At 64.1% G+C, this 57,671-nt stretch carries 49 protein-coding genes and 1 pseudogene (1 of these 50 running past the window's edge); 35 read left to right on the plus strand and 15 right to left on the minus strand.

What is annotated here, in order from left to right:
* Positions 1–8: 8 nt before the first annotated feature.
* Positions 9–1,430 carry a diguanylate cyclase gene (locus KYT87_RS07940; protein WP_104143201.1) on the plus strand — a complete coding sequence of 474 codons (1,422 nt, stop codon included), beginning with the start codon at positions 9–11 and terminating at the stop codon, positions 1,428–1,430.
* Positions 1,431–1,526: 96 nt separating this feature from the next.
* On the opposite strand, the gene KYT87_RS07945 is transcribed toward KYT87_RS07940, so the two are convergent.
* The gene (locus KYT87_RS07945) at positions 1,527–2,426 is read right to left on the minus strand and encodes a recombination-associated protein RdgC (protein ID WP_006218333.1); all 900 of its coding nucleotides are present in this window, start codon (positions 2,424–2,426) and stop codon (positions 1,527–1,529) included.
* A gap of 151 nt (positions 2,427–2,577) precedes the next feature.
* On the opposite strand from KYT87_RS07945, the gene KYT87_RS07950 reads away from it, so the two are divergent.
* Entirely contained in the window at positions 2,578–2,787 is a 210-nt protein-coding gene (locus KYT87_RS07950) for a hypothetical protein (protein WP_046802820.1), read from the plus strand.
* A gap of 385 nt (positions 2,788–3,172) precedes the next feature.
* Here the strand turns inward: KYT87_RS07950 and KYT87_RS07955 are convergent, their stop codons facing one another.
* From KYT87_RS07955 to KYT87_RS07965, 3 genes are all read right to left on the minus strand, one after another.
* Complete coding sequence (locus tag KYT87_RS07955) at positions 3,173–4,834, minus strand: MFS transporter (protein WP_046802821.1); 1,662 nt, start codon at positions 4,832–4,834, stop codon at positions 3,173–3,175.
* A 230-nt stretch (positions 4,835–5,064) separates the two neighbouring features.
* The gene (locus tag KYT87_RS07960; RefSeq protein ID WP_219992609.1) at positions 5,065–6,441 is read right to left on the minus strand and encodes a sensor histidine kinase; all 1,377 of its coding nucleotides are present in this window, start codon (positions 6,439–6,441) and stop codon (positions 5,065–5,067) included.
* A gap of 112 nt (positions 6,442–6,553) precedes the next feature.
* Complete coding sequence (locus tag KYT87_RS07965) at positions 6,554–7,243, minus strand: response regulator transcription factor (protein WP_006218337.1); 690 nt, start codon at positions 7,241–7,243, stop codon at positions 6,554–6,556.
* Positions 7,244–7,558: 315 nt separating this feature from the next.
* Here KYT87_RS07965 and recA point away from each other — a divergent pair, with 315 nt between their 5' ends.
* Together recA and recX are read left to right on the plus strand one after the other, a co-directional pair.
* Positions 7,559–8,620 carry a recombinase RecA gene (recA, locus tag KYT87_RS07970; protein WP_006218338.1) on the plus strand — a complete coding sequence of 354 codons (1,062 nt, stop codon included), beginning with the start codon at positions 7,559–7,561 and terminating at the stop codon, positions 8,618–8,620.
* A gap of 193 nt (positions 8,621–8,813) precedes the next feature.
* Positions 8,814–9,623 (plus strand): recombination regulator RecX, encoded by an 810-nt coding sequence (gene recX, locus KYT87_RS07975; protein WP_219991968.1) that lies wholly within the window; start codon positions 8,814–8,816, stop codon positions 9,621–9,623.
* 74 nt (positions 9,624–9,697) lie between these two features.
* Here recX and KYT87_RS07980 read toward each other — a convergent pair whose 3' ends face one another.
* Complete coding sequence (locus tag KYT87_RS07980; RefSeq protein ID WP_104143206.1) at positions 9,698–10,618, minus strand: LysR family transcriptional regulator; 921 nt, start codon at positions 10,616–10,618, stop codon at positions 9,698–9,700.
* A gap of 144 nt (positions 10,619–10,762) precedes the next feature.
* Between KYT87_RS07980 and metE the strand changes: the two genes are divergently transcribed.
* From metE to ppa, 13 genes are all read left to right on the plus strand, one after another.
* On the plus strand, positions 10,763–13,060 hold the full coding sequence (gene metE, locus KYT87_RS07985; protein ID WP_219991969.1) for a 5-methyltetrahydropteroyltriglutamate--homocysteine S-methyltransferase: 2,298 nt from the start codon (positions 10,763–10,765) through the stop codon (positions 13,058–13,060).
* Positions 13,061–13,280: 220 nt separating this feature from the next.
* Positions 13,281–17,315 (plus strand): Pls/PosA family non-ribosomal peptide synthetase, encoded by a 4,035-nt coding sequence (locus KYT87_RS07990; RefSeq protein WP_219991970.1) that lies wholly within the window; start codon positions 13,281–13,283, stop codon positions 17,313–17,315.
* Positions 17,316–17,483: 168 nt separating this feature from the next.
* Positions 17,484–18,086, plus strand: a complete 603-nt coding sequence (locus KYT87_RS07995; protein WP_046802827.1) for a DUF2889 domain-containing protein — start codon at positions 17,484–17,486, stop codon at positions 18,084–18,086.
* A gap of 10 nt (positions 18,087–18,096) precedes the next feature.
* Positions 18,097–19,257: an ADP-forming succinate--CoA ligase subunit beta gene (gene sucC, locus KYT87_RS08000; protein ID WP_046802828.1), complete on the plus strand. Its 1,161-nt coding sequence runs from the start codon at positions 18,097–18,099 to the stop codon at positions 19,255–19,257.
* 103 nt (positions 19,258–19,360) lie between these two features.
* Positions 19,361–20,242: a succinate--CoA ligase subunit alpha gene (gene sucD, locus KYT87_RS08005; protein ID WP_006218345.1), complete on the plus strand. Its 882-nt coding sequence runs from the start codon at positions 19,361–19,363 to the stop codon at positions 20,240–20,242.
* Positions 20,243–20,528: 286 nt separating this feature from the next.
* On the plus strand, positions 20,529–21,227 hold the full coding sequence (locus KYT87_RS08010) for a TerC family protein (protein ID WP_046802829.1): 699 nt from the start codon (positions 20,529–20,531) through the stop codon (positions 21,225–21,227).
* A 110-nt stretch (positions 21,228–21,337) separates the two neighbouring features.
* Positions 21,338–22,057: a TerC family protein gene (locus KYT87_RS08015; RefSeq protein ID WP_039883011.1), complete on the plus strand. Its 720-nt coding sequence runs from the start codon at positions 21,338–21,340 to the stop codon at positions 22,055–22,057.
* A complete protein-coding gene (locus KYT87_RS29735) occupies positions 22,044–22,166 on the plus strand; it encodes a hypothetical protein (RefSeq protein WP_006218348.1) in 123 nt (40 codons plus the stop codon). The genes KYT87_RS08015 and KYT87_RS29735 overlap by 14 nt, the downstream gene beginning before the upstream one ends.
* 9 nt (positions 22,167–22,175) lie before the next feature.
* Complete coding sequence (gene hemC, locus KYT87_RS08020; protein WP_046802830.1) at positions 22,176–23,123, plus strand: hydroxymethylbilane synthase; 948 nt, start codon at positions 22,176–22,178, stop codon at positions 23,121–23,123.
* On the plus strand, positions 23,123–23,923 hold the full coding sequence (locus KYT87_RS08025; protein ID WP_046802831.1) for a uroporphyrinogen-III synthase: 801 nt from the start codon (positions 23,123–23,125) through the stop codon (positions 23,921–23,923). Before hemC ends, KYT87_RS08025 begins: the two co-directional genes overlap by 1 nt.
* Positions 23,924–23,960: 37 nt before the next feature.
* Positions 23,961–25,154: a uroporphyrinogen-III C-methyltransferase gene (locus tag KYT87_RS08030; protein ID WP_046802889.1), complete on the plus strand. Its 1,194-nt coding sequence runs from the start codon at positions 23,961–23,963 to the stop codon at positions 25,152–25,154.
* Positions 25,155–25,159: 5 nt separating this feature from the next.
* On the plus strand, positions 25,160–26,779 hold the full coding sequence (locus KYT87_RS08035) for a heme biosynthesis HemY N-terminal domain-containing protein (RefSeq protein ID WP_046802832.1): 1,620 nt from the start codon (positions 25,160–25,162) through the stop codon (positions 26,777–26,779).
* A 32-nt stretch (positions 26,780–26,811) separates the two neighbouring features.
* Entirely contained in the window at positions 26,812–27,342 is a 531-nt protein-coding gene (gene ppa, locus KYT87_RS08040; protein WP_046802833.1) for an inorganic diphosphatase, read from the plus strand.
* Here ppa and KYT87_RS08045 read toward each other — a convergent pair whose 3' ends face one another.
* From KYT87_RS08045 to KYT87_RS08060, 4 genes are all read right to left on the minus strand, one after another.
* Complete coding sequence (locus tag KYT87_RS08045) at positions 27,343–28,179, minus strand: IclR family transcriptional regulator (RefSeq protein WP_046802834.1); 837 nt, start codon at positions 28,177–28,179, stop codon at positions 27,343–27,345.
* A 15-nt stretch (positions 28,180–28,194) separates the two neighbouring features.
* Positions 28,195–28,956, minus strand: a complete 762-nt coding sequence (locus KYT87_RS08050; protein WP_046802835.1) for an SDR family NAD(P)-dependent oxidoreductase — start codon at positions 28,954–28,956, stop codon at positions 28,195–28,197.
* Positions 28,956–30,167 (minus strand): ABC transporter substrate-binding protein, encoded by a 1,212-nt coding sequence (locus KYT87_RS08055; RefSeq protein WP_046802836.1) that lies wholly within the window; start codon positions 30,165–30,167, stop codon positions 28,956–28,958. The genes KYT87_RS08050 and KYT87_RS08055 overlap by 1 nt, the downstream gene beginning before the upstream one ends.
* An 87-nt stretch (positions 30,168–30,254) precedes the next feature.
* Positions 30,255–30,653 carry a cupin domain-containing protein gene (locus tag KYT87_RS08060; RefSeq protein ID WP_046802837.1) on the minus strand — a complete coding sequence of 133 codons (399 nt, stop codon included), beginning with the start codon at positions 30,651–30,653 and terminating at the stop codon, positions 30,255–30,257.
* A 172-nt stretch (positions 30,654–30,825) separates the two neighbouring features.
* Between KYT87_RS08060 and KYT87_RS08065 the strand changes: the two genes are divergently transcribed.
* The 7 genes from KYT87_RS08065 (at position 30,826) to KYT87_RS08095 (ending at position 36,289) form a co-directional block, all read left to right on the plus strand.
* Complete coding sequence (locus tag KYT87_RS08065) at positions 30,826–31,605, plus strand: SDR family NAD(P)-dependent oxidoreductase (protein WP_219991971.1); 780 nt, start codon at positions 30,826–30,828, stop codon at positions 31,603–31,605.
* 10 nt (positions 31,606–31,615) lie between these two features.
* Positions 31,616–32,386 (plus strand): ABC transporter ATP-binding protein, encoded by a 771-nt coding sequence (locus tag KYT87_RS08070; RefSeq protein ID WP_104143218.1) that lies wholly within the window; start codon positions 31,616–31,618, stop codon positions 32,384–32,386.
* 1 nt (position 32,387) lies between these two features.
* Positions 32,388–33,080, plus strand: a complete 693-nt coding sequence (locus KYT87_RS08075) for an ABC transporter ATP-binding protein (protein WP_219991972.1) — start codon at positions 32,388–32,390, stop codon at positions 33,078–33,080.
* 13 nt (positions 33,081–33,093) lie between these two features.
* Positions 33,094–34,971 carry an ABC transporter permease gene (locus KYT87_RS08080; RefSeq protein ID WP_219991973.1) on the plus strand — a complete coding sequence of 626 codons (1,878 nt, stop codon included), beginning with the start codon at positions 33,094–33,096 and terminating at the stop codon, positions 34,969–34,971.
* A complete protein-coding gene (locus KYT87_RS08085; protein WP_046802842.1) occupies positions 34,971–35,273 on the plus strand; it encodes a Dabb family protein in 303 nt (100 codons plus the stop codon). The genes KYT87_RS08080 and KYT87_RS08085 overlap by 1 nt, the downstream gene beginning before the upstream one ends.
* Before the next feature lie 136 nt (positions 35,274–35,409).
* Positions 35,410–36,105, plus strand: coding sequence for a fumarylacetoacetate hydrolase family protein (locus tag KYT87_RS08090; protein WP_046802843.1), 696 nt, complete (start codon positions 35,410–35,412; stop codon positions 36,103–36,105).
* A 52-nt stretch (positions 36,106–36,157) separates the two neighbouring features.
* Complete coding sequence (locus KYT87_RS08095) at positions 36,158–36,289, plus strand: entericidin A/B family lipoprotein (RefSeq protein ID WP_006218367.1); 132 nt, start codon at positions 36,158–36,160, stop codon at positions 36,287–36,289.
* A 93-nt stretch (positions 36,290–36,382) separates the two neighbouring features.
* Here the strand turns inward: KYT87_RS08095 and KYT87_RS08100 are convergent, their stop codons facing one another.
* The 3 genes from KYT87_RS08100 to KYT87_RS08110 are packed head-to-tail and all read right to left on the minus strand — an operon-like array spanning position 36,383 to position 39,068.
* On the minus strand, positions 36,383–38,089 hold the full coding sequence (locus KYT87_RS08100) for a PhoH family protein (RefSeq protein ID WP_120154500.1): 1,707 nt from the start codon (positions 38,087–38,089) through the stop codon (positions 36,383–36,385).
* Positions 38,090–38,145: 56 nt separating this feature from the next.
* A complete protein-coding gene (locus KYT87_RS08105; protein WP_046805545.1) occupies positions 38,146–38,610 on the minus strand; it encodes a peroxiredoxin in 465 nt (154 codons plus the stop codon).
* Positions 38,607–39,068 carry an Mth938-like domain-containing protein gene (locus KYT87_RS08110; protein ID WP_046805544.1) on the minus strand — a complete coding sequence of 154 codons (462 nt, stop codon included), beginning with the start codon at positions 39,066–39,068 and terminating at the stop codon, positions 38,607–38,609. The genes KYT87_RS08105 and KYT87_RS08110 overlap by 4 nt, the downstream gene beginning before the upstream one ends.
* A 436-nt stretch (positions 39,069–39,504) precedes the next feature.
* Between KYT87_RS08110 and alaC the strand changes: the two are divergent.
* From alaC to KYT87_RS08130, 4 genes and pseudogenes are all read left to right on the plus strand, one after another.
* Positions 39,505–40,582 (plus strand): annotated as a pseudogene (gene alaC, locus KYT87_RS08115) (alanine transaminase).
* A gap of 47 nt (positions 40,583–40,629) precedes the next feature.
* The gene (locus KYT87_RS08120; RefSeq protein WP_046805560.1) at positions 40,630–41,934 is read left to right on the plus strand and encodes a homoserine dehydrogenase; all 1,305 of its coding nucleotides are present in this window, start codon (positions 40,630–40,632) and stop codon (positions 41,932–41,934) included.
* Positions 41,931–43,340: a threonine synthase gene (gene thrC / locus KYT87_RS08125; protein WP_104143224.1), complete on the plus strand. Its 1,410-nt coding sequence runs from the start codon at positions 41,931–41,933 to the stop codon at positions 43,338–43,340. Before KYT87_RS08120 ends, thrC begins: the two co-directional genes overlap by 4 nt.
* A gap of 195 nt (positions 43,341–43,535) precedes the next feature.
* Entirely contained in the window at positions 43,536–43,757 is a 222-nt protein-coding gene (locus tag KYT87_RS08130) for a YgdI/YgdR family lipoprotein (protein ID WP_046805542.1), read from the plus strand.
* A gap of 89 nt (positions 43,758–43,846) precedes the next feature.
* On the opposite strand, the gene KYT87_RS08135 is transcribed toward KYT87_RS08130, so the two are convergent.
* Positions 43,847–44,866: a class 1 fructose-bisphosphatase gene (locus KYT87_RS08135; protein ID WP_046805541.1), complete on the minus strand. Its 1,020-nt coding sequence runs from the start codon at positions 44,864–44,866 to the stop codon at positions 43,847–43,849.
* Between the two features lie 10 nt (positions 44,867–44,876).
* Entirely contained in the window at positions 44,877–47,582 is a 2,706-nt protein-coding gene (gene pepN, locus KYT87_RS08140; protein ID WP_219991974.1) for an aminopeptidase N, read from the minus strand.
* A gap of 150 nt (positions 47,583–47,732) precedes the next feature.
* Between pepN and KYT87_RS08145 the strand changes: the two genes are divergently transcribed.
* The gene (locus KYT87_RS08145) at positions 47,733–48,380 is read left to right on the plus strand and encodes a DUF4136 domain-containing protein (RefSeq protein WP_104143229.1); all 648 of its coding nucleotides are present in this window, start codon (positions 47,733–47,735) and stop codon (positions 48,378–48,380) included.
* A gap of 87 nt (positions 48,381–48,467) precedes the next feature.
* On the opposite strand, the gene KYT87_RS08150 is transcribed toward KYT87_RS08145, so the two are convergent.
* The gene (locus KYT87_RS08150; RefSeq protein WP_104143230.1) at positions 48,468–48,851 is read right to left on the minus strand and encodes an H-NS family nucleoid-associated regulatory protein; all 384 of its coding nucleotides are present in this window, start codon (positions 48,849–48,851) and stop codon (positions 48,468–48,470) included.
* 811 nt (positions 48,852–49,662) lie between these two features.
* Here KYT87_RS08150 and tldD point away from each other — a divergent pair.
* The 6 genes from tldD to glcF form a co-directional block, all read left to right on the plus strand.
* Positions 49,663–51,123 (plus strand): metalloprotease TldD, encoded by a 1,461-nt coding sequence (gene tldD / locus KYT87_RS08155; protein WP_006218381.1) that lies wholly within the window; start codon positions 49,663–49,665, stop codon positions 51,121–51,123.
* Positions 51,124–51,401: 278 nt separating this feature from the next.
* Positions 51,402–52,475, plus strand: coding sequence for a 3-deoxy-7-phosphoheptulonate synthase AroG (aroG, locus tag KYT87_RS08160; RefSeq protein WP_046805537.1), 1,074 nt, complete (start codon positions 51,402–51,404; stop codon positions 52,473–52,475).
* 130 nt (positions 52,476–52,605) lie between these two features.
* Entirely contained in the window at positions 52,606–54,015 is a 1,410-nt protein-coding gene (locus KYT87_RS08165) for an FAD-binding oxidoreductase (protein WP_104143232.1), read from the plus strand.
* Between the two features lie 171 nt (positions 54,016–54,186).
* Positions 54,187–55,686 carry an FAD-linked oxidase C-terminal domain-containing protein gene (locus KYT87_RS08170; protein ID WP_046805535.1) on the plus strand — a complete coding sequence of 500 codons (1,500 nt, stop codon included), beginning with the start codon at positions 54,187–54,189 and terminating at the stop codon, positions 55,684–55,686.
* 12 nt (positions 55,687–55,698) lie between these two features.
* The gene (gene glcE / locus KYT87_RS08175) at positions 55,699–56,805 is read left to right on the plus strand and encodes a glycolate oxidase subunit GlcE (RefSeq protein ID WP_219991975.1); all 1,107 of its coding nucleotides are present in this window, start codon (positions 55,699–55,701) and stop codon (positions 56,803–56,805) included.
* Positions 56,806–56,808: 3 nt separating this feature from the next.
* Positions 56,809–57,671 carry the 5' portion of a glycolate oxidase subunit GlcF gene (gene glcF / locus KYT87_RS08180; RefSeq protein WP_046805533.1) on the plus strand. The gene runs 373 nt beyond the window's last position, so only the first 863 of its 1,236 coding nucleotides appear in the window; its start codon is at positions 56,809–56,811; its stop codon lies off the right edge, out of view.

Raw genomic sequence — 57,671 nt, forward strand, 5'->3', positions numbered from 1 at the left:
GATGATTTATGTCTTCGAGCAAGACGGCGTTGCCGGTTTGGACAAGCGGCGCTGATCAAGCGTGCTACCTCAGCGCATCCAACGCGCAAGCGTGGGAAGCGGTCTACCAGTCAGTGGACGCCTACACGCGCGGCCAGGTGGCCGCCGTGGTCGCGGACAGCGCCAAGGAACTGGTGGACGCGTTCTATTCGACCTTGCTGGCCGACGTTGAAGCCGGCCCGCGCCTGTCCCACGAGATCGTCTCGACGCGGCTGCACAAAGGCATGAAACACTGGCTGCTGGGGCTACTTTGCGTGCGCGACCAGGGCGATATCGTGGCGTTGATGGCCACGCAGAAAAAGGTGGGCGAAGTGCATGCCCGCGTCCATATCCCGATCCATCTGGTGATGGCGGGCGCGCGCGTGCTGAAAAACGAGATTGCCGAAAGGCTGCGTGCCAGCGATCTGGACGGCATGGCCGCGTCCATCGCCACGCAATACGTTTGCAATCTGTTTGACCTGGCCATCGAGCAGATGAGCCGTGCCTTCATGCGCGACATCAACCGTGGCGCGCGCAACGACGAGGCCTACCGGCTGTTCGCGTTGGGGCAGAACATTTCCACCGAGCGCGAGCGCCAGCGCGCCGCACTGCTGGAGTGGAGCCAGGCCGTGCTGATCGGCCTGCATTACCGCGCGCCGGAACAGGCGCTGCCGCGCCTGGCGGCTTCGGAATTCGGCCTGTGGTTGCAGCACAAGGGCGGTGTGCTGTTTGAAAGCGCCCCTGCATTGCGCCAGATCACCGACGCGGTTGCCGAGCTGGACGACGTGGTGCTGCCCCGGCTGCTGATGGACGACGGCGAGCGCCAGTTGTCGATGCCCGACCAGGTGCGGCAATTGCAGGAGCTGGTGGCGCGCATCAAGCATCTGCTCAATGGGCTGTTCGATATGGTGGCCGAGATTGAAAGCGGCAGCGACCCGCTGACCAACGTGCTGAACCGGCGCTTTTTACCGTCGGTCATTGGGCGCGAGATTGCCATTTCCAGCCGTCAGAGCAGCCTTTTTTCGGTGCTGCTGCTGGACATCGACCACTTCAAGGCCATCAACGACGCGCACGGGCATTCGGGCGGCGACCATATCCTGCGCCAGTTTGCCGAAGTGGTTCACCAGTCGTGCCGGTCCAGCGATTTTGTGTTCCGTTATGGCGGTGAGGAATTTCTGGTGGTGTTGGTGGACACCGGCCGGGAAGCCGCGCTGGCGGCGGCGCAGAAGCTGGGCGCCGAGATCCGCCGCCACGCGTTCACCATCCCCGAGGCGGGGGCGCAACGCATCACGGCCAGCATCGGGGTGGCCACCTTTGACGGCCACCCGGACTACGCCTACCTGATCGACCGGGCCGACAAGGCGCTGTACCAGGCCAAGCTGGCCGGACGCGACCGCAGCGTGGCGGCGTAAGAGGGCGCGGCGGTTTCGTGCGCTCGCAAAATAGCCGCAAAAAAAGACCGCCCATTCATGGGCGGTCTTTGCTTGGGGCGTGATCCGCGTAAGCGATCAGATCTTCTTTTCGCCGCCCAGCGCTTCGACCAATTCGGCCATCATCTTGGCCAGTTCGCCGGTCATGAGCATCATGTCGGAATCGAACTTTTCATCGTCGTTGGCGGCAACGCCTTCGTTGCCTTCCTTCAGTACGTCCAGCGGCGACACGCGCTTGACGTCCAGGCCTTCGGTCAGCACGAACGAAATGCGGTCGGCCCACGTCATGGCCAGGCGCGTGCACTGCTTGCCCGACTGGATGTGGCGGCGCACGTCGTCGGCGTCGATCGAGTGCTTCACGTAGCGGATGGCCGCGCCGCTTTCACCCGACGAACGCAGTTCGGTGTCCTGGTCGATGCTGAAGTTCGAGGGAGCCTCGTCTTCGGCCAGCCAGCCCGTCATGGCGGACGCGGGCGATTGCGCCACGTACAGGTTTTCAAGCGGGAAGGGGTCCACGCACTTGGCCAGCAGGCCGATGACTTCGTCGGCTTTCGCGGAAGCGGCGGCGTCAATGACCAGCCAGTGGTTTTGCGGATCGATCCAGACGCGCGTGTCGCGATAGACGCTGAAGGCGCGCGGCAGCAGTTCGTCAGTGACGCGTTCCTTGATTTCCTTCATCTGCTTGCGGCCCGGCTTGTAGCCTTGCTGCTCTTCGATTTCCTGGGCGCGCGCCTTGGCGACCTGGTTCACGACGGTGCCCGGCAGAAGCTTCTTTTCCGCGCGTAGGCTAAGCAGGATCTGCCCGTTCACGACGTGGGCAAGCCCGCCGTTTTCGCGCGGCGGGACCCAGCCCAGGCTTTGCATTTCAAGGTTGTTGCCCGCTTGGTAGGCGTGCCGCGCAAGCGTTTCTTCAAGCTGATCGCCAACGAGAGTCCACGGCGAGGAGAGGCGGTAAATCTTGAGGTTTTTGAACCACATGAGCGTCGGCCAAAAGGGTTGATTCTATACGACGCGGCCGGTTTGCCGAAGTGCTGCAATACGGTTGCGACAGGCGACACGTTCTGTCACTGACATAGGGCGGGCGTTGCGTTAACTTGCGCGCACCGACATGGAATCGGAGAGGAAAAACATGAAAATCATTGGCGCCATCCTGATCGTCCTGGGCATTGTGGCTTTGGCCTACAAGGGCTTCAACTACAAGTCCGAAGAGACCGTTTTGCAGATCGGCTCGGTCAAGGCCACGGCCGAAACCGAGAAGTCGGTGCCGATCCCGATGTGGGCCGGCATTGCCGCCATCGTGGCGGGCGTGCTGGTTATCGGTGTGGGCATGCGCCGTTAAGCAGGCCCCGCATCCGCACAATGATGGCCGCCTGGCGGCCATCATTTTTTTTGGGCGCTGACTTTCTCGCGCTGACTTTTTCGCGCGGAAAAAAAAGCGGCCCGGCTCAATAAAGGCCGGGCCGGTACGGGAGCACACAATACCGCGTCATAAAAGGCTCGCGGGGAACGCGGTATCGGTGTCAGAGCACTGGCCCTGCAATCGTCTGACAGGGGGATCAATCGTCATTCGATCTGAAGCAAGGCCGCAATCTGAGGCGCCAGTCTAAGCGCCAGGGTCTGACATCGTCCTGAAAATGCGCAGAAGTTTCGGGCAAAAAAAAAGCTCCATAAGGAGCTTTCAAGGCCGGGCAGGCGCAGCAGTCCCGCCCGGCGGGGGATGGTCTTTACGCGTTGATGTCGTTGTCCTTGGATTCGCGCACGAACAGCGTGCCGATGACCAGGGTCATGACGGCGATGATGATCGGGTACCACAGGCCGTCGTAGATGTTGCCCGTGGCTGCCACCACCGCGAAGGCCACCGGGGGCAGGAAGCCGCCGAACCAGCCGTTGCCGATGTGGTACGGCAAGCTCATCGAGGTGTACCGGATGCGGGTCGGGAACATTTCCACCAGCATGGCCGCGATGGGGCCGTAGACCATGGTCACGTACAGCACCAGGATCGCCAGCAACACCACCACCATGACATTGTTGCTTTGCGCCGGGTCCGCCTTGGCCGGGTAGCCGTGGCTGCGGATCGCGGTGGTCAGCGCCTTGTCCAGTTCAGCGGCCTTGGCCTTGAAGTCGGCCGGGGCCATGGACTTGCCGTCGAACGAGGTGAATTCGTCGTTGCCGATCTTGACCTTCGCGACCGAGCCGGCCGGTGCGGCTTCGTTCTTGTAGTTCACCGAGTTGCGGGCCATGAAGGACTTCACGACGTCGCAAGAGCTGGTGAACGCGGACGTGCCCACCGGGTTGAACTGGAACGAGCACGTGCCGGGGTCGGCAATGACGGTGACCGGGGCGGTGGCCTGGGCCTTTTCCAGCGCCGGGTTGGCAAAGTGCGTAATGCCCTGGAAGATCGGGAAGTACGTTGCCGCGGCGATCAGGCAGCCCGCCATGATGATGGGCTTGCGACCGATCTTGTCCGACAGCGCGCCGAACACCACGAAGAAGGGCGTGCCGATCAAGAGCGCGACCGCAATCATGATGTTGGCCGTGTTGGCGTCGACCTTCAGCGTTTGCGTCAGGAAGAACAGCGCGTAGAACTGACCCGTGTACCAGACCACGGCCTGGCCGGCGGTCAGGCCCAGCAGCGCCAGGATCACGACCTTCAGGTTCTTCCACTGGCCGAACGATTCAGCGATCGGCGCCTTCGAACCCTTGCCTTCTTCCTTCATGCGCTTGAAGGTGGGCGATTCGCTCAGTTGCAGGCGGATCCACACCGAGATGCCCAGCAGCACGACCGAAATCAGGAACGGAATGCGCCAGCCCCAGGCTTTGAAGTCGTCTTCGCCCATGACCGTGCGGATGCCCAGGATGACCAGCAGCGACAGGAACAGGCCCAGCGTTGCGGTGGTCTGGATCCACGACGTGTAGAAGCCGCGGCGGCCATGCGGGGCGTGTTCGGCAACGTAGGTCGCCGCGCCACCGTATTCACCGCCCAGCGCCAGGCCTTGCAGCAGGCGCAGCAGGATCAGGATGGCCGGAGCCGCCAGGCCGATGCTGGCGTAGCTGGGCAGCACGCCCACCAGGAAGGTAGACAAGCCCATGATCACGATCGTGACCAGGAAGGTGTATTTACGCCCTACCAGGTCACCCAGGCGGCCAAACACCAGCGCGCCGAACGGGCGCACGGCAAACCCGGCGGCGAACGCCAGCAACGCGAAAATGAAGCCCGCGGTGGGGTTCACGCCAGAGAAAAAGTGTTGCGCGATGATGGCTGCAAGCGAGCCGTATAGATAAAAGTCGTACCACTCAAAAACCGTGCCCAGCGACGATGCGAAGATGACGCGGCGTTCATCCTTGGTCATCGGGCGCGGTTCCGCGGAAGGACCGCGGCCTGCCATGGTTGTTGTGCTCATGATGTCTCCTCGTTTTTTGGCCGGCGGTTTTCCGCCGTGCTTGGCCCTTTGCCGGTCAAGCCGACATCGAGCTATGCGCAACATTGAGCCGCGACCCTGACGAGGTTCTGACGGAACCCTTACCCGAATCTTAAAATTGAAACTAAAAGTAACTATTCCGCAGGGAGCTAGGGATAGTCCTTAGCTGTCGGCCGGGCTGCCCAACACGTGCCGCGCTAGCTTTCGTGCCGATCCGACGGGTCGGCGTACTGCGGGAACACGACGCTGATGCGGGTGCCTGGCAGGTCCGAGTGGGGGGTGGGATGGTCGTCGATCAGCACCGTCGCCTGATGCTTTTGCGCGATTTCGCGCACGATGGCCAGACCCAGGCCGCTGCCGTCGGACGCGGTGCCCAGCACCCGATAGAAGCGGTCGAAGACGCGCTCGCGCTCGTCGGGCGCAATGCCCGGGCCGGAATCTTCCACTTCCAGCACGGCCTGGTTGCCGCGACGCTGCACGCGCACGGTAATGTGGCCGCCGCGCGGTGTATAGCGCAGGGCGTTGTCGACCAGGTTGTTGAGCAGTTCGGCCAGCAGGAGCGGGTTGCCGTTGATCTCGACCGGATCGTCAGAGCCCTCGAAGCCCAGGTCGGTGCTCAGCGACAACGCTTGCGGCACCCAGTGCATGGCCTGCTCGTAGGCGATGGCGTTCAGATCGGTGCGCGTCAGGCCGATCGCACTGGGGTTTTCGGCGCGCGCCAGCAGCAGCAACTGATTCACCAGCCGTGTGGCGCGTTCGGACCCCGTCACCAGCTGACGCAGGCTGGATTGCATTTCTTCGGGGCTGGCATCGCGCAGCGCCAGTTCAGCCTGTGTGCGCAGCCCGGCAAGCGGCGTCTTCAGTTGGTGGGCGGCGTCCGCCACGAAACGGCGCTGCGCCTGTACGTTGGCCGACAGCCGATCCAGCAGGTCGTTCATGGCGGCGACCAGCGGCGCGATTTCTGAAGGGGCCGCGCGTTCGTCGATGGGCGACAGGTCGTCGGGCCGACGCGCGCGCAGGCGCTGCTGTAGCGCGTTCAGCGGCGCCACGCCGCGCGACAGGCCGAACCACACCAGCAGCACCGCGATCGGCAGCACTACGAACTGCGGAATGATCACGCCCTTGATGATGTCGTTGGCCAGTTGCGTGCGCTTTTCCACGGTCTCGGCCACGATCAGCAGCGCGGGCTGCGTGTTGGGCAGGTTCAGGTCCACCCACGTGAACGCCAGGCGGATGCCGAAACCGCGCATGGTGTCGTCTTCGTATTGGACTTCGCCCGGGCGCGGCTGGCCCACGGTGGCCGGTAGCGGCAGCGCGCGATCGCCGCCCAGGTATTCGCCCCGGCTGCCCAGTACCAGCCAGAAGACGCTGTCGGTTTCGTCGGCGCGCAACACGTCGCGCGCGGCGTCGGTCATCTTCAGCACGGCCCGGCCGTCCTGCGCATGAACCTGCCGCGTCAACACATGCAGGTTGTTGGCCAGCGCCCGGTCGTACGGCACGTTGGCGATGTTCTGGGCGACCACGTACGTGATCGCGACGCTCATGGGCCACAGCAGGAACAGCGGCGCCAGCATCCAGTCCAGGATTTCGCCCAGCAGCGAACGCTGCGGCGGCGCAAAGCTCGGGCCCTTGGACCCGGCTTGCATGATATCCAGCGCTTCCTGATTCAGCGGCTCGGGCCGGGGGTCAGCTGGCGAGGTACGCGGCACCCTGGTCCCGCTCCAGACAGTAGCCCAGGCCACGCACGGTGACGATCTTCACGCCGCTGGGTTCGAGCTTCTTGCGCAGCCGATGCACGTAGACCTCGATGGCGTTGGTGCTGACTTCTTCGCCCCATTCGCACAGGTGGTCCACCAACTGCGTTTTGCTGACCATGCGGCCGCTGCGCGTCAGCAGGATTTCCAACAAGCTGACTTCGCGCGCCGAGAGGTCCAGCGTCTGGTCGTCGACGATGGCGACGCGGCCCGTCTGGTCGAACAGCAACCGGCCATGCTTGAGCATGGTGGCGCCGCCGCCCGCGCCGCGTCGCGTCAGCGCCCGCACGCGCGCTTCCAGTTCGGACAGCGCAAAAGGCTTGGCCATGTAGTCGTCAGCGCCCAGGTCCAGGCCTTTCACGCGCTGTTCGATGCTGTCGGCGGCGGTCAGGATCAGAACGGGCAGGGCGGAGTTGCGGGCGCGTAACCTGCGCAGCACTTCCAGCCCGGCCAATTGCGGCAGGCCCAGATCCAGAATGAGCAGGTCAAACGCCTGGGCCGCCAGCGCGGAGTCGGCGGCAAGCCCGTCACGCACGGCATCTACCGCGTAACCGTTATGCCGCAATGACCGGGATAGGCCATCGGCCAGAATGCTGTCGTCTTCGGCGATCAGGATGCGCATGGGGGCGGCACGGAAGCTGCAAAAAGGTCCCTGTGGCGCCGGCGCTTTGCGTGCCGGCTGCCCCGGGGTAGGGGGCTATCGCCTTGTGGGCGGCCCGGCGGTGGAATAGGGACGAAACGCCGGGGTCGGCTTCGATTCTGTCATACGGCGCCAGGCTTGCCCACTCAGGGAATACGTGCAAAACTCTGGCACACTGGTTTTTTGTACAGTACAATCCGATGCAATAATCTGAACCTGATTCAAAACAGCAACGCTGCGGTCCAAGGGTGCTCCTTCATGCCGCAACCACCAGATACGTCACAGACAGGACTTTACATGGACGACAAAACCACCAAGGCCGCCGCATCGGAAAAGGCCAAGGCGCTTGCCGCCGCGCTTTCGCAGATCGAAAAGCAGTTCGGCAAGGGCTCGATCATGCGTTACGGCGATAACGAGGTCTCGCACGATATCCAGGTGGTTTCCACGGGGTCGTTGGGTCTGGACATCGCCTTGGGCGTCGGCGGCCTGCCGCGCGGCCGTGTGGTCGAAATCTACGGCCCGGAATCGTCGGGCAAGACCACGCTGACGCTGCAAGTCATCGCCGAAATGCAAAAAATCGGTGGCACCTGCGCCTTTGTCGACGCCGAGCACGCGCTGGACGTCCAATACGCCAACAAGCTGGGCGTGAACCTGACGGACCTGTTGATCTCGCAGCCCGACACGGGCGAGCAAGCGCTGGAAATCACCGATGCGCTGGTGCGTTCGGGTTCGGTTGACCTGATCGTCATCGACTCGGTGGCCGCGCTGGTGCCCAAGGCTGAAATCGAAGGCGAAATGGGCGATTCCCTGCCGGGCCTGCAAGCCCGTCTGATGAGCCAGGCGCTGCGCAAGCTGACCGCCACGATCAAGCGCACCAACTGCATGGTCATCTTCATCAACCAGATCCGCATGAAGATCGGCGTCATGTTCGGCAACCCCGAAACCACCACGGGCGGCAACGCGCTGAAGTTCTACGCGTCGGTGCGCCTGGACATCCGCCGCATCGGCTCCATCAAGAAGGGTGACGAGGTCGTCGGCAACGAAACCCGCGTCAAGGTCGTCAAGAACAAGGTGGCGCCGCCGTTCAAGCAAGCGGAATTCGACATCATGTACGGCGCCGGTATTTCGCGCGAAGGCGAAATCATCGACCTGGGCGTGGCCGCCAATGTGGTGGACAAGTCGGGTGCGTGGTACAGCTACAACGGCAACCGCATCGGCCAGGGCAAGGACAACGTCCGCGAATACCTGAAAGAGCACCGCGACATGGCGATCGAAATCGAAAACCGAGTTCGCGAGAACCAGGGCATCGTCAGCCGCGCCGCTGAATTCGTGCCCACGGCGGAAGACACCGCCGAATAAGCCTTCCGCCTGCCGCGGGCGCAGTGTCGCCAGGGGCGGCGGACAGGCTTATCGCAGCGGGGCTGGGCGGTGATGCCGCACAGTCAGATACGGCAGGCGCCATGACGGGCCTGCCGTTTTGCATTATTCGTCGGACAGGGTTCGCCGCGTCTTTATCGATCCGGCGTCCGTCCTTGACCAAGGCAGAAAGCGCATGAGCTGGAAATCGACCCCCGCGTCAGCCGACCGCCTACGCGCCAAGTTGGATGACGAGTTTGAAACCGTCGCCAAGCCGCAAGGCTTGCGACGCAGTTCGGACGCGCGGCGCGAACAGGAAGCGGCCGAGCCCGCCGCCGACAAAGATGTCTGGCAGCGCAGTTCCGAGCAGCGCGCGCTGAAGCCCCGCACTTCCCGCACGTCACGTACGTCGGGTATGTCGGGTATGTCGGGTACTTCGCGTACATCGCGGACATCGCGTCCCCAGGACACTTCCGACACCTCGGATACGCCGGACACCTCTGACACGTCGCCAACAGGTGACAACGCCGGTGATGCGGCCAAGCCTGCCCGCAAGGGCCCGTCGCTGAAAATGCGCGCGGTGGGATATCTGTCGCGCCGCGAGCACGCCCGCGAGGAACTGGCGCGCAAACTGGTCGCCTACGCCGAAGACGCCAATGAAATCGAAAGCGTGCTGGATGCGCTGGAAAAAGAAGGCTGGCTGTCCACCGAACGGTTCGCACAAAGCCTGGTGCATCGGCGTGCGTCGCGCCAAGGCGCGGCGCGCATCGTGCAGGAACTACGCCAGCACGGCGTGGACGATACGCAGGTGGCCGAATTGCGCGAACAACTGCGCGCCACCGAATACGACCGCGCGCTGGAGGTCTGGAAAAAACGCTTCGACGCCAAGCCGCCAGACCGCGCGGCATACGCCAAGCAGGCGCGCTTTCTGGCCAGCCGGGGCTTCGCGCATGACGTCATCCGTCGAATCTTGGGCGAAGGCGAAGGCGACGGCGACGGCGATTGACCGGATCTTGCGCGGCCCCGCGAAGATGGCCCGTCGCTGCCGCCCCATGGACGCCGCCCCCCCGGGCGGCGTTTTCACGTCTTTGCCGACTTGATGCCCGACAGCGTCTTGAAGCATACGTCGCGCGTAATGGTCAGGAATTCGTCGATGTAGGACGCGTCCGTATCTTCGCTGCGCACGGTCGCATACAGCGTGCGCCAAACGCCTTGCGGTCCCAGCCGGCACAGCCGCAACCAGCCCTGGTTCATGTATTCCGTCAGCGCCCAGTTCGGCAAGGCCGCCACGCCACGGTTGCTGGCGACCAGCTGCGCAATGATCGGGGTCAGTTCGGCCTTGCGAATGGCGGCGGGCTCGACGTCGGCGGGGTCCAGAAACGCGGTGAAGACGTCCAGGCGTTGTTTGTCCACCGGATACGTAATCAGCGTCTGGTCCGCCAGCTGGTCCGGCATGATGAATTTGTTGCCGGCCAACGGGTTCGCTTCCGACACCGCCAACACCAGTTCGTACTTGAACAAGGGCAGGTATTCCACGGCGTCCAGCGGTTGCGGGTCCGACGTGATCACCAAGTCCAAATCGCCGCGCACCAGGGCGGGCAGGGGGGCGAAGGAAAACGCCGCCGACAGGTCCAGCGCGACGTCGGGCCACTGCACCCGGAATGCGTCCAGCGCCGGCATCAACCACTGAAAGCAGGAATGGCAGTCAATTGCCAGATGCAGTCTGCCGCCGCGGCCGGCCGCCAGCCGTTGCAGGTCGCGTTCGGTTGCGCGAATGCGGGGCAGGACTTCATCCGCCAGCGCCAGCACGCGCAAGCCGGCCGTGGTCAGGCGGGCGGGGCGGGTGCGGCGGTTCAGCAGCGGCGTGCCCAGCCGGGTTTCCAGGTCGCGCAATTGATGCGACAGGGCCGACTGCGTCAAGTGCAGCCTTTCGGCGGCTTCTTGCAGACTGCCGCCCTCGCGGATGGCGGTAAGCGTTTCAAGATGGCGGATTTCTAGCATGGGAAGGACGGGCCGACGCGGAATGATCGCCCTAGTATATGAGAAATACTCATCTTATCCATGTAGAGATTGATTTTGCTTCATGTATGTTTGCCTGCACAATGGTCATCACTTGAACAAACTTTGTCTAACGGCGGTGTTCTCATGACTACTATTCATAATCTGGGGTTCCCCCGAATCGGCGCCCAGCGCGAATTGAAGCGCGCGGTCGAGGCCTATTGGGCTGGCAAGCAAACCGCGCAAGCGCTGGAAGAGACGGGCCGCGAGTTGCGGGCCCGGCACTGGAAGCTGCAAGCCGCCGCCGGCTTGAAGTTTGTGCCGGTGGGAGACTTTGCCTGGTACGACCAGATCCTGGAATGGACCACGCTGCTGGGCGCCGTGCCCGCGCGCTTTGGCCAGAAGGACAACGAGGCAGTGTCGCTGGACACGCTGTTTCGCATGGGCCGTGGCCGCGCGCCGTCGGGCAAACCCGCCGCCGCCTGCGAGATGACCAAGTGGTTCGACACCAACTATCACTACATCGTGCCGGAACTGGTGCCCGGCCAGACGTTCCGCATCGCCCGCGAATCGCTGTTCGAACAAGTCCAGGAAGCGCAGGCGCTGGGCCACGAGGTCAAGCCCGTGATCCCCGGCCCGCTGACGTGGCTGTACCAGGGCAAGGGCGACGCGTTCGCCGGTGGCGCCGCTGACGAAGGCAAGCTGCAACTGCTGGCTGCGTTGCTGCCGGTGTATCAGCAAGTGTTGGCGCGTTTTGCCAAGCAGGGCGTGCAATGGGTGCAGATCGACGAGCCCATCCTGGTGCTGGACCTGCCCCAAGCCTGGCGCGATGCCTGCGAATCGGTATACGCCACGTTGGCGGCCAGCCCGGTCAAGCTGCTGATCGCTACCTACTTTGACGGCCTGAAAGACAACCTGGCCACCGCGCAAGCGCTGCCCGTGGCGGGCCTGCACGTGGACTTGGTCCGCGCACCCGAACAATTGCATGACGTCGTGGCCGGTTTGCGCGCCGGCCAGGTGCTGTCGGCCGGCGTCATCAACGGCCGCAATATCTGGCGCACGGACCTGGACGCGGCTATCGCCACGCTGGCACCCATCAGGCAACAACTGGGCGACCGTCTGTGGTTGGCCCCGTCGTGCTCGCTGCTGCATGTGCCGGTAGACCTGGCTAATGAAACGGAGCTGGATGCCGAACTCAAGAGCTGGCTGTCGTTTGCGGCGCAAAAACTGCAAGAGCTGAACTTGTTGGGTCGCGCGTTGAACAACGCCACCGACACCTCTGTGCAGGATGGGCTGATCAAGCAACGCGCCGCGCTGGCTGCTCGCCGTTCGTCGCCGCGCATTCACAACCCGCTCGTGAGCCAGCGCATGGCCGGCGCGACCGCCGTGTCGCGAGACCGCGCACCGTTTGCCGGCCGCATTGCGCGCCAGCAAGAACAGCTGGGCCTGCCCGCGTACCCGACCACCACGATCGGATCGTTCCCGCAGACCGCCGAAATTCGCGCGTTGCGTCGCGACTGGAAAGCCGGCGCGCTGACGGATTCGGGCTACGAGAACGCCATCCGCAAGGAAATCGAAGAAGTCATCCGCTTCCAGGAAAAGGTGGGCCTGGATGTCTTGGTGCACGGTGAACCCGAGCGCAACGACATGGTGGAGTATTTTGGCGAACTGCTGGCCGGCTTTGCGTTCACCAGGAACGGTTGGGTGCAAAGCTATGGGTCGCGTTGCGTCAAGCCGCCGATCATTTTTGGCGACGTGGCCCGGCCCGCCCCGATGACGGTGGGTTGGTCGTCGTACGCGCAATCGCTGACGGACAAGCCGGTCAAGGGCATGCTGACCGGCCCGGTCACCATCTTGCAATGGTCGTTCGTGCGCGACGACCAGCCGCGTGAGCAAACCTGCCGCCAGTTGGCACTGGCGCTGCGCGACGAAGTGGTGGACCTGGAAACCGCGGGCATCAGCGTTATCCAGATCGACGAGCCTGCCATCCGCGAAGGCCTGCCGCTGCGTCGCGCCGACTGGAAGGCGTACCTGGATTGGGCGGTGGATTGCTTCCGCTTGGCGACGGCGGGCGTGCGCGATGAAACGCAGATCCACACTCACATGTGCTATTCCGAATTCAACGACATCATCGAATCCATCGCCGCCATGGACGCCGATGTGATCACGATAGAAACGTCGCGGTCGAACATGGAATTGCTGAAGGCGTTTGAAGATTTTGATTATCCGAACGACATCGGCCCCGGCGTCTACGACATTCATTCGCCCAACGTGCCGGACGTCGATTGGATGGTTGGCTTGATGGAAAAGGCGGCGACCCGCCTGCCCAAGGAACGCCTGTGGGTGAATCCTGACTGCGGCCTGAAGACGCGTGCCTGGCCTGAAACCGAAGCCGCGCTGATCGGCATGGTGCAGGCGGCGCGCGCGCTGCGCCAATCGGCCTGACGCCAAACCGTCACCGGCCCGCCTGGCTTCAAACGGGGCGGCGCCAACAACCCCTTGCGTGATGCCGCCGGCATTGCGCAAGGGGTTTTTTTAATGCGCGGGCGTGAACGAATTTTCGCGGCGCTGGTCCATTAAGCCACCCTGGCATCGGCAGCCGCCCATGCCATGGCTGCTGCGTTAGTTGCCTCCTATTCTTTGCTGCCGGATTGTCGCCGTCCCTATGATTCTCCAAGGCCCTTATCGGCCGGATCTGCTTCTTGCGGAAACGCTGCCCGATATTTTGGAAGCCACGATCCTGCGGCACCCCGCCGCCATCGCCATCCACTGGCAGGATCAAACACTAAGCTACGACACGCTGGGCCAACGCGCATCGCTTGCCGCGCACCATCTGATTCAGGCGGGCGTGCGGCCCGGGCATATCGTCGGCTTGTGCTTGCCGCGCGGCGCCGACCTGCTGGTGATGCAGGCGGCCATCGCGTTGGCCGGCGCGGCCTGGCTGCCCTTTGAAGCCGACACGCCGCCGGACCGCATGCTGGTGTGTTTGCAGGACGCTGGCGCGAATGGCCTGATCGCCAGCGCGGACGTGCGTCTGGATGGCATGGTCACCTGGACGCCGTGGGCGCTGGCCGTTCCCGTCCAGGGCGCACTGAACCGGCGCGCAGGGCTGCGGCCTGAACACCCCGCTTATGTGATCTACACCTCTGGCTCAACCGGCAAGCCCAAGGGCGTACCGATCACGCATGCCAGCATCTGCCATTTCCTGCGCAGCGAAAACGAAGTGTTGGGCGTGCGCCAGGACGACAAGGTCTATCAGGGCTTCTCGGTGGCGTTCGACATGTCGTTCGAGGAAATCTGGATCAGCTACCTGGTGGGTGCCAGCCTGTGGGTGGCGCCCAAGATGTTGACGACCGACCCCGAAGGGCTGCCCGACGCGCTGGTGCGCGAAGGCGTCACGGTGCTGCATGCGGTGCCTACGCTATTGGCTTTGTTCGCGCGCGACGTGCCCGGCTTGCGCATCGTGAACCTGGGCGGCGAAGTGTGCCCCGACTTTCTTGTGCCGCGCTGGGCCACGCCCGGCCGTCGCTTGTTCAACACGTACGGGCCGACTGAAACCACCGTGTCCGCCAGCGTGGCCGAGCTCATGCCGGGGCAAGCGGTGACGATCGGTGTGCCGCTGCCCAATTACGGCATGCTGGTGCGCGGTGATGACGGCGCGGTGCTGCCAGCGGGGCAGGTCGGCGAGCTGTGCATCACGGGCCCCGGCGTGGCCGACGGCTACCTGGGTCGGCCGGCGCTCACGGCGGAAAAATTCCTGGCCAATCCTCGGCCCAGCGGCAGTCATGACACGCGCATGTATCGCAGCGGCGATCTGGCGCGCATCGACGAGCACGGGCAGATCCATTGCCTTGGGCGCAGCGACGATCAGGTCAAGGTGCGCGGCTTTCGCGTCGAGCTTGGCGAGATCGAGGCGGCGCTGTATCGCCAACCCGGCGTGGGCGCCGCCGCCGTGGTGTTGCGCGATCTTGCCGGTATCGACCAATTGGTGGCGTTCGTAATGCCGGAAAGCGACGCGCGCCTGGATCCGCACGCCTTGCGCGCCGCCTTGTCACAAGAGCTGCCGGCGTACATGATTCCGGCCCGCTTTGAATTCGTGGCCGAGGTGCCGCGGCTGACATCGGGCAAGATCGACCGCAAGACGCTGCGGTCGCGCGAGCTGGGCAACGCGCAGCAACCGTCCACGGAAGACGACGAGCCCGTCACGGCGGGCGAGCGCGCGTTGTTCGATGCGCTGCGTCCGTTGTTTCCGGGGCAGCCGCTGCATCTGGCCAGCGACTTCTTCCGAGATCTGGGCGGCCATTCCCTGCTGGCCGCGCGGCTGGTTTCGTCGCTGCGCAAGCATCCGAATTTGTCAGCGCTGAGCATGCACGAGCTATATCAGCATGCTGGCGTGGGCGCGTTGGCCGCGCGCCTGGATGCGTTGATGGCAACGGCAACCGCAACCGCAACCGCAACCGCAACCGCAACCGCAACCGCGGCCTCTGCGTCCACTGTTACGGCAACCACCGCCGTGCACGCCGCGCAAGACGCCTCGCCCGCCCGCGCGCCGGAATGGCGCCGCTGGACGTGCGGCCTGGCGCAATTGGCCGCGCTGCCATTGTTGATCGGCGTGCGCATGCTGATCTGGCTGACGCCGTTTTTCACCTATCACTACCTGACCGGTGACGATGGCGATTCGGTCTGGCGTGCCGTTGCCTGGTCCATCGCCAGCTACCTGGCCTGCAACCTGCTGAGCTTTGCCGTGGCCGTCGCCTGTAAATGGGCGATTGTCGGCCGCCAGAAGCCGGGCCGCTATCCGTTGTATGGCTGGCGCTTTTATCGTTGGTGGCTGGTCGACCGCATTCTGGATATTCCGCCCGCGCACCTGCTGGCGGGCTCGCCGCTTCAAGTCTGGTATCTGCGGGCACTGGGCGCGCGCATCGGCCGCGACGCTGCCATCAGTCGGGTGTCGGTGCGTGCGCCAGACCTGCTGACGGTGGGCGATGGCGTCAGCATCGGCGCCGCCGTCAATCTTGAAAACTTCGCCGTGCGCGGCGGCATCTGGGAAGTCGGCCCGATCACGCTTGCCAACAACGCCTATGTCGGTTCGTATTCGGTGCTGCAAGGCGATGTCGAGATGGGCGAAGGCGCGCGGCTGGAAGGGCTGTCATCGCTGGTCGGCGGTACGCGCGTGCCCGCGGGGCAAACCTGGACGGGCGCGCCGGCGCGACATGACCCCCGCGCGCAGCCGTCCGATCTGCCGCCCCGGCCCGTGCGCGAAGGGCGCTGGCGCCGGCTGGACGTGCTGGCCTACGCGGCGGGCGGCACGCTGATCGCCGCGCTGTTCTTCATGCCGGTCTTTCCCAGCTTCGTGTTGATCGATTGGATCGACGCGCGCTGGCTCGACCTGATGGGCTCGCGCGCGTCGTGGCCCGTCGCATTCCTGTGCTATCTGCTGCTGGCGCTGCCGGCCAGCGCCTTGCTCTTGCTGTTGACCGTGCTGGCGTGCGCGGTGCTGCGCTGGTCTCTGCTGCCCAGACTGTCGGCCGGCCGCTGGCCGGTATATGGTCAGATCTATCTGCGCCGTTGGTTGACCAATCAGATCCAGGAGGCCAGCCTCAGCGTGCTGCACGGCCTGTATGCGTCCATCTATGCCGGGTCGTGGTACCGACTGCTGGGCGCGAAAGTAGGGCGCGGCACCGAGATTTCCACCGCGATGGGCATCGTGCCAGACATGCTGACCTTGGGGCGCGACAGCTTCATTGCCGACGGCGTGATGCTGGGCGACGAGGAAATCGACCAGGGCTGGATGCGCTTGCGCCCGACCGTCATCGGCAACCGCAGCTTTGTGGGCAACGGGGCGTACGTGCCGGATGGATCGGTGTTGCCCGATGACGTCCTGATCGGCGTGCAAAGCCGCGCGCCGGCCAATGCCGCGATGGCCAGCGGTCAGACATGGCTGGGCAACCCGCCGCTGGCGCTGCCCGCGCGCGAGCAGACGGCCGGCTTTCCCGCCCACTTGACCTTCCGGCCCAGCACCGGCCGCAAGGTGGCGCGCGGCGCGGTCGAAGGCATGCGCATGATCCTGCCGCTGGCGGTGGTGATCGCGGTGGGCTATCTGACCGTCATGCGCGTCATTCCCATCGCGGCGGTCGACGGGTTTATCGGCGCGTTCGACGAATTGATGCTGGCCGGCGTGCTGTACGGCGTGGGCACCTTCCTTTTCGTGGTGTTGCTCAAATGGGCGCTGATGGGCCGCTACCGGCCGCGCGCCGAGCCGATGTGGACGCCGTTTGTGTGGAAAAGCGAGGCGGTGACGAGCCTGTATGAATCCATCGCGGTGCCGAACTTCTTCAATTTCCTGCGCGCCACCCCGTGGTTGCCGCTGGCGCTGCGCTGCCTGGGGGCGCGCATCGGCAAGCGGGTGTTCATGGATACGACCGACGTCACCGAGTACGACTGCGTGTCGATCGGCGACGATGCGGTGCTGCACGCCGGGTCGGGGCCGCAGACCCATCTGTTCGAAGACCGGGTCATGAAAATCGGGCCGGTCGATATCGGCCCGGACGTGAACGTCGGCCCCCGCAGCACCATCCTGTACGGCACCCACGTGGAAGCGGGCGCCCGCCTGGGGCCACTGACGCTGGTGCTTAAGGGCGAGACGATTCCGGCGGGGCAGGCGTGGATGGGCAGTCCGGCCACACCGTGGACAGTCTGAGGGCGCCGGGCAGGGCGGGCGGCGGGGTGAGCCGGGTGGCGCGCGGGAGCGCCGGCATGGCCCGCCCCCGCAAACCGGCCATTTGCTACCAGGCCGCCTGCGCTATACTTTCAAGGTTTTGTTGCCGCGCACCATGCGCAGGCCATCTTCGCCCCGCAGGCCCCCAGCATGCCCTTGCCACCGCCCGATTACCCTCGCCAACCGCTGCACACGCGTTCCATACGCGTGCAGTCGTATGCGCGCGAGGACGGCAATTGGGACCTGGAAGCCGAGCTGATCGACGTCAAGGCGTACGATTTCCCCAAAAGCGACGGCAAGATGTTCAAGGCCGGGCAGCCCATCCACCATATGCACCTGCGCATCACCATCGACGAGGAATACTCGATCGTGGACGCGCAGGCTGTCTATGATGCGGCCCCTTATGGCGGTCATTGCATGGCCATCGAGGCGGCTTACACTGATTTGATCGGCATGAATCTGCTTAAGGGATTCCGCCGCCAGGTCAAGGAGCGGTTCGGGCACGTGGCGGGCTGTACGCACATGACCGAGCTGTCGCAGGTGCTTCCCACCGCGGCGGTCCAGACCATGGCCAACCGCCGGCGGCAGGAAACCAACCCGAACCGGCGTCCATTCCAACTGGACGGCTGTCATGCGCTAAGCACTGGCGGCCCGGTGGTGGCTGAGCACTATCCCAAGTGGTACACGGGGGGTAGCGCTGAGGCATCGGCCGATTCGTCCTCCGATTCACCTTCTCTTTCTCATACGTCCTGACAGGTAACACATGAAAATCCACGAGTATCAAGGCAAGGAACTGCTGAAGCAATTTGGCATCCCGGTGCCGCGCGGGATCCCCGCTCTTTCCGTCGACGAGGCCGTGGCTGCCGCTGAAAAGCTGGGTGGACCGGTCTGGGTCGTCAAGGCGCAAATCCACGCGGGCGGCCGCGGCAAGGGCGGTGGCGTCAAGCTGGCGCGCTCGCTGGAAGACGTGCGCAAGCTGGCCTCGGAAATCCTGGGCATGCAGCTGATCACGCACCAGACCGGCCCGGAAGGCCAGAAGGTCCGTCGCCTGTACATCGAAGACGGCGCCGACATTCAAAAGGAATACTACGTGTCGCTGGTCACTGACCGCGCCACGCAAAAGGTTGCCTTCATCGCTTCCAGCGAAGGCGGCATGGACATCGAGGAAGTGGCTCATTCCACTCCCGAGAAGATCATCACCGAATACATCGACCCGCTGACCGGCCTGTCGGCCGAGCAAGCCACCAAGATCGCCAACGCGATCGGCCTGCCCGCCGACTCCACCGCCCAAGCCGTGGACGTGTTCCAGAAGCTGTATCAGTGCTACATGGAAACCGACGCGTCGCTGGTTGAAATCAACCCGCTGAACCGCGACGGCAAGGGCAACATCATCGCCCTGGACGCCAAGTTCAACTTCGACTCCAACGCCCTGTTCCGCCACCCGGAAATCGTCGCCTACCGCGACCTGGACGAAGAAGACCCCGCTGAAATCGAAGCCAGCAAGTTCGACCTGGCCTACATCCAGCTCGACGGCAACATCGGCTGCCTGGTGAACGGCGCCGGTCTGGCCATGGCCACGATGGACACCATCAAGCTGTTCGGCGGCGAGCCGGCCAACTTCCTGGACGTCGGCGGCGGCGCAACGGCCGAGAAGGTCACCGAAGCGTTCAAGATCATGCTCGCGAACAAGAGCGTGAAGGCCATTCTGGTCAACATCTTTGGCGGCATCATGCGCTGCGACGTCATCGCCGAAGGCGTGATCGCGGCTTGCAAGGCCGTCAACCTGAACGTGCCGCTGGTCGTGCGCATGAAGGGCACCAACGAAGAACTCGGCAAGAAGATGCTGGCCGACTCCGGCCTGCCGATCATCAGCGCCGACACGATGGCCGAAGCGGCCACCCGCGTCGTAGCCGCCGTCAAGTAAATATGCCCCCTCGCCGCGCCCCTTCGTGGCTTGCTGCCCCCCATGGGGGAGCTTTCCACCTTGGGACGGCCCGGCGGTAAAAGAAATTGCCAAGGATTCACAAATGTCGATTCTGATTAACAAGGACACCAAAGTCATCACCCAGGGCATCACGGGCAAGACGGGCCAGTTCCACACCCGTATGTGCCGTGAGTATGCCAATGGCAAAGCCGCCTTCGTGGCCGGCGTGAACCCCAAGAAAGCGGGTGAAGACTTTGAAGGCGTGCCGATCTTCGCTTCCGTCAAGGAAGCCAAGGCCGACACCGGCGCAACCGTGTCCGTCATCTACGTGCCGCCCGCCGGCGCCGCTGCCGCCATCTGGGAAGCCGTCGAAGCTGAACTGGATCTGGTGATCTGCATCACCGAAGGCATCCCGGTCCGTGACATGCTGGAAGTCAAGAACCGCATGAAGGCCAAGGGCAGCAAGACGCTGCTGCTGGGCCCGAACTGCCCCGGCCTGATCACGCCGGACGAAATCAAGATCGGCATCATGCCCGGTCACATCCACCGCAAGGGTCGCATCGGCATCGTCAGCCGTTCGGGCACCTTGACGTACGAAGCCGTGGCGCAAGTCACCGAACTGGGCCTGGGCCAATCCAGCGCCGTCGGTATCGGTGGCGACCCCATCAACGGCCTGAAGCACGTCGACGTCCTGAAGATGTTCAATGACGATCCCGACACCGACGCCGTCATCATGATCGGCGAAATCGGCGGTCCGGACGAAGTCAACGCCGCTGAATGGGCGAAGGACAACATGAAGAAGCCGGTCGTCGGCTTCATCGCTGGTGTCACCGCTCCTCCTGGAAAGCGCATGGGCCACGCTGGTGCCCTGATCTCCGGTGGCGCCGACACGGCCGACGCCAAGCTGGAAGTCATGGAAGCCTGCGGCATCCGCACCACGCGCAACCCCTCCGAAATGGGCAAGCTGCTCAAGTCGGTGCTGTAAGTCTTACAGCATTGCGTTTAAGAAAGCCCGCTTCGGCGGGCTTTTTTTTGTCCGTTCGGCACGTGTCCGGATCGAAATTTCTGTGGTTTTACTAGGGTAATCCCGTGTCCAAACTGCGTTCGTCCAAACATACGGAAAGCTGAACGAAACTATAATGAAAGAAATTTCGCACGTACCCAGCAAGAATGCCGTCGGGCTCGCACCAAGACGGTCAGTACGGCTTTTGGTTTTTTTCATCCATTAATTTGGTTCGTCCTAGGGGGATCAACACCTAGGAAAGAGAGGCATGGAACTCAGTTCAGCGGCATTCTGGATAGCGCTGCTCCAGATCATTTGGGTCAATATTCTGCTATCGGGCGACAACGCCGTGGTTATTGCGCTGGCGGCGCGCTCGCTGCCTCCGGCGCAGCAAAAGAAAGCGATCACGATCGGCTCGGCCGCCGCGATCATCATGCGTATCGTGCTGACCCTGGTGGCGGCCAAGTTGCTGTTGTTGCCGTACCTGAAGCTGATCGGCGCGTTGCTGCTGGTCTACATCGGCGTGACGCTGTTGTTGCCGGAAGGCGAAGACGACGGCGCGGGCAAGACGCAAGGTAATCTGCTGACCGCCATCCGCACGATCATGATTGCCGACTTGGTCATGAGCCTGGACAACGTGGTGGCCGTCGCTGCCGCGGCGATGGGCGACACGACCTTGCTGGTGTTGGGCCTGGCCATCAGCATCCCCTTGGTCATCTTCGGCAGCACGTTGCTTTTGAAGGTTATCGAGCGCTTCCCGATCATCGTCTGGGTGGGTGCGGCGTTGCTGGGCTTTATCGCCGGCGAATTGTTGGTGGGTGATCCCGCCTTGCAAGAGCCGGTGGCGCGTATCGACGCGGCCCTGGGCGTATCGCATCACAGTTTCGAACTGATGACGGGTGCATTGGGCGCGATTCTGGTGCTGGCAATTGGTAAAGTTTTGCTGATGCGCCAGAAAGCTGAATGAAAGCTGAATTACAATAATTAGTTGTTTGAATGATCTCGCCGCGCAGCGCGCGGCGAGGTGGCCGGCTCGGGACCGGCCTTTCTTTTCATAAATGCCTTCGGGGGTTCATAGTGCTTGAGTTTTTCCAGACGCTGAGTTGGGCAGCGGTATTCCAGATCATCCTCATCGACATCCTGCTCGGCGGCGACAACGCGGTGGTTATCGCGCTGGCGTGCCGCAACCTTGCGCCCAAGCAGCGCATGCAGGGCATTCTTTGGGGCACCGCGGGCGCCATCATCCTGCGTGTCGTGCTGATTGCTTTCGCATTGACGCTTCTGTCGATTCCTTTCCTGAAGGTCGTTGGCGGTCTGCTGCTGGTCTGGATCGGCGTCAAGCTCTTGATCCCTGAAGACGATGCCCATGGCAACGTGAAGGGCGGAACGTCCATCGCCGCCGCCATCAAGACCATCATCATTGCCGACTTCGTGATGAGCCTGGACAACGTGATCGCCATCGCCGGCGCGGCCCAGAACGCCCACGCCGACCACCAGATCGGCCTGGTCGCCTTCGGCCTGATCGTCAGCGTGCCGATCATCATCTGGGGCAGCACCCTGGTCCTGAAGCTGATCGACAAGTATCCCTTGGTGGTTACGTTTGGCGCCGCGCTCCTGGGCTGGATCGCCGGTGGCATGCTGATTACCGATGTGGTTGTCGAACGTCAATTCGGTGTTCAGCCGACTACGGTTAAAATCGCTGCAGAAATTATCGGCGCCTTGCTCGTTGTTGTCCTTGGACGGTGGCTGGCAAGCCGCAAAACCGCTTCCAAGGAATCAGCACATGAGTCTGCGTAGATCCGTCGATCCCCAGCAATCCGAATCGGGCCTGAGCCTCCTTCAGGGCCTTTTCGTGCTGGCCATCCTCGGGGTAGTCGCGACGGTCATCGTCTCCAATTTCGTTTGATGACCGCACGTGTCTCTTCCGCAACGCCTGGTCATCGCGACCCGCGCCAGCCGGCTTGCCCTGTGGCAAGCCGAGCATGTGCGCGACCGGCTGCGCACGCTGTACCCGGCGTGCGCGGTTGAGCTTCTTACCCTGACAACCCGAGGCGACCAGATCCTGGACCGTACCCTGTCCAAGGTCGGTGGCAAGGGTCTTTTCGTCAAGGAACTTGAAAACGCGTTGCTCGACGGGCGCGCCGATCTTGCCGTGCACTCGTTGAAAGACGTGCCGGTGGATCTGCAAGCCCCGTTCGAGCTTTGCGCCATTCTTGATCGCGCGGACCCGCGCGATGCCTTCGTATCGAATCGCTACGCCTGTCTGGCAGATCTGCCGGCGGGCGCGGTCGTGGGTACGTCAAGCTTGCGGCGCGAATCGCAGATTCGTGCGCGCTTTCCTGAACTGGTGGTCAAACCGCTGCGCGGCAACCTCGACACGCGTCTGGGCAAGCTGGACAAGGGCGAGTACGACGCCATCGTGCTGGCCGCCGCGGGGTTGGAACGCCTGGGTCTTCAGGCGCGCATCCGCAGCCTGCTGGACCCGGCCGACAGCCTGCCGGCCGCCGGGCAGGGCGCCTTGGGCATCGAAATCCGTAACGACCGCGACGACATGCGCGCGTGGCTCGCGCCGTTGATCAGCGCGGCCACCACGTCATGCGTGCAGGCCGAGCGTGCGGTGTCCCGCAGGCTGGGCGGTTCCTGCCAGGTGCCGCTGGCAGCGTTTGCCCAAATCTCTGGCGACACCTTGTCATTGCGCGCCTTGGTGGCCTCGCCGGATGGCGTACGCATGGTCCACACCACCCGCAGCGGCCCGGTGGCCGATGCCGAAGCCCTGGGTGAAGCCGCCGCACAAGAGCTGCTGGATGCCGGCGCCGCCGCTATCCTCCAGGAACTGCTGCAAGCCGAGCCCCGGCCGGACTGATGTCCACCCCCGCCCGAGTCGCCGTCCTGACGCGGCCCGAAGGGCGCAACGAGGCGCTGGCCGGCCGTCTGACCGACGCCGGCTGGTCCGCCTGCATTCTGCCAGCACTGGAAATCCACCCGCTTGATGTCCCGGCCGCGCAATTGCCGCGTCCGGACGACTTCGACATGGTCGTGTTCGTCAGCGGCAACGCGGCCAAGCAGTACTTGCGCCAACTTGCTGCCGCGCACGGTCCGCGCCCCTGGCCCGCCGGGGTGATTGCCGCCACGGTGGGCCCGGCCAGCGCCCAAGCGCTGCGCGAGTCCCCCGCGTTTGGCGCGAATACAACAGTTCTGCACCCTGGCGACGAGGCTGCCAGCCACGATTCCGAAGCCTTGTGGGCCGTGTTATGCGGCTTGCCTGCCTTGCCGGCGCGCGTGCTGCTCGTGCGTGGCACGCAGGGCAGGGACTGGCTGGGCGACAAGTTGCAGGCCCATGGTGCAGCCGTGACGCGCTACGCCGCCTATCTGCGGCGGCCCGCCGTCTGGGACGCCTCGGCGCTGGCGCGATTGCGCGGCTTGGCCGAGGCGGGCGTATCGGCTACCTGGCTTATCACCAGCGGCGAAGGGGCCGACGCCGTGCGCGCAAATCTGGACGCCGCGGGCCTGGCCGCGTGGTGGCGGCAGTGCCAGTTTGTGTTGACGCATCCAACGCTGACGCGGCGCGTGCCGCCGGCCTGTCATGGCGCCGACGGGCCAGCAATGGTAAAAATCTGCTTGCCCAACGACGAGTCGATATTCCAGGCTTTTGTTGCTGCTTGATTCGTTGCATCGGACTGACACCGAATACAATCGCGTCATGACAGACAAGACTCCCGCTACCGATCCGGTCGTTCACACGGCCGCCCCGGGCGCAAGCGCGCCCGCATCGGCCCCGGCCGATCCCGTCAAGGCCCGTCCGGCCAAGCGCGGCAACGGCCCCTTGGTCACCGCCCTGATAATCGTCATCCTGCTTGCCGTGGGCTTGGGTTACGCGTTGTGGAAGCAACGCACCCAATTTGTGTCCGCCGGCCGCGAGGTTGCCACGCGCATCGACACGCTGACCGCCGACGTGGCGCAGGCGCGCAAGGACACGCGCGAGGCCCTGGCGCTGGCGCAAGCGCAAGCCGGCCGCGTGGGCGAGCTTGAAGACACCGTCCGCGAAACCCAAAGCCAGTACAACGCGCTGCAACAGGCCTGGCAAAACTTCAACGACAGCGCCAGCGACGAACTGCTGGCCAACGACGTCGAACGCCTGTTGACCATCGGCAACCAGCAGTTGCGCCTGGCCGGCAACGTGTCCAACGCCATCGTTGCGCTGGAAACCGCGCAGGCCCGTCTGGCACGCGCCGACCGTCCGCGCTTCTCAAGCCTTCAGCAAGCCATCAACGGCGACCTGGATCGCCTGCGCGCCGTCTCCACCGTGGACATTCCCGCGCAATCGGCGCGCATCGAACGCCTGGTGGCGCTGGTCAACAAGGCGCCGCTGCTGGTGCCCGATTCCGCCGCGCCGGGCATGGTTGCCACGGGCGATGCCCAACCCGCCGCCGCGCCCGCGCCGACGATCGATCCGCAGGCCGGCTTGCCCGCCGACGCGCCCTGGTGGCAGCGTTGGCGAGCCGAAGTCGCGTCGTGGCCCGGCCGTGCAGGTTCGGCCCTGGCGCACGAGCTTGGCGGCCTGATCACCATTCAGCGCGTTGACGAACCCGCCGCCTTGCTGCTGTCGCCCGAGCAAGCCGACCAGGTGCGCGGCACGCTGCGCCAGCGCCTGTTGACCGTGCAGTTGGCCATGCTGATGCGTCAGCCCGCCGTCTGGAAGAGCGAGCTCGACAACGTCGGCGTCACCCTGTCCAAGTACTTCGATTCCCGTTCGCCCGATACGGTCGCCGCGCAAACGTTGGCGCGTGAACTGGCCCAGACGGACATCGCCGTGCGCATGCCGGACGTGGCCGACAGCCTGAATGCCGTGGCCGCCTTGCGCGCCGCGGGCTTCAAGAACAGCGGGCAGGATTGAGCCTTATGCGTACCTGGTTCTGGACACTGCTGCTCGCCGTCATCGCCGTCGCCCTGGCGGTGGTGCTGCGCTCGCATTCCGGCAACGTGCTGTTGCTGGTCTGGCCGTGGCGCATTGGGATGTCGCTGACGTTGGCCGTGCTGCTGATCGTGGCCGCCTTCATCGTGCTTTATGTGGGTTTGCGTTTGCTGGCATGGCTGCTTGCCATTCCGGATCGCGTTCGCGTGTGGCGCGGCAAGCGCGCACAGGCGCGTGACCACGAATTGCTGGAACGCGGCTGGATCGGCCTGCTTGAGGGCCGCTACGCAGTCGCCGAGAAGGACCTGACCAAGCTGCTGGACCAAACCAAGGTGCAAACGCGCCGGGTGCTGGCGGCCTTGTCCGCGGCGCGCGCCGCGCATGGCCTGGGCGAATTCGACCGGCGCGACCGCCTGCTTGCCACCGCGCAAGAACAGGCCGGCACCGACCCTGGGCTGACGGAAGCCACGGCAACCGTGTCGGCCGACATGCTGCTGGACCAGGGCCGCCCCGAGCGCGCGCTGGCGGTACTGGCGCCGTTGGCTGACGGCGGCGCGCGCCATCTGCACACGATGCGCCTGCTGCTGCGCGCGCACACCGCGTTGCATCACCAGGAGCAGGTTTTCACGCTTGCGCGTGGGCTGGTGCGTCGTAATGCCCTGGCCCGTGCCGAGGCCGACGTGTTGATCGATACGTCCGGCGCCGCACGCCTGCGCGCGGCCGCCCACAGCGACGCGTGGCGCGCCATCTGGAAAGATCTGAAGGCCGAAGAGCGCCTGCTGCCCGATATCGCGCTGGCTGGCGCCGCCGCCTTCGACGCGGCCGGCGAGCCCAACGAAGCGGCGCGCGTGCTGGAAGCGGCCATCGCCGTGAAGTTCAACCCCGCACTGGTGGCCGCCTACGCCCGCTGCGACGCCGAACAGGTGTCGCGCCGTCTGGCCAAGGCGGAGACCTGGTTGCAGCAACGCCCGACCGATCCCGATCTGCTGACCGCGCTGGGCATGCTGTGCCTGAACGGCCAGTTGTGGGGCCAGGCCGAGCGATACCTGTTGCGCAGCCTCAGCCGCCGCAGCGATGCGCAAACACATGCGTTGCTGGGCAGCCTTTACGACCGACTGGATAGGCCCGCCGATGCCGTGCGCCACTGGCGCCTGGCCACGGCGGCCAGCATGGCGCTGCCGGTGCTGGCGGCCGACGCGGCCTTGCCCGCGGCGGACACCGGATCGGACCCGTACCGCGTGGATGCCGAAGGCGGCTATGCGGTGGGCTTGTCGGACACGGACGGCGATGCCGATGTGGGCGGCGACTACCCGTCGTTGCCACCCGCGGTAGCGGCCTCGGCCTCTGACTACGTGCTGGACCCGGACGCCCGCGTCAGCCGTGACCAGCGCGACCGCGCGCTGGCGCCCGAAGACGCGCCGCTGGCCGGCGGCACGTCGGATATCGACGAGTACTTCGACAGCGCCCCGATTCCGGCGGCGGCTTTCGATGAACCCGTGCCTACGTATTCGCCGGCGCCCGCCGCCCCCGCCAAGCCCACGCCCGCGCCGGCGTCGGCGCCGGTGCCGACGACCAAGCCGCCGTTCAAGGACGACGGCTCGCTTTGAACATTTCTTCAGACAAACAACAAGGTTGAATCATGAGTCTTGATCGCGTCTCCCCTGGCAAGAAGCTGCCGGAAGACTTCAACGTCATCATCGAAATCCCCATGAACGCCGACCCGGTCAAGTACGAGGTCGACAAGGACACGGGCGCGATTTTCGTTGACCGCTTCATGCTGACCGCCATGCACTACCCGTGCAACTACGGCTACATCCCGCAAACCCTGTCGGACGACGGCGACCCCGCCGACGTGCTGGTCCTGACCCCGTTCCCGATCCAGATCGGCGCCGTCGTGCGCTGCCGCGCCATCGGCGTGCTGGAAATGGACGACGAGTCGGGCGGCGACGCCAAGCTGTTGGCCGTGCCGATTGAAAAGCTGTACCCCCCGTACCGCAACATCAAGTCGTACGAAGACCTGCCGACCGAAGACGTCGCGCGCATCCAGCACTTTTTCGAGCACTACAAAGATCTCGAAAAGGGCAAGTGGGTCAAGGTCAAGGGTTGGAAGGGTGTGGACGCCGCTCACGAAGAAATCGTGAACAGCGTCGAACGCTACAACAAGGCCTGATCAGGCTTTGGTCCGCGCCGGTGTTGCACCGGCGGGGGCCTTGATGCGGCGCGGCCGCGACGGCATGATGCCGATCGCCGCCGCGCCGTTGCTTTGTGGGGCTTGCAGGTTCTGGGACACTTCGGCCGCCGCCACTTGGATGCGCGCCTGCAAGACCTCAAGGCGCGATGCCGACGTGTTTGCCTGGGCGGCAATGAAGACCAGGCTGCCCACCACCTTTTGCTCGGGGCTGAAGATCGCCGCGCCGATCCCCATCAAGCCGGGGTCGACCTCGCCATGCGACACGCATACGCCCGCCGTGCGCAGCCGTTTCAGGTTGGCGCGAAATTCGTCCCAGTCTTCACCCAGGCCCGCCTCGCGGATTTCGGCCGCGTGCCACAGCATCAGGTTGCGCAACTGGTAGGGCGGCAGGTTCGCCAGGATGGGCTTGGCCGTCGCGCCCCGGAACATCGGGAACGGCCTGCCGCGCGCATAGCTCGATTCGATCGAGTTGTCGGTCCAGTAGCGGTCCACGCACATGACCTTGTCGCCGTAGTAGCTGCACAACATCAGGTTGGCGTGCAGTTCGTCGCCCGTGGCGCGCATGACGTCGCGCGCCGCGCGCATCAGCGGGTCGTGCTGGCGCAGATGGCGGTCCAGTTCGATGATGCGCGAGCCCAGCACGTACGCCCCGCCCGCGGTGGGCGCCAGCAGCCCGCTTTCCGTCAGCGATTTCAGGTAGCGATACGCGGTGGCGCGCGAGCAATCCAGATGGGCCATGACGTCCTCCTGGAACGCGGCGGTGGTGTCGTCGCGAAAAAGGTCAAGGATGGACAGCATGCGGTCGGGAGTGCTCATTGCGTGGGGACGTGCCTAGTGAATGTGGAAGCCGCCGTTGACGTCGACCACGATGCCGGTTGAATAAGAGGACAGGTCCGAGGCCAGGAACAGAATGGCTTGGGCAACCTCGGCGGGCGAGCCGAAACGTTGCAGCGGAATGCCCTGTTTGAGTTCTTGTTCCCAATTTTCGCCGAATTTTCCCAGCGTCATGTCCGTTTCGATAATGCCGGGGGCCACGCAATTGGCGCGTACGCCGCGTGGGCCCAGTTCGCGCGCCAGCGCCTTGGTGAAACTGATGACGCCGCCTTTGGACGCCGCGTAATGCGAGCCGCCCAGCAGGCCGCCGCCGCGCAGGGCGGCGGTGGACCCCAAGTTGACGATGGCCGGTTGCCGCGTGCTTTCCAGCAACGCGGGCAGGGCGGCGTGCGTGACGTTGTAGGTGCCCGTCAGGTTGACGTCGACCATGCGCCGGAATTCGTCTTCGGGCAGATCCCAGATTCGCGTGGCGGCCACGATGCCGGCGTTGTTGACCAGCACGTCGAGGCCGCCCAGCGCCTGTACGGCGCGCGCCAGCGCGGCCTCGCACGAGGCGCCGCGCGACACGTCGCAATGCAGGTTGACGCGGCCGTCCACCAGGGCGCCCGGGCCGTCTTCGGGATAGGCGTGGTCCAGCACCGCGACGCTGGCGCCCTGCGCCAGGAAGAGCTCGACAACGGCCGCGCCGATGCCACGGGGGTTGGCGCCCCCCGTGATCACGGCGCGCTTGCCGGCCAACAGCGACTGCGCGCCGTCCATCACGACTTCACCAGCGAGCAGCCGCCGTCCTTGAGCGGGCGGAACGCCTGTTCGGCCGGAATCTTGCGCACCAGGTTGTAGTAGTCCCAATCGCGCTTGGACTCCGACGGTTTCTTGACCTGGAACAGATACAGGTCGCGCATGACGCGGCCGTCCTCGCGGATGCGGCCGTTTTCCGTCATGAAGTCGTTGATGGGCGTCTCGTGCATCTTTTTCAGCACGGGTTCGGATGCGTCTGTGCCGGCGGCCTTGACGGCATTCAGGTAGTGCATCGTGGCGCTGTAGTTGCTGGCTTGCACCATCGACGGCATGCGGCCCGTGCGCTTGAAATAGCGTTCGGACCATTGGCGCGCCTTGTCATCCTGGTCCCAATAGAACGGTTCGACCAGGTTCAGCCCTTGCGCGTATTCCAGCCCCACGCTGCGCACATCGACGATGCTCATGAACAGTGCGGCCACTCGCTGCTTGCTGCCCATGATGCCGAATTCAAAGGCCTGCTTGATGCTGTTGATGGTGTCGCCGCTGCCGTTGGCCAGGCCGATGACCTGCGCCTTTGACGCTTGCGCTTGCAACAGGAAAGACGAAAAGTCCGAGCTGGCGATGGGATGGCGCACGCTGCCCACCACCTGGCCGCCCTTGGCCTTGACGACCGCCATGGCGTCGCGTTCCAGCGAGTGGCCGAACGCGTAGTCGGAAGTAATGAAAAACCAGCTTTTGCCGCCGTCCTCGATCACGCCGTTGGCCACGCCGGTGGCGTAGGCGTAGGTGTCGTAGGTCCAGTGCATGCCGTTGGGCGAACACGCCTTGCCCGTCAGGTCCGCCGACCCCGCGCTGGTGAAGATGACCACGCGCTTCATTTGGCGGGTCAGGTCCTGCACGGCCAGCGCGATGGCCGAGTTGGGCACGTCCAGGATCAGGTCCACCTTGTCGTTCTCGTACCAGCGGCGCGCCACCGACACCCCGATGTCCACCTTGTTCTGGTGGTCGGCCGAAATCACTTCGATGGGCTTGCCCAGCACGTTGCCGCCGAAATCCTCGACGGCCATCTTTACGGCTTCCACGCCGAACTTGCCGGACAGGTCCGCCATCATGCCGGACTGATCGCCCAGCACGCCGATCTTCACGACGTCGTCCGATACCTGCGCCATGGCGGGAATGGAAAGGGCGCCCAGCACGCAGGCGGCAAGGCTGTTCTTGATACGGGTCTTCATGGGGTGTCTCCTTGGGGGCTTGTTCTTTTGCGCGCCGCCCTGTGCCGGGCGGTCATGCGGGGTCGTGCGGGTTGAAAAAGCCGGGGCTTACTCCAGCGTCTGGCCGGCGTAGGCGTCGATGAACAGATTGGGCTTTAAGAAAAAGCTGAGGACGAGCGCGCCGTTAGGGGCGCGCGCAATGTGCTGGTTGCCGCGTGGCCGCCACACGTAGTCACCCGCGCAGACCTCGCCTTCGGCGTCCACGATGGAACCTTCCAGCACATAGGTCTGTTCGACTTCCACGTGTTCGTGCAGCGGCAGTTCGGTGCCGGGCTGCCAGCGGAACAGGGCGGTCAGCAAGCCGGTTTCCTTGTCCTGCATCAACACCTTCATGTCGATGCCTTCCACTTGCGTGGGTTTCCAGGGCAGGTCGGCCACTTTCAAAAAGCGCGACGCCAGGGGCGGCAGCGCATTCGCGGCGGGGCAGCCGGGGGTTTCGAGGGCCATGATTGTCTCCTAGCCAGAACTCGTTATCGAAGATAAAGCAAAAATCTTGTTATTGAGTGTTCAAAAATAGTCGCGTATATTGAGATTCATGTCAACCGTGTTTTGTACGAAGAAGCAGGGGCGACACAGGCCGGACCTAGAGATCCGATGCCTATAAAACAAGGAGACAAGCTTGAAACACGACTATCTGGACCAGACGTTCGGTCTGGCGGGGCGCGTCGCGCTGGTGACGGGCGCGGCAAGGGGCCTGGGCTACGCCATCGCTGAAGCGCTGGGCCGCGCGGGGGCGCGGGTGGTGGTCAACGACCTGTCGCAAGCCGCCTGCGACGCCGCGGCCGCCAAGCTGGCCGCGCTGGGAATCGACGCTCATGGCGTGGCCTTTGACGTGGCCGACGCGAGCGCCGTGACCGACGCCGTGGCGCGTCTGGATGACGCGGGCCTGTCCATCGACGTATTGGTCAGCAATGCCGGCAACCAGAATCGCAAGCCCGTTGTCGAGATGACGCCGGCCGAGTGGCAGGCCTTACAGAACGTGCACGTGAACGGCGCGTTTCATTGCGCGCGCGCCGTGCTGCCGGGCATGGGCAAGCGCGGCTTCGGCCGCATCGTGCTGATGTCATCGGTGGCGGGGCAGGCGACCATGCCCAACATTGCCGCCTACGCCACCGCCAAGGGCGCCATCGCCGCCTTCACGCGCGCGCTGGCGGTGGAATACGGCGCCAGCGGCGTCACGTGCAATGCGCTGGCCCCTGGCTTTGTGCGCACCGATTTCACGCAGGGCCTGCAAGACAACCCCGACTTCCAAACCTTCCTGTCGGCCTCGGTGCCGGTGGGCCGCTGGGCCACGCCGCAAGACGTTGCGCCTGCCGTGGTGTACCTGGCCTCGAAGGCCGCCTCGTTCGTCAACGGGCATGTCCTGGCGATCGACGGCGGCCTGTTGGCCCGCATGTAAGAGGCCCACCATGACGACGCCAAGCACCCCGGCGGTTCTGTCCGCACAGGGGCTGGTCAAGCGCTTCGGCGGCTTCAATGCCGTCGATGGCGTGACCCTTGCCCTGCACGAAGGCTCCATCCACGCCTTGATCGGGCCCAATGGCGCCGGCAAGACCACCTGCTTCAATCTGCTGACCAAGTTTTTGACGCCCGACGCGGGCGTCATCCATTACCGTGGGCGCGACATCACGGCGCTGGCACCCGAGCAGATTGCCCGGCTGGGCATCGTGCGGTCGTTCCAGATTTCGGCCGTGTTCCTGGGCCTGACCGTGTTGCAGAACATGCGTGTGGCCTTGATGCGCCAGCATGGCGACGGCATGCGCTTCTGGCGCAGCCGCCGTAGCGTTGACCGCCTGAACGAACGCGCCATGGAGCTGCTGGACGCGGTGGGCCTGGCCAATCTGGCGGACACGACTGCGGCCATGCTGCCCTATGGCCGCAAGCGCGCGCTGGAAATCGCGATGACGCTGGCGCTGGACCCCGACATCATGTTGCTGGACGAACCCATGGCGGGGCTGGGCCAGGAAGACGTGGCCCGCATCGCCGCATTGATCCGGCGCGTGGCGGTGAACCGCAGCATCCTGATGGTCGAACACAACCTGTCCGTGGTGGCGGACCTGTCCGACACCATCACCGTGCTGGCACGCGGCGCGGTGCTGGCGCAAGGCGATTACGCCGCCGTGTCGCGCGATGAACGCGTCATCACCGCGTACATGGGCTCGGACGAGGAGGCGCACTGACATGCTGGCCATCAACGACCTTAACGCCTGGTACGGGGAATCCCACGTGCTGCACGGCGTGAACATCGACGTTCAGCGTGGCGAACTTGTCACCATCCTGGGCCGCAACGGCGCGGGCAAGACCACGACGCTGCGCGCCATCATGGGCATTCTGGACAAGCGGCGCGGTTCCATCCGCTTGAACGGGCAGGAAACGGTGAGCATGGCGCCGCACCGCATCCCGCGCCTGGGCGTGGTGTATTGCCCCGAAGAGCGGGCGGTGTTCCGCAGCTTGAGCGTCACCGAAAACCTGCTGCTGCCGCCGCGCCTGGCCGACGGCGGCATGTCGCTGGACGAAATCTACACGCTGTTTCCCAACCTGCGCGAACGCAGCGCCAGTTCCGGCGGCAACCTGTCGGGCGGCGAGCAGCAGATGCTGGCCATCGCGCGCATCTTGCGCACCGGTGCGCAGCTGATCCTGCTGGACGAGCCCACCGAAGGCCTGGCGCCCGTCATCGTGCAGCAGATCGGACACGCCATCCGCACGCTGAAAGAACGCGGCTTCACCATCGTGCTGGTCGAGCAGAACTTCCGCTTTGCGACCAAGGTGGCCGACCGCCACTACGTCATGGAGCACGGTTGCGTGGTCGATCAGTTGTCGGCGGACGAGGCGCGCCGCGATCCTGCCCGGATCGCACGCCGCCTGGGCGTCTGAAAGGAGAATCCCTGTGTTCGAAATTTTCGGTGTGCCGTCCACGGCGCTGTTCGGCCAGCTGTTGCTGGGCCTGATCAACGGGTCTTTCTACGCCTTGCTCTCGATCGGGCTGGCGGTGATTTTCGGCCTGTTGAACATCATCAACTTTGCCCATGGCGCGCAGTACACGGCCGGTGCGTTCCTGGCCTGGATGCTGCTCAATTACCTGGGCGTGAACTACTGGGCCGCGCTGGTGCTGGTGCCGCTCATCATGGCGGTGTTTGCCGTGGCGGTCGAGCGCCTGCTGATATCCCGCACCTATCGCATGGACCACCTGTACGGGCTGCTGCTCACGTTCGGCATCGCGCTGCTGATCGAAGGCGGGCTGCGCCAGGCCTATGGCGTGTCGGGGCTGCCGTACACCATCCCAAAGGCCTTGTCCGGCGGTGTGAACCTGGGCTTCATGTTCCTGCCGTGGTATCGCGGTTGGGCGGTGGCCGTGTCGCTGGTGCTGTGCCTGGCGGTCTGGGTACTGATCGAGAAAACGCGCGTGGGCGCCATGCTGCGCGCCGCAACCGAGAACCCGACCATCGTGCGTTCCTTCGGCATCAACGTGCCGTTGTTGATCACGCTGACGTACGCGCTGGGCGTGGCGCTGGCATCGGTGGCGGGCGTGATCGCCGCGCCCATCTATCAGGTCAGCCCGATGATGGGATCGAACCTGGTCGTCGTGGTGTTCGCGGTGGTGGTGATTGGTGGCATGGGGTCCATCATGGGCGCCATCATCAGCGGTTTCGGGCTGGGCATCATCGAAGGGCTGACCAAAGTGTTCTACCCCGAGGCCGCCAACCTGGCGATCTTCATCATCATGGTGCTGGTGCTGCTGTGCAAGCCGGCCGGGCTGTTCGGCAAGCCCTTGCAGGTTCAGAACGTGCTGGCGGCCGAAGCGACGCGCCAGCCCGTGCAACTGAGCCGGCGCGCGATGCGGATATCCATGGCGGTGCTGGCCGTGGTGGCGCTGGCGGCGCCGTGGTTTGTCTATCCCACATTCCTGATGAAGGTGCTGTGCTTTGCGCTGTTCGCGGCGGCGTTCAACCTGCTGGTGGGCTATGTGGGCCTGCTGTCCTTCGGTCACGCGGCCTTCTTCGGCGCGGCGGCCTATGCAACCGGCATCGTCATGAAGGTGCTGGGCGCCACGCCCGAACTCGGGTTGTTGGCGGGCGTGGTCACGGGCGGGTTGCTGGGGCTGCTGTTCGGCGCCATCGCCATCCGGCGCCAGGGCATCTACTTCGCGATGATTACGTTGGCGCTGTCGCAGCTGGTCTACTTCATTGCGGTGCAGGCAGGCTTCACGGGAGGCGAGGATGGACTGCAAAGCGTGCCGCGCGGCAAGCTCTTCGGAATTTTCGACCTGCAAAACGTGATGCCCATGTATTACTTCACGCTGGCCGTGTTCGCGCTGGGCTACGCCTTCGTGCTGCGCGTGCTCAATTCCCCCTTTGGCGAAGTGATCCGATCGGTGCGCGACAACGAGCAGCGCGCCCGCTCATTAGGCTATTCCACGTCGCGCTACAAGCTGCTGGCCTTCACGCTGTCGGCCTCGGTGGCCGGGCTGGCGGGCGGCTTGAAGGTGTTGGTGTTCGGCGTGGCCTCGTTGACGGATGTGCATTGGCACGCCAACGGTGAAGTTGTGCTGATGGCGCTGCTGGGCGGTATCGGCACCGTGTTCGGTCCGCTGGCCGGGGCCTTCACGTTTGTGTCCCTGCAAAACTACCTGGCGCCGCTGGGCTCGTGGGTGCTGATCGTGCAAGGGGCCATCTTTGTCTTGTGCGTGTTGCTGTTGCGAGACGGCATCATGGGATTGGTTGCGCGCGCCTGGCTGGCAGCGACGCGTTCGAAGAAGGAGTCCTGATGTTTCTGCATGTGGTGATGTTGCAACTGTCGTCCGCCGCCGATGCCCGCTTTCACGAACGCGTCCAGGTGTATTGCGATCGGGTGCTGGCGGAATGCGATGGGGTGGCGGGCTATGCCTTTCGACCCAACCAGGCCAGCCGCGCCGACGGCCTGACGCACGCGGTGGTGGCCGCCTTCGCTGACGAGGCGGCCCATGACCGCTACCAGGTGTCGCCCGCGCACCAGGAAATGAAAACCTATATGGCCGGCTTCATCGAGCGCCTGGTGGTTTTCGATGGTGAAATCCCTACGTTTTCCTGAACGAAACCCGGCCGCCCGTGGCGCCGGGAAAGGGATAAACTCGCGGATGATTTTTACCTTACGCGCCGCGCCTCGTGCGCGGAGGTAAGATATTTGGCCGGTTTTCAGTCACGTATTTGTCATAGGTTGATCGCTCATGGACTACGTATTACCTCCCCAGCCGCCCGTCGCGGTCCCCGTGGACGGCAGCGCCGCGTTGTTTCCGGTGCGCCGCGTCTATTGCGTGGGTCGCAACTACGCCGAACACGCCAAGGAAATGGGCTTCACCGGCCGTGAAGACCCGTTCTTCTTCTGCAAGCCCGCGGACGCCGTCCGCCCCGTTGCCGACGGTGAAACCGGCAAAATGTCGTATCCGCCCAAGACCTCGAACCTGCACTACGAGATGGAACTTGTCGTGGTGCTGGGCAAGGGGGGCCGAGACATTCCGGTTGAGCAGGCCAACGAATGCGTGTGGGGCTATGCGCTGGGCCTGGACATGACCCGCCGCGACCTGCAAGGCGAAATGAAGAAGCAGGGCCGCCCCTGGGAAATCGGCAAGGCGTTCGACGAGTCCGCCCCGATCGGCCCGATCCACCCGCGCAGCGTCGTGGGCACGCTGGACAAGGGCGCGATCTGGCTGGACGTGAACGGCCAGCGCAAGCAATCCAGCGACATCTCGCAGATGCTGTGGAACATCCCGGAAAGCATTTCGTACCTGTCGGGCCTGTTCGAATTGCAGCCGGGCGACATCATTTTCACCGGCACGCCCGAGGGTGTGGGCGCCGTGGTGCAGGGCGATGTCATCACCGGTGGCGTGGAAGGCCTGGGCGAACTGCGCGTGCAGATCGTTTGACCTTCACCCCCCCACACACTTGCATCGATTTTTTTGTTCAGGAGTTGACAGCATGCGCGGCAAGATCGTGCTGACCGCCTTTGTCGTATTCGGATTCGTGCTCGCCGGTTGCAATACCGTAGCGGGCATGGGCCGCGATATGTCCCGGGCCGGCAATGCCATCACCAACGCGGCCGACAAATAAGCACCGTCGGTTGATTGGTCCAGGCAAGAAAAAGCCCCTTGAAGTTTCTTCAAGGGGCTTTTTTATGCGGAGCGTGCAGGGATCGTTCAGACCTTACAGCACATCCCCCGCGTAGTCGGCCAGGCGCGAACGTTCGCCGCGCTGCAAGGTGACGTGCCCGGAATGCGGCCAGCCCTTGAAGCGGTCTACGACGAACGTCAGGCCTGAGCTGCCTTCGGTCAGGTACGGCGTATCGATCTGGGCAACGTTGCCCAGGCAGATCACCTTGGTGCCGGGGCCCGCGCGGGTCACCAGCGTTTTCATCTGCTTGGGCGTCAGGTTCTGGGCCTCGTCGATGATCAGGTACTTGTTCAGGAACGTGCGGCCGCGCATGAAGTTCAGGGACTTGACCTTGATGCGTGAGCGGATCAGGTCCATGGTGGCGGCGCGGCCCCAATCGCCGTTGCCTTCGCCGTCGCCCATGTTCAGGACGTCAAGGTTGTCTTCCAGCGCGCCCATCCAGGGCAACATCTTTTCTTCTTCCGTGCCGGGCAGGAAACCGATGTCTTCACCGACCGGCACCGTGACGCGCGTCATGATGATTTCGGTGTAGCGCTTGGTCTCAAGCACCTGCGTGATACCGGCCGCCAGCGCCAGCAGCGTCTTGCCCGTGCCCGCCTGACCCAGCAGCGATACGAAATCGCACTCCGGGTTCATCAGCAGGTTCATGGCGAAGTTCTGTTCGCGGTTGCGCGCCGTGATGCCCCAGACGTTGTTCTTGCCGTGGGTGTAGTCGCGCAGGGTGGCCAGCACCGCCATCTTGCCGCTGACTTCGCGCACCTGCGCGTACAGCGGCATCTGGCCTTCGAAGTAGACGAACTGGTTGACGACGAACTGCGAGCACAACGGACCATGGATACGGTAGAACGTGGTGCCGCCTTGCTGCCAGGATTCCACGTCCTTGCCGTGCTTGTTCCAGAAGTCCTCGGGCAGTTGCATCACGCCCGTGTACATCAGGTCCGAATCTTCCAGGACGTGGTCGTTGAAGTAGTCTTCGGCGGCCATGCCCAGCGCGCGCGCCTTCAGGCGCATGTTGATGTCCTTGGACACCAGCACGACCTCGCGCTGCGGGAATTTTTCTTGCAGGGCACGCACCACGCCCAGGATCTGATTGTCGGCCTTGCCCATGGGCAGGTCGGACGGCAGCGTGCTGTGGATGGCGGTCGTCTGGAACATCAGGCGGCCGGTGGCATCCTTGTTGCCCAGCTTGGCCAGCTCAAGCCCTTCGTCCAGCTGCGTGGCGTCTTGCACCAGCGCGTCCAGCGATCGGCTGACCTGACGCGCGTTGCGCGCCACTTCCGACATGCCTTTCTTTTGATGGTCCAGCTCTTCCAGCGTCATCATCGGCAGGAAGATGTCGTGCTCTTCAAAGCGGAACAGCGAACTGGGGTCGTGCAGCAGTACGTTGGTGTCCAGCACGAACAACTTGCGCGGCTCGTTCTGGGCGCGCGGCTTGCCGCGCTTGGCCGGGGCGGGCGCCGTCTTGGCCGCGCGCGTTTCGGCGCGGGTTGCCGCCGGGGCGGCGGGGGCGGGCGGAGGAACCTGGCGGGCGGGCGCGGGAATCTGCGCCTTGCGTGCCGGCTCGGCCATGCCGTCAAGTTCGGGCTGCACAAGCAGCTCGTCATCGTCGTCGGCAAGCGCGGCGTGGGTGCTGGACTGCGCAGCGGCAGTCTTGGTAGTGCGGGCCTGCGCCCGGGCGGATTCGCCCGAGGGGAAGGTCAGGATGGCTGCGGGGCGGGTGGGCAACTTCGGAAGCGGCATATGCGTCACTCTCCAGGGTGGGCCGGCAATAGCGCCTGACGGGTATTCCTGTACGGCTAACCGATACTTTTCGCGGCCTGCAGGACTTCCTTGGCGTGGCCCGGGACCTTCACCCCGCGCCACTCCTGCACCAGCACGCCATAGGCGTCGATCAAAAAGGTGCTGCGCTCGATGCCTCGCACCTGCTTGCCATACATATTCTTCTGCTTGATGACGCCGAACAGATTGCACACGGTTTCGTCGGCGTCGGAGATGAGCGGGAAAGGAAGTTCGTACTTGGCCTTGAAGTTCTCATGCGACTTGAGCGAGTCGCGCGAGATTCCGATGACCACCGCGCTGGCCGCCAGGAAGTCGGCGTGCAGGTCGCGGAAGTCCTGGCTTTCGGTGGTGCAGCCGGGCGTGTTGTCCTTGGGGTAGAAATACAGGATCACGGCACGGCCCTGGCACTGTTCCAGGCTGATCGGACCAATCGTGCTTTCCGCGGTGAATTGCGGGGCGGGCTTGCCGATGCTGGGCGTCATTTCTGTGGATCTCCATTGGGGGGGATGAGGGCGACGACCACGCGCCGGCCCTCTGCCATCAGGATGTTGTAGGTGCGAGAGGCGGCGTGCGTGTCCATGATCTCGACGCCGATTCCCATGGCCAACAGGGGACGCAACACTTCGGGACGCAGGAACTGTTGCCGGGCGCCCGTGCCTACCAGCAATACCTCGGGCGCATTGGCCGGGCGGCTGGGGCTGGCTTCCGGTTCATCCAGAAAAGCCATCGGGTCGCGGACGGGCTCGGTCAAACCGGCCGCCTGGTGCAACAGGGTAGAGGTGATGTCGGCCGGCGAGTCAACAGGCCATTCGGTAACTTCGCCTTCGGGGCCAAATGCGACCGACGAGGAAAAACGAACTTGGTTGACCTCGATATACCCCTCACCGTAAGCAGTTACGGTGTTCAGGGCGGCCGTCGCAGGATCAGTATGCAGCTTCAATAAAAACTCCGGCTTTATGGGCTTGATGATAGCGCATCAAACTCGCCATGGGTTGCAGTGTTGGGGGCTTCGTTGCTTGACGGTATAAGCGGATTCCCTGCCTTGCAACAACGTGGTTTTTGGCGCGTGTGGACAGGTTAAAAAAAGCCTGTCTTTTCAATGGGGAAACGGACCCGTTTTTGCCCCATTTGCCGCATGGCCGTCGTTGCGCTAGATTACAGGGTTTTGCTGCGCTGCAATCGTGTGCTGGCGCGGCTTTAAGCCCCTTTCCCCTTCGCGCGACCGCGCCCTGGTTTTTTCGCCCTTTCCGCCCCTAAGGATTCCCATCATGAGGAAGTTCTCTCGCATCGAGCGTTTGCCCCCGTACGTTTTCAACATTACTGGCGAGCTCAAGATGGCGGCGCGGCGGCGGGGCGAGGACATCATCGACATGTCCATGGGCAACCCGGACGGTGCCACACCCAAGCACATCGTCGACAAGATGGTGGAGGCCACCTCGCGCCCCACCACTCACGGCTATTCCGTGTCCAAGGGCATTCCGCGTCTGCGCAAGGCGATTTGTGATTGGTATCAGCGCCGCTACGCGGTCGAGTTCGATCCGGATTCCGAAGCCATCGTCACCATCGGCTCCAAAGAAGGCCTGGCCCACTTGATGCTAGCCACGCTGGATCGCGGCGACACGGTGCTGGTGCCCAACCCCAGCTACCCGATCCACATCTACGGCGCGGTGATTGCCGGCGCCAACATCCGTTCGGTGCGCATGACGCCCGGCGTCGATTTCTTCGAAGAGCTGGAACGCGCGGTGCGCGAGTCCATCCCGAAGCCCAAGATGATGGTGCTGGGTTTTCCCAGCAACCCGACCGCGCAGTGCGTGGACCTGTCGTTCTTCGAACGCGTGGTGGCGCTGGCCAAGGAACACGACATCCTGGTGGTGCATGATCTGGCCTACGCCGACATCACCTTTGACGGCTATGTCGCGCCGTCCATCATGCAGGTGCCCGGCGCGCGCGATGTCGCCGTCGAGTTCTTCACGATGAGCAAAAGCTACAACATGGCGGGCTGGCGCATCGGCTACATGGTGGGCAACCGGTCTGGTCAACGCGCTGGCGCGCATCAAGAGCTATCACGACTACGGCACGTTCACGCCGATCCAGGTGGCGTCGATTGCCGCCCTGGACGGCCCGCAGGATTGCGTGAGCGAGATCGTGGCCCAATACCAAAGCCGCCGCGACGTGCTCGTGCGCGGCCTGCACGAAGCAGGTTGGAATGTGGAAATTCCCAAGGCGTCCATGTATATCTGGGCGCAGATCCCCGAGCCCTACCGGGCGATGGGCTCTTTGGAATTTGCCAAGCGTGTCCTGTCGGATGCGAAAGTGGCCGTGTCCCCCGGGATCGGCTTCGGCGAGTATGGCGACGACTACGTACGCTTCGCTCTTATCGAAAACGAGCAGCGCACCCGCCAAGCGGTGCGCGGCATCAAAGATATGTTCCGCAAGGACGGATTGCTGAAATGAATATCCCTGAACGCTCACCCGCCGCGCAAGCCCCCGAGGGCGGCGCGATGCGTCCCATGAAGGTGGGCCTGCTTGGTCTTGGCGTTGTTGGCGGAGGCACGTGGACCGTGCTGTCGCGCAACGCGGAAGAAATCGCCCGCCGCGCCGGCCGCCGCATCGAAGTCACCCGCGCCGCCGTGCGCGACGTGGCCAAGGCGCGCGCCCGCGTGGGCGACTCGATCCTGGTCGATACCGATGTGCACGCGCTGGTGCGCGACCCGGAAATCGACATCGTTGTTGAACTGATCGGCGGCGACACGCTGGCGCTGGAACTGGTGATGGAAGCCATCGCCAACGGCAAGCATGTCGTCACCGCCAACAAGGCGCTGCTGGCCAAGCACGGCAACGAGATCTTCGCCGCCGCCTACGAGCGCGGCGTCATGGTCACGTTCGAAGCCGCGGTGGCCGGCGGCATCCCCATCATCAAGGCGATCCGCGAGGGCCTGACGGCCAACCGCATCCAGTGGGTGGCCGGCATCATCAACGGCACCACCAACTTCATCCTGTCGGAAATGCGCTCGCGCGGGCTGCCGTTCGCCGACGTGCTGGCCGAAGCCCAGCGCCTGGGCTACGCCGAAGCCGATCCCACCTTCGACGTGGAAGGCGTGGACGCCGCGCACAAGCTGACGCTGCTGGCCTCGCTGGCCTTTGGCGTGCCGGTGCAGTTTGACCGCGCCTACATCGAAGGCATCTCGCAGCTGGCCGCCGAAGACATCGAACATGCCGAGCGCCTGGGCTACCGCATCAAGCTGCTGGGCGTGACCAAGCGTCGCCCCGACGGCATTGAACTGCGCGTGCATCCCGCGCTGGTGCCGTCCGAGCGCCTGCTGGCCAATGTCGAAGGCGCGATGAACGCCGTGCTGGTCAAGGGCGATGCCGTTGGCCCTACGCTGTATTACGGTCAGGGCGCGGGCGAAGAGCCCACCGCATCCGCCGTGGTGGCCGACCTGGTCGACGTGACGCGCCTGCACACCGCCGATCCGGGCAACCGCGTGCCGCACCTGGCGTTCCAGCCCGATGCCATGTCCGACACGCCGATCCTGCCGATCGAACTCGTCAGCACGTCGTACTACCTGCGCCTGCGCGTGGACGACCAGCCGGGCGTGTTGGCGGACATCGCCCGCATCCTGGCCGACCGCTCGATCTCGATCGGTTCGATGATCCAGCAGCCCTCGCACATCGGCGGCGCCGACATTATCTTCCTGACGCATGAAGCCGTCGAAGGCAACATCAATCAGGCCATCGAGCGCATCGAGGCGATGCCGTTCGTGCGGTCCAAGGTCACCCGTTTGCGCGTGGAGAACCTGACATGAAATACGTCTCGACCCGAGGCGGCATGGCCGCCCAGCCCTTTTCCGACATCCTGCTGGAAGGCCTGGCGCCCGACGGCGGCCTGGCCGTGCCGGAACAACTGCCCCAGGTCTCCGAGCAAACGCTGGAATCGTGGCGCGGCTTGTCCTACGCCGACCTGGCGTTTGAAGTGCTGTCGCTGTTTGCCACCGACATTCCGGCCGACGACCTGCGCCGCCTGACGCGCGCGGCGTACACGCAAGAGATCTTCAACAGCGAAGACATCGTGCCGCTGCGCCCGCTGGATGGCGGCTTGTCGCTGCTGGGCTTGTCCGAAGGCCCGACGTTGGCGTTCAAGGACATGGCCATGCAGTTCCTGGGCCAGGTCTTCGAATACACGCTGGCCAAGCGCGGCACCACCTTGAACATCCTGGGCGCGACCTCGGGCGACACGGGCTCGGCGGCCGAATACGCGTTGCGCGGCAAGCAGGGCGTGGCCGTGTTCATGCTGTCGCCGCATGGCCGCATGAGCGCCTTCCAGCGCGCACAGATGTATTCGCTGCAAGACGAAAACATCCACAACATCGCCGTGCGCGGCGTGTTCGACGAAGCGCAGGACATCGTCAAGGCGCTGGCCAGCGACCTGGCTTTCAAGACCAAGTACCGTCTGGGCGCCGTTAACTCGATCAACTGGGCGCGCATCGCCGCCCAGGTCGTGTATTACTTCCACGGCTGGTTGCGCGCCACCGACAAGCCGGGCCAGCAGGTCTCGTTCGCGGTGCCGTCGGGCAACTTCGGCAACATCCTGTCGGGTCACATCGCGCGCAGCATGGGCTTGCCGGTGCGCCGCCTGGTACTGGCCACGAACGAGAACAACGTGCTGGAAGAGTTTTTCCGCACGGGCATCTACCGTCCGCGTCCGGCCGAGCAGACGTACGCCACGTCCAGCCCGTCGATGGATATCTCGCGCGCGTCCAACTTCGAACGCTTCGTCTTCGATCTGGTGGGCCGCGACGCCTCCCGCGTGAAGGCGCTGTGGACCACCTTGGCGCAAGAGGGCTCGTTCGACCTGTCCGACCTGAAGCCGCAGTTCGAATCCCGCTACGGCTTCGTGTCCGGCCAAAGCTCGCACGAGGCGCGCCTGGCCACCATCCGTTCGCTGTACGACGAGACCGGCGTGCTGGTCGATCCGCACACCGCCGATGGGGTGAAAGTGGCGCGCGACTTCGTTGAGCCCGGGGTGCCGATGCTGGTGCTGGAGACGGCCTTGCCGGCAAAGTTTTCCGAAACCATCGAAGAAGCGCTGGGCCGTCCGGCCACGCCGCCGGGCAACCTGGCCAACCTGGAGTCGCTGCCGCAGCGCGTACAGGTCATGGACTGCACGATGGCCGAGGTGCGCCGCTTCATCGAGGCCAACGCCAAGGTCTGAGCCCTTGCGCTGACCTGTAACGGCTTGCGGTTTATGTAAGCGTAAAACCCCTCACAGGCTTGCCCGTGAGGGGTTTTTTTACGATGTGGGTTGCGGGGTTTACGTTTTTTCTCAATTTGCCGACAACCCGACACCATATCGGGGCCAGGTTCCCGATACAGTGGAATCACCTATTCACACTTGGAGAACACGCCCATGAACCTGAAGACCATGACGTTGGCCCTGGTGGTGACCGGAGTTGGGGTGCTGGCCGGATGCTCGTCGCCCTCGGTCATTCAGCAACGGGACGGTAGCTCGACCGTGACGCCCGATTCGCCGTCTTATGACAAAAAGTCCGGCATGTATGAATACGACAAGGACGGCAAGAAAGTCCAGATCAACAAGGACGACGTAAAGTCCATCGAAGAGGTCAAGTGACCGCCGTTGCGCCGCGCGCGCAATAAAAAAAGCCCCTTGAGCAATCAAGGGGCTTTTTGCTTTTGAGCGTTTTGCTTTTCAGCGCGGGATTACTTCGCCGCTTCCTCGGCGTGATAGCGGCCCACGCGCTCGACTTCGTTCTTCGAGCCCAGGATCACGCTGACGCGCTGGTGCAGCTTGTCCGGCTGGATGTCCATGATGCGCTGGACGCCGTTGATCGCGGCACCGCCGGCCTGTTCGACCAGGAAGCTCATCGGGTTGGCTTCATACATCAGGCGCAGCTTGCCGGCCTTGCCGGGTTCGCGCGCATCCCAGGGGTACATGAAGATGCCGCCACGGGTCAGGATGCGATGCACGTCCGCCACCATCGAGGCGATCCAGCGCATGTTGTAGTCCTTGCCCAGGGGGCCCGTGGCGCCGGCCAGGCAGTCGTCGACGTAGCGCTTCACGGGCGGTGCCCAGTGGCGGCTATTCGACATGTTGATGGCGAATTCCTTGGTGTCTTCCGGCACGCGGATGTTCTCGTGCGTGAGCACCCACGAGCCCATTTCGCGGTCCAGCGTGAAGCCGACCACGCCATTGCCGATGGTCAACACCAGCATGGTCTGCGGGCCATAGACGGCATAGCCGGCCACGACCTGCTTGTTGCCGGGTTGCAGGAAATCGTCTTCGCAGACCGGAGCGCCCGACACGTTGTGCGGGGCCTGCAGCACCGAGAAGATGGTGCCGATGGAGACGTTGACGTCGATGTTGGACGAGCCATCCAGGGGGTCGAACAACAGCAGGTATTCGCCCTTGGGGTAGCGGTTCGGAATCAAATGGATGGTTTCCATTTCTTCCGAGGCCATGGCCGCCAGGTGGCCGCCCCATTCGTTGGCTTCAAGCAGGATTTCGTTGGACAGGACGTCCAGCTTCTTCTGCACTTCGCCTTGGACGTTTTCGCTTTCCAGGCTGCCCAGGACGCCGCCCAGCGCGCCCTTGCTGACGGCGTGGCTAATCGCCTTGCAGGCGCGCGCGACCACTTCGATCAGCAGCCGGACTTCCGGCGCCAGGGCTTGGGCAGAGCGTTGTTGCTCCACCAGGTATTGAGTAAGTGTTTTACGTTTCAAGAGGGTCTCCCTATGCTGCGAATTCTAAAGCCTTGGATACGATTTCCTGCACGTTGCGCGACAAGCCCGCATGGGCGCGCACCTGTTGCAGCGCGGCCTGCATGGGCGTGCGCAGGGCCGGCACGAAGCGCGACCAGTTGTCCAGCGCACGCGCCAGCCGAGCCGCGACTTCGGGGTTCAGGGCGTCCAGCGCCAACACCTGCTCGGCCCAGAAGGCATAACCCGAACCGTCCGGGTGGTGCATGCCGCGCGCATTGTTCAGGCAGAACTGGAAGATCAGCGCGCGGGCGCGGTTGGGGTTGCGCAACGTGAAGGCGGGGTGCGTCATGAGTTCGCGGGCGGTATGCACCGTGGTCGAACGCGCGGCCGCCTGCAAGGCAAACCACTTGTCCACCACCAGCGGGTTGTCGCGCCACTTGTCATAGAACGCTGCCAGCGCTTCCTGGGGGAAGTCGCCCTGGCCGTAATTGATCAGGGCAGACAGCGCGGCCATGCTGTCGGTCATGTTGCCGGCGTGCTCGTACTGATGCTCGGCCAGACGCTGGGCGTCGTGTTCGCCGGCCGCCAGCAGATGGCTCAAGGCCAGGTTCTTCAGGGCGCGCTTGCCGGCGGGCACCGGCGCGGGGCTGTATTCGCCCGGCGTCTGGTTCTGTTCGAACGCCTGGCGCAATTCCGTGGCCAGCTGCCGGCCGAGTTCGGCGCGCAGGAAGTCGCGGGCCACAGCCAGCGCGGGCGGGTCCACCGCCTGCATGCGCTCGGCCAGCGTCTTCTCGGACGGCAGGGCCAGCGCGCGGGCGCGATAGGCGGCATCCAGGGCCGGGTCGGTCAGCAGTGCGCGCCAGGCATTGATGAACGCCGCGTCCGCGTGTAGCGTGCGCCCGGCCTGGCGGGCTTCGGCCAAGGCCAGGATCTGGCGCGTGGCCAGTTCCTGGCCGGCTTCCCAGCGGGCGAAGGGGTTGGTGTCATGCGCGGACAGCAGCGCCAATTCTTCGTCGGTCCAGTCATAGTCGACGATGACCGGGGCCGAGAAATCGCGCAGCAACGAGGGCACGGGCCGCTCGGCGATATCTTCGAACACCCATTGTTGGCTGGGCGTGGTCAGTTCCAGCAGGGCGGTGTCGCGGGTGGCGCCGTCGTGACGCAGCGGCAGCGCGCGGCCGTCCTGGTCCAGAAGGCCGATCGCAAACGGGATGTGGTACGGCGCCTTGACGTAGTCAGCGCCGGCTTTTTTCTCGACGCCCACCGGCTGGCATTGCTGGGTCAGCGTGACCGTGCAGCGGCGGGTGGCGGCGTCGTGTTCAAGCGTGACGGCCACGCGCGGCGTGCCGGCCTGGCGGTACCAGCGGCGGAACACCGACAGGTCGCGGCCCGGGTGCTGGGGCACATAGACCGATTCCATGGCGTCGACAAAGTCGTCGCAGGTGACGGCCTGGCCGTCGTGGCGGCGAAAGTACTCGTCCATGCCGGCGCGGAAGCCTTCCTCGCCCAGCAGCGTGTGCTGCATGCGGATGACTTCGGCGCCTTTCTCGTACACGGTTGCCGTATAGAAGTTGCCGATTTCCTGGTAGCTCTCGGGGCGGATGGGGTGGGCCATGGGGCCGGCATCTTCCGGAAACTGCGCGGCGCGCAGGGCCACCACGTCATCGATACGCTTGACGGCGCGCGCGCTGGTGGCGGCGGCGGCATCCATGTCGTGCGCCATCATGTCGGCGCTGAATTCCTGGTCGCGGAAAACGGTCAGCCCTTCTTTCAGGCTCAGCTGGAACCAATCGCGGCAGGTGACGCGGTTGCCGGTCCAGTTGTGAAAGTATTCATGGCCGATGACGGATTCGATGCCTTCGTAGTTGGCGTCGGTGGCGCTGTCGGCGTCGGCCAGCACGTAGGCGGCGTTGAAGATATTCAAGCCCTTGTTTTCCATCGCGCCCATGTTGAAGTCATGGACGGCGACGATCATGAAGCGGTCCAGATCCAATTCCAGGCCGAAGCGGGTTTCATCCCAGCGCAGGGCGCGCACCAACGAATCAAGCGCCCATTCGGTCTTGGTTTCAGAGCCGGGGTCGCTGTAGACCTGTAGCAGCACGTCGCGGCCGCTGGCCGTCTTGACGGTGGTTTCACGGTGCGTCAGGTTGCCGGCCACCAACGCAAACAGATAGCAAGGCTTGGGGAACGGGTCTTCCCATTCGACTTCGTTGCGGCCGTCAGGCAATTGGCGCGATGCCATCAGGTTGCCGTTGGACAGCAGCACGGGGTATTGCGGCTGCGCCCGCAGCGTCACGCGGTAGCGCGACATCACGTCGGGGCGGTCGGCAAACCAGGTGATGCGGCGAAAGCCCTCGGCCTCGCATTGCGTGAAGAAGTTGCCGCCGGACACATACAAGCCCATCAGCGTGGAGTTGGCGGACGGATTGCAGCGGCTGACCACGTCGACCGTGGCGTCGGCGGGCAGGCCGTATATGGCCAGGCTGTGCTCGGACAGGTGATAGGCGTCGGCGTCCAGGGTGGCGCCGTTGACCGCTACCGACACGAGTTCCAGGTCTTCTCCATCCAGGATCAAGGCCGCGTCGGCGCTGGCGCCGGGCTTGCGTTGCACGTGCATCGTGCAGCGCACTTCGGTGGCGTCCGGCGCCAGATCGAAGGCCAAAGCGACTTCGGGAATGTCGTAGGGGTAGGGCTGGTAATCCTTGCGATAAACGGTAATGGGCGTGTCGGTGCGCATGGAGTTGCAGTCCTGGTTTGAACGAGGGGTCTATTGTAGTAGGTGGGCGCGGCGCGCACTCTGGGGCGTGCGGGCTACGGCAAACTTTTTGCCGTGGGCCTAGTCAAAGCTCAGTATGATGGCGCCGTCGCGCGCAACAGGAGTCGCAAAATGTTCCGAAAGTCGTTGTTCAGTGTGGGCCGTTGGGCAGGATTAACGGCTGTGGCGGCAACGCTGGCACTGACCGGTTGCGCCGCGCCGTCCGTTTCCGCGCGGGTGACTTCATTCCAGCAATGGCCTACCGGCGTTGAAGGGCAGACTTACCAATTTGTGGCCGCGGATCCGAATCAACTGAATAATCTGGAATACCAGTCCTATCAGGACATGGTGCGCGCCGGCATCGGTGCAACGGGTTTGGTCGAAGCCCAGCCCGGCGCCAAGGGGCGTTTTGACGTGTCGTTTACCTATGGCACCAGCCAGACCCAGGTAATGGTGCGCCGCGCCTACGATCCCTATTTCTACGGCGGCTACGGCTATGGCGGATATGGCGGTTTCTACGGGCCTCGCCCCTGGGGCGGCGCCTATGGGTACTGGGGGCCGGAATGGGTCGATGTGCCCATGGCGGTGCAGCGCAACACACTGAGCTTGAAGATTCGGGACACCCAACGTGGGGGTGCCGAGGTTTACCGTTCCACGGCCTTCATACTTAGTCAGGGCGATGATTTCATGCGCACGATGCCCTATCTGGTACGCGCGATATTCGACAATTTCCCCGGGAATAATGGGGCGGAACGCGAAATTCAGTTCCCCGTTCAGTAAGCCCTGACGGCGCTTCGACGCTGAATTCCAAAATAAATCGGCGCACCAGATTGGTGCGCCGATTTATTTCTTACTACAGAATAGGTTTTATTCTTTGATAAGAAAGCTGTCGCGTGTCGCGCCACCGGCTTCTTCAGCCGCGAGCCAGCGCGGGGCTTTGCCACGGCCGCTCCAGGTTTCGCCCGTTTGCGGGTGACGATACTTCGGGGCAACGGCACGCTTGGCGGCGGTGGCGGGGCGTGCAGCCGCGCCAGCCTTGCGTCGGCCACCGGGGGCCACGCGCGCGGGCTTGCCCGAACCGTATGCCGCAATGATTTCTTCCGGGGTGATGTCGTATTCGCGCATGGACGTGATGATGGAGGTGATCACGGGCTTGCGACGCTTCGTTTGGAGGACTTCCGCCTTCTTTTGAAGCTTGTTGATCTCCTTCTCGATCTTTGCTTGCAGAGCTGCGTATGTTTCTCGGGCCATGGTTTATTCCTGATTATGGAACTGCTTTAATCGCCGGCGAAGTAATGTTTAATTGTTGTGCTTCGCATAATACATAAGTTGCGGCTTGACTTCTCTATTTTCGAGCTAATTACTTTGTATCAAAAGAGCCGCAAGGTCTGACGGTATGCGGGCCTCGGGCAGGAACAAGTTTTGGGAAGGATATTCCCAAATTTAGGACGATTTGAAACAGACGCGAATTTGGTTCACAAGGCGGACGAATCCCGCAAACAGGGGCTGTTCCCGGCGTCATTTGTTTCAATCAGCGAAAGAATCGCGTTTTGTGACAGCCTCCGCCGGGTTTATGTTGTTGGTCGTGGACGATTTAAAGCCGGGCCATGCCAGCCCCGATTTATGAGCCAAGCAAGGTGACCGAATTGACACTTTCGTTGCCTCGATGCGGCCGCCATGCATTTTGGCATTGCCCGCTCAGCGGATTGATATGGTGAATTAGGGTGTCTTCCGGGCCGAGTTTCCGCATTTTGATCAGCGCTTGTCAGACCAATCCTGGGTATTTCTCACTCTTGTATGCCAAGAGCCTAGGAGTCGTTCAACCGCGTTCGGGAGCGGCTCCCCAACTGTTATGTGGTGAAACAATATTTAGTTGTTTTGCTTAACTTGATACTTCATTCGATGTCCCCATATTTATTCACGCGTGAATAATCTTTCACCCCTCGGCAGTGGCCGCCTTGCCAAAGTCGGGACGAGGGGGCCGGTCAGCGGTACGATACGGTCTTGTGCATCCACGCAACGCGTGCGCCCGTGCCGCGCCGATGCCCCCTGAATAGAGCCTATGAAAATCACTGATCCCGCTATTGCTTCCCTTGCCACTGCCAAATCGCTTTTGCTTGACCCCTGGGGCCTGACCGAAGCGGATATGGCGCGTGCCCTGGGTGAGATCTTCACCCACAAGGTCGATTACGCCGACCTGTACTTTCAGTACACGCGCAGCGAGGGATGGAGTCTGGAAGAGGGCATCGTCAAGACCGGCAGCTTTTCCATCAGCCAGGGCGTAGGCGTGCGTGCCGTCAGCGGCGAGAAAACCGCCTTTGCCTATTCCGATTCCCTGTCGGCCGACGCGCTGCTGTCGTCTGCCCACGCCGTGCGCGGCATTGCCCGGCGCGGCGCCGGCAAGGTCAAGGTGGCCGCCCAGGTCGAAGCCGAAATGGGCCGCAGCCTGTACGCCGACATCGACCCCGTCGCCACGCTGAGCGCGCCGGAAAAGGTGGCGCTGCTGGAACGCATCGAGCGCATGGCGCGTGCACGCGACCCGCATGTCATCCAGGTGATGGCCGGTCTGGGTGCCGAATATGACGTCGTGCTGGTGGCCGGCAGCGATGGCCGTCTGGCCGCCGACGTGCGCCCGCTGGTGCGCCTGTCGCTGACCGTGATCGCCGAACGCAACGGCCGCCGCGAAATGGGCCATGCCGGGGGCGGTGGACGCTTGGGGCTTGCCTACTTCACGGACGAAATGCTGCAAGGCTATGTCGAACGTGCCGTGCATGAAGCCATGGTCAACCTGGAAGCGCGCCCGGCGCCCGCCGGCGAGATGACGGTGGTGCTGGGGTCCGGCTGGCCCGGCATCCTGCTGCACGAAGCGGTGGGCCACGGGCTGGAAGGCGACTTCAACCGCAAGGGCTCCAGCGTGTTTTCCGGCCGCATCGGCGAACGCGTGGCATCCAAGGGCGTCACCGTGGTCGACGACGGCACGCTGCCCGATCGCCGCGGTTCGCTCAACATCGACGATGAAGGCAATGCCACCCAGCGCAACGTGCTGATCGAAGACGGCATCCTGCGCGGCTACATGCAAGACACGCTGAACGCGCGTCTGATGAAAACCGCCGCCACCGGCAACGGCCGCCGCGAATCGTTTGCGCACCTGCCGATGCCGCGCATGACCAACACGTACATGCTGGCCGGCGACAAGCCTGCCGAAGAAATCGTGTCGTCGGTCAAGCGCGGCCTGTACGCCGTCAATTTCGGCGGGGGCCAGGTCGACATCACCAGCGGCAAGTTCGTGTTCTCGGCATCCGAGGCCTACATGATCGAAGACGGCAAGGTGACCTACCCGGTCAAGGGCGCCACGCTGATCGGCAACGGCCCTGACGCCATGACCCGCGTCACCATGATCGGCAACGATCTTCAGCTGGATTCCGGCGTGGGTACTTGCGGCAAGGACGGCCAGAGCGTGCCGGTGGGCGTGGGCATGCCGACCGTGCGCATGGAAGGGCTGACCGTGGGCGGTACCGCCTGAACGTCAGATCGGGCCGCCACCGTCGCCAAAAAACGATGTGACGGCCCGAATGTTTTGTGCTAGAGTCGTTTCCCATGAAATTCGCGTCCCCCGCCTTTACCTTTTATTTTTATGGTTTTCTGAAGCCGCTGGCGGAGGAAGGGACGCACTCAATCTGAAGTTTGGAAAGAATCCCCCCAAAAAAGCCGCCAGCGAACTGGCGGCTTTTTTTGTGCCGCCGGGATCGGAAACCACCGATCGGAGATGGACCCGTTGGCGGGCAACCCAGGAGCAGTACCGTGTCACACAATACCGACGACCTTCGCATCCGAGAAATCAAGGAACTGAATCCGCCCGCGCACGTGATGCGCGAGTTTGCGTGCACCAAGGAGGCGGGCGACACCGTGTTCGCTGCCCGCCAGGGCATGCACCGCATCCTGCACGGCATGGACGACCGCATGATCGTCGTGATCGGCCCCTGCTCGATTCACGACACGCGAGCCGCCATTGAATACGCGAAGCGTCTGAAGCCGGTGCGTGACCGCCTGAGCGCCGATCTGGAAATCGTGATGCGCGTGTATTTCGAAAAGCCGCGCACCACGGTGGGCTGGAAGGGCCTGATCAACGATCCGGATCTGGACGGCAGCTTCGACATCAACAAGGGCGTGCGCGTGGCTCGTGAACTGCTGCTGGATATCAACAGCCTGGGGTTGCCGGCCGGCTGCGAGTTCCTGGACATGATTACGCCGCAGTACATCGCGGATCTGGTCTCCTGGGGGGCGATCGGGGCACGCACGACGGAAAGCCAGGTGCACCGCGAACTGGCGTCCGGCTTGTCGTGTCCGGTGGGGTTCAAGAACGGCACGGACGGCAATGTGAAAATCGCGGTCGACGCGATCAAGGCTGCGTCGCAGCCGCACCACTTCCTGTCGGTAACCAAGGGCGGGCATTCCGCGATTGTGTCCACCGCCGGCAACGAGGACTGCCACGTCATCCTGCGCGGCGGCAAGACGCCGAACTACGACGCGGCCAGCGTTGACGCCGCCTGCCAGGACGTGTCCAAGGCCGGCTTGGCCCAGCGCATCATGGTGGACGCCAGCCACGCCAACAGCAGCAAAGACCCCGAAAACCAACCCCGCGTCATCGACGACGTGGCGCGCCAGATGGAAGCGGGCGACGCGCGGCTGATCGGCGTCATGGTGGAAAGCCACCTGTTGGGCGGGCGCCAGGACATGGTGCCGGGCAAGCCGCTGGTGTACGGCCAGAGCATTACCGACGGCTGCATCGACTGGGACGCGTCGGTTGCCGTGCTGGAGCGCCTGGCGCACGCGGTGCGCGAACGCCGCCGCGTTGCGCTGACCTCGGGCAAGTAAGCGGCCGGTCACGCCGGCGCGCCGCACGCCGTCTTCCTGGGGCGGTTTGCGGCGCAGCATGCGTGGCGGCGTAGAATATTCGGATTAACGAACCCGCGCTCGCCGCGAATTCCCCGAGAACACGCTGATCATGAATGCTCCCTTGCACGCTGAAACGTTGCGCCGTCCGGTGCCGGCCGCCTGTCTGGACGCCTTGCGCGCGCGCTTTGGCGACCGCCTGTCTGAATCCTCGGCCGTGTGCGAGCATCACGGCCGCGACGAGTCCCCGTATCCCGCCATGCTGCCCGACGCCGTGGTCTTCGCGCACAGCACGGAAGACGTGGCCGCGGTGGCCAAGCTGTGCAACGAACACCGTGTTCCGTTGATTCCCTATGGCGCCGGCTCGTCGCTGGAAGGCCACATCCTGGCGATCCAGGGCGGCATCAGCCTGGACCTGTCGCAGATGAACAAGGTGTTGGCGATCAACGCCGAAGACCTGACCGCCACCGTACAGGCCGGCGTCCTGCGCAAGCAGTTGAACGAAGAGATCCGCAGCACCGGCTTGTTCTTCCCGATCGACCCGGGCGCCGACGCCAGCCTGGGCGGCATGGCCGCCACGCGCGCCTCCGGCACCAACGCCGTGCGCTACGGCACCATGCGCGAAAACGTCATGTCGTTGACCGTCGTGACGGCCGATGGCCGCATCATCCGCACGGCCGGCCGAGCGCGCAAATCGTCGGCGGGCTACGACCTGACGCGCATCTTCGTCGGTAGCGAAGGCACGCTGGGCATCATCACCGAAGTCACCGTGCGGTTGTACCCGCAGCCCGAAGCCGTGTCGGCGGCCGTCTGCAACTTCCCCACGCTGGACGCCGCCGTGCAAAGCGTGATTGAAATCATCCAGATGGGCGTGCCGATCGCGCGCGTGGAATTCATGGACGCCGCCAGCGTGCGGTCGGTCAACCAATACAGCAAGCTGAGCCTGCGCGAAACGCCGCTGCTGGTGTTTGAATTCCATGGCAGCCCGGCCGGCGTGCAGGAACAGGCCGAAACCGTGCAGGCGATTACCGCCGAACATGGCGGCATGGACTTCGAATGGGCCGAGCGCCCCGAAGACCGCAGCCGCCTGTGGACGGCGCGCCATAATGCCTATTTCGCGGGCCTGCAATTGCGTCCCGGCTGCCGCGCCAGCACCACCGACGTGTGCGTGCCGATTTCGCGCCTGGCCGATTGCGTGCGCGACACCGTCGAGGAACTGGAACGCGCCAGTTTCCCGTACACCATCGTCGGCCACGTGGGCGACGGCAATTTCCACGTATTGATGCTGCTGGACGCCGACAATCCGAAGGAATGGGAAGAGTCGGAAACGATCAACCACAACCTGGTTCGCCGTGCGATTGCGGCGGACGGCACCTGCACCGGCGAACATGGCGTGGGCTTGCACAAAATGCAATTCATGGCGGAAGAGCATGGCGACGATGCGCTGGATCTGATGCGTAGCCTGAAGCACGCGTTTGATCCGAACAACATTCTGAATCCCGGCAAGATCGTGTCCTGGTAAGACATCAAGCGGGCCGCGCGCCTTGCTGAAGCCGACGGTATTGCCGTCGGCTTTTTTACGCGTGCACCGCGCGCAATTACTGCTGGTTACGAGTCGGGCACGGCATTTGTCCCATGGATGCGGGTAAATCCCGGCCTGTTTTCATAGTGCGCTCGCGCTATTGTTGCGCTCATGAATTCACTGGTCGAAACCGGCCTGGCACAAGTGCAGGCGCCTTATTCTTTGCAGCAGCTCATCGAGGCGTTGTCGGCCGCGTTGCCCGCGCACTGCGTATTGTTCCGCGAAGAAGATACCCGTCCCTACGAGTGCGACGGCCTGTCGTTGTATCGCGCGCTGCCGGCCGTGGTGGCCCTGCCTGAAACCGAAGAACAAGTGCAAGCCGTCATGCGGATCTGCAAGCGGTTGAATGCGCCGCTGGTGGCGCGCGGCGCGGGCACGGGCTTGTCTGGCGGCGCCATGCCGCATAGCCAGGGCGTGCTGCTTGGCTTGTCCAAATTCAATCGCATCAAGCATATCGACCTGGCCAGCGCCACCGCCATCGTGCAGCCCGGCGTGCGCAACCTGGCCATTTCCGAAGCGGCCTCGCCCTATGGCCTTTATTACGCGCCCGATCCGTCCAGCCAGATCGCCTGTTCCATCGGCGGCAACGTGGCCGAGAATTCCGGTGGCGTGCATTGCCTGAAGTACGGCCTGACCGTGCACAACGTGTTGCGCGTGCGGGTCGTCACCATTGACGGCGACATCGTCGAGCTGGGCTCCGAGGCGCCCGATGCACCCGGGCTGGATCTGCTGTCCGTCTTCATCGGATCAGAAGGCATGTTGGGCGTGGTCACCGAAGTGACGGTAAAGCTCATTCCCAAGCCCGCTTGCGCGCAGGTGGTGATGGCTAGCTTTTCCAGCGTCGAGGCGGCCGGCAATGCCGTCACGCAGGTCATCGCCGCGGGCATGATTCCTGCTGGGCTCGAGATGATGGATCGCCGCGCCACGCATATGGTCGAACCCTTTGTGTGCGCCGGCTACGATCTGGATGCGCAAGCCATCCTGCTGTGCGAATCGGACGGCACCCCTGACGAGGTCGCTCACGAAATCGCTCGGATGGAAGCGGTGTTTCGCGATGCCGGTGCAACGCGTTGCCAAGTGTCCACGTCGGAAGCCGAGCGCCTGAAGTTCTGGGCGGGACGCAAGAACGCGTTTCCGGCGGCCGGCCGCGTGTCGCCTGATTATTACTGCATGGACGGCACGATTCCGCGTCGCCACCTGGCGCGGGTGTTGGGCGCCATCGAGCAAATGGAAGACGAATTCGGCTTGCGATGCGCCAACGTTTTCCATGCAGGAGACGGCAACCTGCATCCGCTGATTCTGTTCGATTCGAACAAGCCGGACGAGGTCGAGCGCGCCGAGAAATTTGGCGCCGCGATTCTTGAGCTGTGCGTGCAGGTAGGAGGCACCGTGACCGGAGAGCACGGTGTGGGTATGGAGAAAATCAATCAAATGTGCGTGCAATTCTCTCGCGAAGAACTCGACGCGTTCCTGGCGGTCAAGCGGGCGTTCGACCCGCCGTGCCTGCTGAATCCTGAAAAAGTCATTCCCACGCTGGCCCGCTGCGCCGAATACGGCAAGATGCACGTCCATGCGGGCGAGTTGCGGTTCCCCGATCTCGCCCGTTTCTAGGACGCATCCCCTATGGATTTTGTCCTGTCGGAATTGTGCGACCAGGTCATGACGGCTCGTGCCGGCCACAAGCCGTTGTTTGTCATGGGCGGCGGCAGCAAGGCGTTCTACGGCAACTATCGCCCGGTCACGCCGCAAGACGGCCATTGCCTGCTGGACATGACGCCGTATCGCGGCATCGTCAGCTATCACCCGTCCGAGCTGGTGGTGACCGTACGCGCCGGTACGCCGTTGGCCGAGCTTGAAGCGGTGTTGGCCGAGAACGGGCAGATGCTGGCGTTTGAACCGCCGCACTTCGCGGCATCGGCAACCGTGGGCGGCTGCGTGGCGGCGGGGCTGTCCGGGCCGCGCCGCATGAGCGCGGGCGCATTGCGCGACTTCGTCCTGGGCACCCGGCTGCTGGACTCGGAAGGGCGCATGCTGTCGTTCGGCGGCGAAGTCATGAAGAACGTGGCGGGGTACGACGTGTCGCGCTTGTTGGCGGGGTCGCACGGCATCTTCGGCGCGATTCTTGATGTGTCGATGAAGGTGGTGCCGCGCCCCATGGAAGAACTGACGTTGGTACTGCCCGCCACGCAGGCGCAGGCGTTGGCAAGCTTTGCGTTGTGGCGCGGCAAGCCGTTGCCCATTTCCGCCACCAGCTGGACGGGTGACGATGACGGGGGCGAAGGGCTTATGCACGTGCGGCTGTCAGGCGCGCCGCCTGCGTTGGCCAGCGCGCGCCACGTCGTCGGCGGGGACGCGCTGTTCCCGGATGCCGCACTGGTGTGGTGGCGCTCGTTGCGCGAGCAGACGCACCCGTTTTTTCACCCCGGCCGGCCTTTGTGGCGCCTTGCGCTGCCGCCCACCGCCGCTGCGTTGGGCCTGGGGCCCACATTGATCGAGTGGGGGGGCGGCCAGCGTTGGTTGTCCGGCCAACGTGACGCCGCTGAGCTTCGCGAAATCGCCGCGCGGCTGGGCGGGCACGCCACCTTGTTCCGCCCCGGCAACAGCAAGCCACCGGTCGACGGGGTATTTCATCCGCTGGCGCCCGGCGTCGCGGCGATCACGCGCCGGCTCAAGCAGGAGCTTGACCCGGCCAGCCTGTTCAACCCCGGCCGCCTGGTTCTGGAGCTATAGCGCATGCAAACCAACCTGGCATCCTGGGCCCGCGATACCGACTTGGGCAACGAAGCCGACGCCATCTTGCGGCGCTGCGTGCATTGCGGTTTCTGCACTGCCACCTGTCCCACGTATCAAGTGCTGGGCGACGAGCTGGACAGCCCGCGCGGGCGTATCTATCTGATCAAGCAGGTGCTGGAAGGCGCCGAGCCCACGCAGTCCACGCAACAACACCTGGACCGTTGCCTGACCTGCCGCAATTGCGAAACCACGTGCCCGTCGGGCGTTCAGTACGGGCACCTGATCGACATCGGGCGCAAGATCGTGGACGAACGCGTGCCGCGTTCATGGGCCGACAAGACCAAGCGCAACCTGTTGCGTCGTGCGATGTTGTCGCCCATGTTCGCGCCCGCGATGAAAGCGGGGCAGGCGATGCGCGCCATGCTGCCCGAGGCGCTCAAGCGCAAGGTGCCCGAGCGCCGTGATGCGGGCGCCTTGCCCGTTGTGTCAGGGCATGCTCGCCAGGTGCTGATGCTGACCGGCTGCGTGCAGCCGGCCATGATGCCCACCATCGACGCCGCCACCATCCGCGTGCTGGATGCCGTGGGTATCGGCGCGCGGCTGGCCCCAGGTGCGGGGTGTTGTGGCGCGGTCAGTTTTCATCTGGATGCGCAAGACGCCGCGTTGGCGCAGATGCGCGCCAATGTGGACGCGTGGTGGCCGCTGATACAGGGTGGGGCGGTGGAGGCCATCGTCATGAACGCTTCCGGCTGCGGCGCGATGGTCAAGGAATATGCGCATCATTTGAAGCATGATCCTGCCTACGCGCAGAAGGCCGCGGATATCGTTGCGCGCGTCAAGGACGTGGCCGAAATTGTCGCCCC

Source organism: Achromobacter sp. ES-001 (genome assembly GCF_019448355.1).
GTDB classification, from domain to species: domain Bacteria; phylum Pseudomonadota; class Gammaproteobacteria; order Burkholderiales; family Burkholderiaceae_B; genus Achromobacter; species Achromobacter spanius_B.

Coding starts and splice junctions, on each gene's coding strand:
- KYT87_RS07940 (WP_104143201.1), top strand. CDS start 9: ATGTCTTCGAGCAAGACGGCGTTGCCGGTTTGGACAAGCGGCGCTGAT.
- KYT87_RS07945 (WP_006218333.1), bottom strand. CDS start 2,426: ATGTGGTTCAAAAACCTCAAGATTTACCGCCTCTCCTCGCCGTGGACT.
- KYT87_RS07950 (WP_046802820.1), top strand. CDS start 2,578: ATGAAAATCATTGGCGCCATCCTGATCGTCCTGGGCATTGTGGCTTTG.
- KYT87_RS07955 (WP_046802821.1), bottom strand. CDS start 4,834: ATGGCAGGCCGCGGTCCTTCCGCGGAACCGCGCCCGATGACCAAGGAT.
- KYT87_RS07960 (WP_219992609.1), bottom strand. CDS start 6,441: ATGCTGGCGCCGCTGTTCCTGCTGTGGCCCATGAGCGTCGCGATCACG.
- KYT87_RS07965 (WP_006218337.1), bottom strand. CDS start 7,243: ATGCGCATCCTGATCGCCGAAGACGACAGCATTCTGGCCGATGGCCTA.
- recA (WP_006218338.1), top strand. CDS start 7,559: ATGGACGACAAAACCACCAAGGCCGCCGCATCGGAAAAGGCCAAGGCG.
- recX (WP_219991968.1), top strand. CDS start 8,814: ATGAGCTGGAAATCGACCCCCGCGTCAGCCGACCGCCTACGCGCCAAG.
- KYT87_RS07980 (WP_104143206.1), bottom strand. CDS start 10,618: ATGCTAGAAATCCGCCATCTTGAAACGCTTACCGCCATCCGCGAGGGC.
- metE (WP_219991969.1), top strand. CDS start 10,763: ATGACTACTATTCATAATCTGGGGTTCCCCCGAATCGGCGCCCAGCGC.
- KYT87_RS07990 (WP_219991970.1), top strand. CDS start 13,281: ATGATTCTCCAAGGCCCTTATCGGCCGGATCTGCTTCTTGCGGAAACG.
- KYT87_RS07995 (WP_046802827.1), top strand. CDS start 17,484: ATGCCCTTGCCACCGCCCGATTACCCTCGCCAACCGCTGCACACGCGT.
- sucC (WP_046802828.1), top strand. CDS start 18,097: ATGAAAATCCACGAGTATCAAGGCAAGGAACTGCTGAAGCAATTTGGC.
- sucD (WP_006218345.1), top strand. CDS start 19,361: ATGTCGATTCTGATTAACAAGGACACCAAAGTCATCACCCAGGGCATC.
- KYT87_RS08010 (WP_046802829.1), top strand. CDS start 20,529: ATGGAACTCAGTTCAGCGGCATTCTGGATAGCGCTGCTCCAGATCATT.
- KYT87_RS29735 (WP_006218348.1), top strand. CDS start 22,044: ATGAGTCTGCGTAGATCCGTCGATCCCCAGCAATCCGAATCGGGCCTG.
- KYT87_RS08025 (WP_046802831.1), top strand. CDS start 23,123: ATGTCCACCCCCGCCCGAGTCGCCGTCCTGACGCGGCCCGAAGGGCGC.
- KYT87_RS08030 (WP_046802889.1), top strand. CDS start 23,961: ATGACAGACAAGACTCCCGCTACCGATCCGGTCGTTCACACGGCCGCC.
- KYT87_RS08035 (WP_046802832.1), top strand. CDS start 25,160: ATGCGTACCTGGTTCTGGACACTGCTGCTCGCCGTCATCGCCGTCGCC.
- ppa (WP_046802833.1), top strand. CDS start 26,812: ATGAGTCTTGATCGCGTCTCCCCTGGCAAGAAGCTGCCGGAAGACTTC.
- KYT87_RS08045 (WP_046802834.1), bottom strand. CDS start 28,179: ATGAGCACTCCCGACCGCATGCTGTCCATCCTTGACCTTTTTCGCGAC.
- KYT87_RS08050 (WP_046802835.1), bottom strand. CDS start 28,956: ATGGACGGCGCGCAGTCGCTGTTGGCCGGCAAGCGCGCCGTGATCACG.
- KYT87_RS08055 (WP_046802836.1), bottom strand. CDS start 30,167: ATGAAGACCCGTATCAAGAACAGCCTTGCCGCCTGCGTGCTGGGCGCC.
- KYT87_RS08060 (WP_046802837.1), bottom strand. CDS start 30,653: ATGGCCCTCGAAACCCCCGGCTGCCCCGCCGCGAATGCGCTGCCGCCC.
- KYT87_RS08070 (WP_104143218.1), top strand. CDS start 31,616: ATGACGACGCCAAGCACCCCGGCGGTTCTGTCCGCACAGGGGCTGGTC.
- KYT87_RS08075 (WP_219991972.1), top strand. CDS start 32,388: ATGCTGGCCATCAACGACCTTAACGCCTGGTACGGGGAATCCCACGTG.
- KYT87_RS08085 (WP_046802842.1), top strand. CDS start 34,971: ATGTTTCTGCATGTGGTGATGTTGCAACTGTCGTCCGCCGCCGATGCC.
- KYT87_RS08090 (WP_046802843.1), top strand. CDS start 35,410: ATGGACTACGTATTACCTCCCCAGCCGCCCGTCGCGGTCCCCGTGGAC.
- KYT87_RS08095 (WP_006218367.1), top strand. CDS start 36,158: ATGCGCGGCAAGATCGTGCTGACCGCCTTTGTCGTATTCGGATTCGTG.
- KYT87_RS08100 (WP_120154500.1), bottom strand. CDS start 38,089: ATGCCGCTTCCGAAGTTGCCCACCCGCCCCGCAGCCATCCTGACCTTC.
- KYT87_RS08105 (WP_046805545.1), bottom strand. CDS start 38,610: ATGACGCCCAGCATCGGCAAGCCCGCCCCGCAATTCACCGCGGAAAGC.
- KYT87_RS08120 (WP_046805560.1), top strand. CDS start 40,630: ATGCGTCCCATGAAGGTGGGCCTGCTTGGTCTTGGCGTTGTTGGCGGA.
- thrC (WP_104143224.1), top strand. CDS start 41,931: ATGAAATACGTCTCGACCCGAGGCGGCATGGCCGCCCAGCCCTTTTCC.
- KYT87_RS08130 (WP_046805542.1), top strand. CDS start 43,536: ATGAACCTGAAGACCATGACGTTGGCCCTGGTGGTGACCGGAGTTGGG.
- pepN (WP_219991974.1), bottom strand. CDS start 47,582: ATGCGCACCGACACGCCCATTACCGTTTATCGCAAGGATTACCAGCCC.
- KYT87_RS08145 (WP_104143229.1), top strand. CDS start 47,733: ATGTTCCGAAAGTCGTTGTTCAGTGTGGGCCGTTGGGCAGGATTAACG.
- KYT87_RS08150 (WP_104143230.1), bottom strand. CDS start 48,851: ATGGCCCGAGAAACATACGCAGCTCTGCAAGCAAAGATCGAGAAGGAG.
- tldD (WP_006218381.1), top strand. CDS start 49,663: ATGAAAATCACTGATCCCGCTATTGCTTCCCTTGCCACTGCCAAATCG.
- KYT87_RS08165 (WP_104143232.1), top strand. CDS start 52,606: ATGAATGCTCCCTTGCACGCTGAAACGTTGCGCCGTCCGGTGCCGGCC.
- KYT87_RS08170 (WP_046805535.1), top strand. CDS start 54,187: ATGAATTCACTGGTCGAAACCGGCCTGGCACAAGTGCAGGCGCCTTAT.
- glcE (WP_219991975.1), top strand. CDS start 55,699: ATGGATTTTGTCCTGTCGGAATTGTGCGACCAGGTCATGACGGCTCGT.